The organism is Bacteroidia bacterium (assembly GCA_020852255.1).
Classification (GTDB): Bacteria; Bacteroidota; Bacteroidia; order JADZBD01; family JADZBD01; genus JADZBD01.
Map to the genome: position 1 here is coordinate 1 of JADZBD010000008.1, position 57,671 is coordinate 57,671.

The 57,671-nt window shown below is 49.1% G+C and carries 54 protein-coding genes (1 of these 54 running past the window's edge); 24 read left to right on the forward strand and 30 right to left on the reverse strand.

Going from position 1 to position 57,671, the window contains the following annotated elements:
- From IT233_05535 to IT233_05565, 7 genes are all read right to left on the reverse strand, one after another.
- Positions 1 to 2,005 (reverse strand): hypothetical protein (locus tag IT233_05535; GenBank protein MCC7302084.1); only part of this gene is annotated, 2,005 nt, incomplete at its 3' end.
- A gap of 167 nt (positions 2,006 to 2,172) precedes the next feature.
- On the reverse strand, positions 2,173 to 5,358 hold the full coding sequence (locus IT233_05540) for a SpoIIE family protein phosphatase (protein ID MCC7302085.1): 3,186 nt from the start codon (positions 5,356 to 5,358) through the stop codon (positions 2,173 to 2,175).
- A gap of 1 nt (position 5,359) precedes the next feature.
- Complete coding sequence (locus tag IT233_05545) at positions 5,360 to 5,734, reverse strand: DUF1987 domain-containing protein (GenBank protein MCC7302086.1); 375 nt, start codon at positions 5,732 to 5,734, stop codon at positions 5,360 to 5,362.
- Between the two features lie 2 nt (positions 5,735 to 5,736).
- Positions 5,737 to 6,303 carry a hypothetical protein gene (locus IT233_05550; GenBank protein MCC7302087.1) on the reverse strand — a complete coding sequence of 189 codons (567 nt, stop codon included), beginning with the start codon at positions 6,301 to 6,303 and terminating at the stop codon, positions 5,737 to 5,739.
- A gap of 41 nt (positions 6,304 to 6,344) precedes the next feature.
- Positions 6,345 to 7,073: a TIGR00730 family Rossman fold protein gene (locus tag IT233_05555; protein MCC7302088.1), complete on the reverse strand. Its 729-nt coding sequence runs from the start codon at positions 7,071 to 7,073 to the stop codon at positions 6,345 to 6,347.
- A 47-nt stretch (positions 7,074 to 7,120) separates the two neighbouring features.
- Positions 7,121 to 7,753, reverse strand: a complete 633-nt coding sequence (locus tag IT233_05560) for a hypothetical protein (protein MCC7302089.1) — start codon at positions 7,751 to 7,753, stop codon at positions 7,121 to 7,123.
- A 39-nt stretch (positions 7,754 to 7,792) separates the two neighbouring features.
- Positions 7,793 to 10,135 (reverse strand): immune inhibitor A, encoded by a 2,343-nt coding sequence (locus IT233_05565; GenBank protein ID MCC7302090.1) that lies wholly within the window; start codon positions 10,133 to 10,135, stop codon positions 7,793 to 7,795.
- 105 nt (positions 10,136 to 10,240) lie between these two features.
- Here IT233_05565 and IT233_05570 point away from each other — a divergent pair, with 105 nt between their 5' ends.
- Genes IT233_05570 through IT233_05585 form a run of 4 tightly spaced genes read left to right on the forward strand, consistent with a single transcriptional unit; the run spans position 10,241 to position 15,009 of the window.
- A complete protein-coding gene (locus IT233_05570; protein ID MCC7302091.1) occupies positions 10,241 to 10,441 on the forward strand; it encodes a hypothetical protein in 201 nt (66 codons plus the stop codon).
- Positions 10,431 to 12,434, forward strand: a complete 2,004-nt coding sequence (locus IT233_05575; GenBank protein MCC7302092.1) for a urocanate hydratase — start codon at positions 10,431 to 10,433, stop codon at positions 12,432 to 12,434. The genes IT233_05570 and IT233_05575 overlap by 11 nt, the downstream gene beginning before the upstream one ends.
- A 1-nt stretch (position 12,435) precedes the next feature.
- Positions 12,436 to 14,535: a tetratricopeptide repeat protein gene (locus IT233_05580; GenBank protein ID MCC7302093.1), complete on the forward strand. Its 2,100-nt coding sequence runs from the start codon at positions 12,436 to 12,438 to the stop codon at positions 14,533 to 14,535.
- A gap of 48 nt (positions 14,536 to 14,583) precedes the next feature.
- Entirely contained in the window at positions 14,584 to 15,009 is a 426-nt protein-coding gene (locus tag IT233_05585; protein MCC7302094.1) for a hypothetical protein, read from the forward strand.
- Between the two features lie 2 nt (positions 15,010 to 15,011).
- On the opposite strand, the gene purB is transcribed toward IT233_05585, so the two are convergent.
- Together purB and hemL are read right to left on the reverse strand one after the other, a co-directional pair.
- Positions 15,012 to 16,355, reverse strand: coding sequence for an adenylosuccinate lyase (gene purB / locus IT233_05590; GenBank protein ID MCC7302095.1), 1,344 nt, complete (start codon positions 16,353 to 16,355; stop codon positions 15,012 to 15,014).
- A gap of 24 nt (positions 16,356 to 16,379) precedes the next feature.
- Positions 16,380 to 17,669, reverse strand: a complete 1,290-nt coding sequence (hemL, locus tag IT233_05595; GenBank protein ID MCC7302096.1) for a glutamate-1-semialdehyde 2,1-aminomutase — start codon at positions 17,667 to 17,669, stop codon at positions 16,380 to 16,382.
- 222 nt (positions 17,670 to 17,891) lie between these two features.
- On the opposite strand from hemL, the gene IT233_05600 reads away from it, so the two are divergent.
- Positions 17,892 to 18,278, forward strand: coding sequence for a four helix bundle protein (locus tag IT233_05600; protein ID MCC7302097.1), 387 nt, complete (start codon positions 17,892 to 17,894; stop codon positions 18,276 to 18,278).
- A gap of 87 nt (positions 18,279 to 18,365) precedes the next feature.
- On the forward strand, positions 18,366 to 19,655 hold the full coding sequence (gene kynU, locus IT233_05605) for a kynureninase (protein MCC7302098.1): 1,290 nt from the start codon (positions 18,366 to 18,368) through the stop codon (positions 19,653 to 19,655).
- Here kynU and IT233_05610 read toward each other — a convergent pair.
- From IT233_05610 to IT233_05625, 4 genes are read right to left on the reverse strand one after another with little or no spacing between them, the layout of a single operon-like run.
- Positions 19,648 to 20,871 (reverse strand): pyridoxal phosphate-dependent aminotransferase, encoded by a 1,224-nt coding sequence (locus IT233_05610; protein MCC7302099.1) that lies wholly within the window; start codon positions 20,869 to 20,871, stop codon positions 19,648 to 19,650. The two genes, kynU and IT233_05610, sit on opposite strands and share 8 nt — an antisense overlap.
- Positions 20,872 to 20,912: 41 nt before the next feature.
- Positions 20,913 to 21,317: a DUF1573 domain-containing protein gene (locus tag IT233_05615; GenBank protein ID MCC7302100.1), complete on the reverse strand. Its 405-nt coding sequence runs from the start codon at positions 21,315 to 21,317 to the stop codon at positions 20,913 to 20,915.
- A gap of 7 nt (positions 21,318 to 21,324) precedes the next feature.
- Positions 21,325 to 21,801, reverse strand: coding sequence for a DUF1573 domain-containing protein (locus tag IT233_05620; GenBank protein MCC7302101.1), 477 nt, complete (start codon positions 21,799 to 21,801; stop codon positions 21,325 to 21,327).
- A 17-nt stretch (positions 21,802 to 21,818) separates the two neighbouring features.
- Positions 21,819 to 22,352 (reverse strand): DUF1573 domain-containing protein, encoded by a 534-nt coding sequence (locus tag IT233_05625; GenBank protein ID MCC7302102.1) that lies wholly within the window; start codon positions 22,350 to 22,352, stop codon positions 21,819 to 21,821.
- Between the two features lie 285 nt (positions 22,353 to 22,637).
- On the opposite strand from IT233_05625, the gene IT233_05630 reads away from it, so the two are divergent.
- Genes IT233_05630 through IT233_05640 form a run of 3 tightly spaced genes read left to right on the forward strand, consistent with a single transcriptional unit; the run spans position 22,638 to position 26,427 of the window.
- Entirely contained in the window at positions 22,638 to 23,237 is a 600-nt protein-coding gene (locus IT233_05630; protein MCC7302103.1) for a YceI family protein, read from the forward strand.
- Positions 23,238 to 23,292: 55 nt separating this feature from the next.
- Positions 23,293 to 23,745 carry a MarR family transcriptional regulator gene (locus tag IT233_05635; protein ID MCC7302104.1) on the forward strand — a complete coding sequence of 151 codons (453 nt, stop codon included), beginning with the start codon at positions 23,293 to 23,295 and terminating at the stop codon, positions 23,743 to 23,745.
- Between the two features lie 33 nt (positions 23,746 to 23,778).
- Positions 23,779 to 26,427: a valine--tRNA ligase gene (locus IT233_05640; protein ID MCC7302105.1), complete on the forward strand. Its 2,649-nt coding sequence runs from the start codon at positions 23,779 to 23,781 to the stop codon at positions 26,425 to 26,427.
- Here the strand turns inward: IT233_05640 and IT233_05645 are convergent.
- Entirely contained in the window at positions 26,396 to 27,082 is a 687-nt protein-coding gene (locus IT233_05645; GenBank protein ID MCC7302106.1) for an alpha/beta hydrolase, read from the reverse strand. The genes IT233_05640 and IT233_05645 overlap by 32 nt on opposite strands.
- 41 nt (positions 27,083 to 27,123) lie before the next feature.
- Complete coding sequence (locus IT233_05650) at positions 27,124 to 27,645, reverse strand: hypothetical protein (GenBank protein MCC7302107.1); 522 nt, start codon at positions 27,643 to 27,645, stop codon at positions 27,124 to 27,126.
- Positions 27,646 to 27,732: 87 nt separating this feature from the next.
- Here IT233_05650 and IT233_05655 point away from each other — a divergent pair, with 87 nt between their 5' ends.
- Positions 27,733 to 28,794 carry a PA0069 family radical SAM protein gene (locus IT233_05655; GenBank protein ID MCC7302108.1) on the forward strand — a complete coding sequence of 354 codons (1,062 nt, stop codon included), beginning with the start codon at positions 27,733 to 27,735 and terminating at the stop codon, positions 28,792 to 28,794.
- Positions 28,795 to 28,806: 12 nt separating this feature from the next.
- Here IT233_05655 and asnB read toward each other — a convergent pair whose 3' ends face one another.
- From asnB to IT233_05715, 12 genes are all read right to left on the reverse strand, one after another.
- Positions 28,807 to 30,657 carry an asparagine synthase (glutamine-hydrolyzing) gene (asnB, locus tag IT233_05660; protein MCC7302109.1) on the reverse strand — a complete coding sequence of 617 codons (1,851 nt, stop codon included), beginning with the start codon at positions 30,655 to 30,657 and terminating at the stop codon, positions 28,807 to 28,809.
- Positions 30,657 to 31,556, reverse strand: a complete 900-nt coding sequence (locus IT233_05665) for a glycosyltransferase family 2 protein (GenBank protein ID MCC7302110.1) — start codon at positions 31,554 to 31,556, stop codon at positions 30,657 to 30,659. Before IT233_05665 ends, asnB begins: the two co-directional genes overlap by 1 nt.
- Complete coding sequence (locus IT233_05670; GenBank protein MCC7302111.1) at positions 31,546 to 32,661, reverse strand: glycosyltransferase; 1,116 nt, start codon at positions 32,659 to 32,661, stop codon at positions 31,546 to 31,548. Before IT233_05670 ends, IT233_05665 begins: the two co-directional genes overlap by 11 nt.
- A 126-nt stretch (positions 32,662 to 32,787) precedes the next feature.
- On the reverse strand, positions 32,788 to 33,072 hold the full coding sequence (locus tag IT233_05675) for a hypothetical protein (protein MCC7302112.1): 285 nt from the start codon (positions 33,070 to 33,072) through the stop codon (positions 32,788 to 32,790).
- Positions 33,069 to 33,992, reverse strand: coding sequence for a glycosyltransferase family 2 protein (locus IT233_05680; GenBank protein MCC7302113.1), 924 nt, complete (start codon positions 33,990 to 33,992; stop codon positions 33,069 to 33,071). Before IT233_05680 ends, IT233_05675 begins: the two co-directional genes overlap by 4 nt.
- Positions 33,989 to 35,689 carry a hypothetical protein gene (locus IT233_05685; GenBank protein MCC7302114.1) on the reverse strand — a complete coding sequence of 567 codons (1,701 nt, stop codon included), beginning with the start codon at positions 35,687 to 35,689 and terminating at the stop codon, positions 33,989 to 33,991. Before IT233_05685 ends, IT233_05680 begins: the two co-directional genes overlap by 4 nt.
- Positions 35,649 to 37,115: an oligosaccharide flippase family protein gene (locus tag IT233_05690; protein MCC7302115.1), complete on the reverse strand. Its 1,467-nt coding sequence runs from the start codon at positions 37,113 to 37,115 to the stop codon at positions 35,649 to 35,651. The genes IT233_05685 and IT233_05690 overlap by 41 nt, the downstream gene beginning before the upstream one ends.
- Positions 37,112 to 38,812, reverse strand: a complete 1,701-nt coding sequence (locus IT233_05695) for a hypothetical protein (GenBank protein ID MCC7302116.1) — start codon at positions 38,810 to 38,812, stop codon at positions 37,112 to 37,114. Before IT233_05695 ends, IT233_05690 begins: the two co-directional genes overlap by 4 nt.
- Before the next feature lie 2 nt (positions 38,813 to 38,814).
- On the reverse strand, positions 38,815 to 39,750 hold the full coding sequence (locus IT233_05700; protein MCC7302117.1) for a glycosyltransferase family 2 protein: 936 nt from the start codon (positions 39,748 to 39,750) through the stop codon (positions 38,815 to 38,817).
- Positions 39,743 to 40,852 (reverse strand): DegT/DnrJ/EryC1/StrS family aminotransferase, encoded by a 1,110-nt coding sequence (locus IT233_05705; GenBank protein ID MCC7302118.1) that lies wholly within the window; start codon positions 40,850 to 40,852, stop codon positions 39,743 to 39,745. Before IT233_05705 ends, IT233_05700 begins: the two co-directional genes overlap by 8 nt.
- On the reverse strand, positions 40,849 to 41,409 hold the full coding sequence (locus IT233_05710) for an N-acetyltransferase (GenBank protein ID MCC7302119.1): 561 nt from the start codon (positions 41,407 to 41,409) through the stop codon (positions 40,849 to 40,851). Before IT233_05710 ends, IT233_05705 begins: the two co-directional genes overlap by 4 nt.
- On the reverse strand, positions 41,402 to 41,812 hold the full coding sequence (locus tag IT233_05715; protein MCC7302120.1) for an FdtA/QdtA family cupin domain-containing protein: 411 nt from the start codon (positions 41,810 to 41,812) through the stop codon (positions 41,402 to 41,404). Before IT233_05715 ends, IT233_05710 begins: the two co-directional genes overlap by 8 nt.
- A 76-nt stretch (positions 41,813 to 41,888) precedes the next feature.
- Between IT233_05715 and IT233_05720 the strand changes: the two genes are divergently transcribed.
- On the forward strand, positions 41,889 to 43,436 hold the full coding sequence (locus IT233_05720) for a glycosyltransferase family 39 protein (protein ID MCC7302121.1): 1,548 nt from the start codon (positions 41,889 to 41,891) through the stop codon (positions 43,434 to 43,436).
- Here IT233_05720 and IT233_05725 read toward each other — a convergent pair.
- A complete protein-coding gene (locus IT233_05725) occupies positions 43,413 to 44,753 on the reverse strand; it encodes a hypothetical protein (protein MCC7302122.1) in 1,341 nt (446 codons plus the stop codon). The genes IT233_05720 and IT233_05725 overlap by 24 nt on opposite strands.
- A 67-nt stretch (positions 44,754 to 44,820) precedes the next feature.
- On the opposite strand from IT233_05725, the gene galE reads away from it, so the two are divergent.
- Positions 44,821 to 45,861 carry a UDP-glucose 4-epimerase GalE gene (galE, locus tag IT233_05730; GenBank protein MCC7302123.1) on the forward strand — a complete coding sequence of 347 codons (1,041 nt, stop codon included), beginning with the start codon at positions 44,821 to 44,823 and terminating at the stop codon, positions 45,859 to 45,861.
- Here galE and IT233_05735 read toward each other — a convergent pair.
- Positions 45,852 to 46,310, reverse strand: coding sequence for a 23S rRNA (pseudouridine(1915)-N(3))-methyltransferase RlmH (locus IT233_05735; protein ID MCC7302124.1), 459 nt, complete (start codon positions 46,308 to 46,310; stop codon positions 45,852 to 45,854). The genes galE and IT233_05735 overlap by 10 nt on opposite strands.
- 85 nt (positions 46,311 to 46,395) lie before the next feature.
- Between IT233_05735 and IT233_05740 the strand changes: the two genes are divergently transcribed.
- From IT233_05740 to IT233_05765, 6 genes are read left to right on the forward strand one after another with little or no spacing between them, the layout of a single operon-like run.
- The gene (locus IT233_05740; GenBank protein MCC7302125.1) at positions 46,396 to 46,785 is read left to right on the forward strand and encodes a DUF4783 domain-containing protein; all 390 of its coding nucleotides are present in this window, start codon (positions 46,396 to 46,398) and stop codon (positions 46,783 to 46,785) included.
- Positions 46,739 to 47,638, forward strand: coding sequence for a carboxylating nicotinate-nucleotide diphosphorylase (nadC, locus tag IT233_05745; GenBank protein MCC7302126.1), 900 nt, complete (start codon positions 46,739 to 46,741; stop codon positions 47,636 to 47,638). The genes IT233_05740 and nadC overlap by 47 nt, the downstream gene beginning before the upstream one ends.
- A 25-nt stretch (positions 47,639 to 47,663) precedes the next feature.
- Positions 47,664 to 48,569: a YihY/virulence factor BrkB family protein gene (locus IT233_05750; GenBank protein MCC7302127.1), complete on the forward strand. Its 906-nt coding sequence runs from the start codon at positions 47,664 to 47,666 to the stop codon at positions 48,567 to 48,569.
- Positions 48,570 to 48,589: 20 nt separating this feature from the next.
- Positions 48,590 to 49,384, forward strand: a complete 795-nt coding sequence (locus tag IT233_05755) for an EI24 domain-containing protein (GenBank protein MCC7302128.1) — start codon at positions 48,590 to 48,592, stop codon at positions 49,382 to 49,384.
- On the forward strand, positions 49,374 to 50,138 hold the full coding sequence (locus IT233_05760; protein ID MCC7302129.1) for a menaquinone biosynthesis protein: 765 nt from the start codon (positions 49,374 to 49,376) through the stop codon (positions 50,136 to 50,138). The genes IT233_05755 and IT233_05760 overlap by 11 nt, the downstream gene beginning before the upstream one ends.
- A gap of 55 nt (positions 50,139 to 50,193) precedes the next feature.
- Positions 50,194 to 51,855, forward strand: a complete 1,662-nt coding sequence (locus tag IT233_05765; GenBank protein MCC7302130.1) for a PD40 domain-containing protein — start codon at positions 50,194 to 50,196, stop codon at positions 51,853 to 51,855.
- A gap of 74 nt (positions 51,856 to 51,929) precedes the next feature.
- Here the strand turns inward: IT233_05765 and IT233_05770 are convergent, their stop codons facing one another.
- On the reverse strand, positions 51,930 to 52,913 hold the full coding sequence (locus tag IT233_05770) for a pyruvate dehydrogenase complex E1 component subunit beta (protein MCC7302131.1): 984 nt from the start codon (positions 52,911 to 52,913) through the stop codon (positions 51,930 to 51,932).
- Positions 52,914 to 53,039: 126 nt separating this feature from the next.
- On the opposite strand from IT233_05770, the gene IT233_05775 reads away from it, so the two are divergent.
- From IT233_05775 to IT233_05800, 6 genes are all read left to right on the forward strand, one after another.
- Complete coding sequence (locus tag IT233_05775; protein MCC7302132.1) at positions 53,040 to 53,780, forward strand: electron transfer flavoprotein subunit beta/FixA family protein; 741 nt, start codon at positions 53,040 to 53,042, stop codon at positions 53,778 to 53,780.
- Positions 53,781 to 53,790: 10 nt separating this feature from the next.
- Positions 53,791 to 54,756: an electron transfer flavoprotein subunit alpha/FixB family protein gene (locus IT233_05780; GenBank protein ID MCC7302133.1), complete on the forward strand. Its 966-nt coding sequence runs from the start codon at positions 53,791 to 53,793 to the stop codon at positions 54,754 to 54,756.
- A 35-nt stretch (positions 54,757 to 54,791) separates the two neighbouring features.
- Positions 54,792 to 55,403, forward strand: a complete 612-nt coding sequence (locus tag IT233_05785) for a bifunctional nuclease family protein (protein ID MCC7302134.1) — start codon at positions 54,792 to 54,794, stop codon at positions 55,401 to 55,403.
- A 43-nt stretch (positions 55,404 to 55,446) separates the two neighbouring features.
- Positions 55,447 to 56,703 (forward strand): Na+ dependent nucleoside transporter, encoded by a 1,257-nt coding sequence (locus IT233_05790; protein ID MCC7302135.1) that lies wholly within the window; start codon positions 55,447 to 55,449, stop codon positions 56,701 to 56,703.
- 88 nt (positions 56,704 to 56,791) lie between these two features.
- Positions 56,792 to 57,586, forward strand: a complete 795-nt coding sequence (locus IT233_05795; protein ID MCC7302136.1) for a thymidylate synthase — start codon at positions 56,792 to 56,794, stop codon at positions 57,584 to 57,586.
- A protein-coding gene (locus tag IT233_05800) for a dihydrofolate reductase (GenBank protein ID MCC7302137.1) crosses the window boundary here: on the forward strand, positions 57,583 to 57,671 show its 5' portion. 409 nt of this gene lie beyond the right edge of the window; only the first 89 of its 498 coding nucleotides appear in the window; the start codon lies at positions 57,583 to 57,585; its stop codon lies off the right edge, out of view. The genes IT233_05795 and IT233_05800 overlap by 4 nt, the downstream gene beginning before the upstream one ends.

The following is a 57,671-nucleotide window of genomic DNA, read 5'->3' on the forward strand; positions in this document are numbered from 1 at the left end:
AAGAAGTTGTTACGGTGGGGCAGGCGTTCACACTCGCGCCGGTGGTTGCAGAGAGTGCAGTTGCCGGTGTCCATGTGTACGTAGTGGCGCCGGTAGCGGTAAGCGTTGCGCAGGCATTTTGGCAAATGGTTGCATTGGGAACGTTCACTGTCGGCAATGGGTTAACAGTTACAGTTACTACATGCGTATCCGTACAGCTGTTGGCGTTGGTTCCTGTGACGGTATAGGAAGTTGTAACGGTAGGACAAGCGTTTACGCTCGCGCCGGTGGTTGCAGAGAGCGCGGTGGACGGAGTCCAGGTGTAGGAAGTAGCACCCGTGGCGGTAAGTGTGGCGCAGGTGTTCAGGCAAATCGCCGCGTTGGGAACGTTCACTGTCGGTAAAGGATTAACCGTTACGGTGATCACATGCGTATCCGTACAGCTGTTGGCGTTGGTGCCGGTAATGGTGTATGACGTGGTAACGGTAGGACACGCGTTTACACTGGCACCTGTGGTTGCAGAAAGCGCTGTGGACGGAGTCCAGGTATACGTAGTTGCGCCTGATACAGTGAGGGTGGCGCAGTTATTCTGGCAGATGGTGGCATTGGCACCCGTGACGGTTGGTAAGGGATTAACAGTGACAGTTACAACGTGGGTATCCGTACATCCGTTAATGTCGGTTCCGGTTACGGTGTAGTTCGTGGTAACGGTAGGACAGGCGTTCACGCTCGCGCCGGTAGTTGCCGACAGCGCAGTGGACGGTGTCCATGTGTAAGTACTTGCTCCGGTTGCAGTGAGTGTGGCACAACTGTTTTGGCAAATGGTTGCATTGGGTACACTCACGGTTGGCAGGGGATTTACTGTGACCGTTCGCGTAGTAGTGGCTGTACATCCGTTCAATCCGGTTCCGGTAACCGTATAGGTGGTAGTAACCGTCGGGCATGCCGTAACGCTCGCGCCGGTTGTGGCGCTTAGTGCAGTACTTGGAGTCCAGGTATACGTATTTGCACCCGAAGCGGTGAGGGGAGTACAACTATTGATACAAACCGACGCCGGGTTAGGTGCAACGGTAATTGTGGGTGCCGGATTAACGGTGACGGTGGTAGTATTTGTGAACGTATTCACCGCGCAACCATTCACGGTAACCATGGCGGTGTATGTGGTAGTTACGGAAGGACAAACGACTACATTGGGTCCGGTTCCGATCTGAGTGGATCCTTGCCACCAGGTTTGGCTGTAGGTGATCGGCCCGTTGGGTACGAATCGTTTTCCGTCATTAGCGGCGGTCCACTGAGTAGGCCAGTTCCTTCCGGCAACAACTGTTGCCAGCGTTCCGGTGGCGTTATGAAGTCCCTGAATGGCAGCACCTGCGTTCCATGTTGTACAAAGGGGTTTGTTCCAGATGAACATGTCAATCATGTTCGTGGTTTCGTAGAGTACGATCTGCTGCTGTGCTATCATTGAGTTGCAGGAGAACGAGAACATGGGAACCTGATACCAGGTTACAACAAAAGCGCGGCAGGGAGCAGTTCCTGTGACATAATAGCGGACGTCACTCTGACTTCCTACGGAGGGATCAATATCATGCCAGGGTCCCATAACGGAATTGATGGGATTCGCCGCGTTGGGAATGGCAGCATTGATCGGCCACTGGCAATAGCCTCCGGCATATGGAAGATTAAAAGAAATCAGACCGTTCGATCCTATCACGCACTGGGTGTAGGTATTCCCGTAAAACTGGAAACAGAAACCAATATTGATCACCTGGCTCCAGGTGTCGTCAATGTTGATCAGTACAGATGTTCCTCCCGTTCCAAAGGGAACAAAAGCCTGGTTGGCCACGGTATAACTGGTAGTTTGACGTGTAGGATAGTGCGTCATCGAAAGTGTGGTACACTGGTTGGCGCACACGGTACCTGTGGTCACGTTCGGGTAGGGACAAGGAATTGTTTGTGACCGGAGAAAGAGGCTTGTAAAAGTTGCAAGAGTCAGAAGAACTTTGCGCAGAGATGGGGAACGATACATTGGAACGATTTTGAACGGTTATTATAGTCAGACAAAAGTATTGGGAAAATGGTTGCAACTCGCTGAAAATCAGATAGTCGACAAATCACCTGTTTTTGAAGACGAATGCCCCTTTTTTCCAGACGAATGAAATTTAGCAGAAAATAGTTGATTAGGACTACGAACGATCAAGGCATCCGGCAGCCAATCACCAGGATATCGTCAATTTGGGGGAGTTCACCTTTCCAGCTGGTCCAGGCTTTTTCCAATGCTCTTTTCTGATCAGCCAGGGGCGTGTTTTGAATGGACTGAAGGAGCTCCTGACAGCGTCCTTCCATAAATTTTTCTTCATCCGGCCCTCCGAACTGATCACAAAATCCATCCGTCAGAATGTAGAAAGTATCTCCGGTTTTTAATTCCAGTTCGGCCTTCTCAAAAACGGGTGCTTTTTTTGTAACGAGTCCCACCGGCTGCTTCCCGATCTTCAATTTTTCACCTTTTCCGTTCCGGAAATAAAAGAGCGGTCTTCCTGTAGCGGCGTATTCCAGTTTTTTTTCTTTGTGATGAACCACACACAGACTTACATCCATTCCATCTACGGTATCGCTTTCGATCTCATTTTTTTTCAGGCTGTTCACTACTCCCTGGTGGAGTTTTTCAAGCAGCGCTTTGGGATCGTTGATCTTCAGATCATTTGCGATATGGTTCAAAAGATTATTTCCGATGAGCGACATAAATGCACCGGGAACTCCGTGACCTGTGCAATCTACCGCGGCAATGAGGGTGCAGCCGTTTTGTGTGGTGAACCAGTAAAAATCCCCGCTGACAATATCTTTAGGACGAAAGAAGATAAAGGCTTCCGGAATAAGATCATTGAGTCGTTCCGGGTTCGGCAGAATGGATTCCTGGATGCGCCGGGCGTAGTGAATGGATGAAGTAATGTCCTTGTTTTTTTTTCCGATGAGCACATTTTGTTTCTCCACCAGTTCTTTTTCTTCCCGGAGCTCCCGCGTTTTCAGACTCACCTGTTGTTCAAGATACAGCTGCACTGCTTTCATACGTTTTAAGCGCAGGGTAATAAAAAGCCATATGGTAAAGGCCAGAAAGAGGAGCAGGCTGCCGGTGAACCACCAGGTCTTCCAGAACGGCGGAGTTAGCGTAAATGAGTACGACAGAAAATCTTCAGACCACACACCGTCTCCGTTGCAGGCCCTGAACTGAAATTCGAATTTTCCGGGCGGCAGATTGGAATAGGTAACTGTGGCGTCCGTGGAAGGCAGTGACCAGTCTTTATCAATTCCTTCAACGCGATAGGAGAAAAGTATGCCGGAGGATTTCTGATAGCTCAGCGCGGACATTTCAAATGTCAGATGATTTTTACTATACGGAAATTCAGGTGATCCGGGAAGAAGTTCATTGTAACCTGTTTCGCCGAATTCAGTTAGATCTTCCTCCCGGAAAAACAGCCGGATACCGCCCAGCCGGAGCAGGGGAGGCGTCGTGTTCATTTTATCCTTTGACGGATCATAACGGAACAATCCTTTGATGCTTCCAAACCATATATTTCCGTTGTGTTCTTTCCATACGGATGCCGTATTGCATTCCACGCCAAAAAAACCTTCTGCCTTCCCGTAATGTACGGTGTGAACTTTACCTGATTTTTCCCATTCTCTTATATTCAGTTTATCAATGCCATTATTGGTTCCCACCAGCAGCAAAGAATCATTGATGAATGCAATGGCATAAACGGTATTGGAAGAAAGTCCTTCCATCCGTGTGATTTTTCTTACTTCTTTCTTCACAGGATCAACACAACTGATTCCTCCGAAATTTCCTGTCCAGATGCGGCCGTTTTTATCCTCCGTAATAGTCAGTACCACGTCGTCTGCCAGACCTTCGGCGGCGGAGTACCTTTCGAAGCGGATGCTGTCTCCGTCTTCCTTCACTTTTAAAATCCCACCCCCGGAAGTTCCCACCCAGATATCACCCTTTTCCGATTCGTACACTCTGAGGAAACGATCGGTACCCGTTCCCTGCGGTTTGAAAAAATGCTGAATGTTTTTTCCCCTTATCAGGTTCAGTCCGTTGGCAGTAGCAATCCACACACGCTCTTTTGAATCATGAAAAACAGCTCTCACATTATTGGAACTTAGTCCTGCTTTCTCATCCAGTTTGCGGAAACCTGAGCCGTTGTAAATGAAAATTCCGCTGCCATAGGTGGTGATCCAGATGTCTCCTTTCTGATCTTCTGTAACGGACCATACTTTTTCGTCCGTCAGGCCTTCCTTCTTGCCGTAGTGTGTATACTTTGTTCCGTCGAATCGTGTTACGCCTTCCTGGTTTCCGTACCACCATTCTCCGCCGGAAGTTTTCAGAATGGAGAGGATCATCTCTGAACTCATCCCTTGTTCTTTCCCGTAGGAGGTGAACAGCTGTTTGCCCAGCCGGGCAGCACCGTTACCGTCTGTCCCAACCCAGAGATTTCCCTCGTGATCTTCCGTTACGCAGAAATGGCCGTCCACTCCCAATCCTTCTGCCCTCCCGTACTTAGTCCAAACACCGTTCTGCACATAATGAATACCGAAATCCAGGGTAGCTACCCAGTATCCGCCCTTCACCGAAGGAAGAAGATCACGCACAATCATTTTTACTTCCGGGGGCAGGGGCGCATGAATGACGGTGATTTCACCGCCGGGATTCATTTTACACATTCCTCTTTCGGTACCAATCAGCAGTTCACCGTTCCATTCCATGAATGCATGAACGGCGGAATGCGGTAAGCCATTTTCGGTGGTCCGGTTGCTGATTTTAAGACCGGGACTTATTTCGAAAAATCCTTTGGTTGTTGTACCGGCATAGAGCATGCCATTCGAATGCAGGTAAAGGCTGGATATCACCAACCCTTCCAGTTCGTTGACCGGCGTTACTTTACCGGAGGAGAAAAAGAAAAGTCCTTTACTGGTTCCGAACCAGACTTTTCCACCGGGTTCTGCTGCTACGCTGCGGATCATGAGATCAGCAAGAACGTTTAATTCAGCAGGCACCGGCACGGGTTTTCCCTTGTGAATCCGGCTAACGCCTTTGGCAGTGGCAAGCCAGATGCCGGTTCCTGTATCAGCGGCCATGTCATATACAAGATCGTTACACAAGCCATCCGCCATCGTGAAGGTCCGGAAACGCTTCCCGTCGTACCGGCTCGCACCGCCTCCGTCTGTACCGAACCAGATATAACCCTGTTTATCCTGCAGAATGCAATGGACCTGTGATTGAGGAATTCCTTCATCAATGGAAAAAATGGTGAAATTTTGTCTCTGGGACAGAATTCTACCCGGAATCAGCAGCAGGAACAGGAGCGTCAGCCGCAGAAGAGACATTCTAAAAAGTATGGTAAGAGAAGGACAAACCGGAGAGCTCCTCAAATTCCTCACCGGCTTCTTTTATATCCTCGTCGCCGGTTTTATAGTACCATTGGATCTGAACAGTTTTGTTTTTTCCGCTGAGGGTGGAAAGTTTGTTCAGCATATCGAAGATCGGTTTATACGATGAGGAATTGAAATATTTCAGTTTAAAAACGAAAATTGTCTGCGGATTCGGATCAGAAACATACAGATCAATCCAGGCGAGAATACTTCCATAGAATTCGCGGGTGTCTTCCGGGTATGATTTTCCGGATAGTTCGAACACGCCTCCTGTTGAATCCAGCGTCACCGCGGGCGTGTCGGCCGTGGCTTCGATCCTCAGTGGATCCATCATCAGTTTATTTTAGGGAAGTGTATATGAAGATCAAGCGAGAAAAACGTTACCCGGTCGTTCAGGGGTTTGAATTTAAAGATGAACTCGTCGCATTTCCTTGCAATACTGATCAGGCCGAGGCCTGCGCCGGATTTTTCGCTGAGCTCGGTTGTTCCCAGCACGGATTTGTGCAAGGTCTTTAGTTCTTCCTTATTCAGCGGACCAATGCGGTTCAGCCTTTCTTTCAGCCGGTCCACCTCTTCGTTGAGCACAAGGTTTCCGGTTTTAACCGAATATCCTTTCTTATCCTTGCACACGAGAACAATTCCGGGTTTTTGCTCGCTCCCTGATTCGTTTACTGCTCCATACTTACGGATATTCTGCATGCATTCTACCATCACCGAGAAAACACGGGCCCTAACCAGCGTGGCGCCGCCCTGTACGCCCGGATTTCTTTCAGCGAGCAATAGAATGGCGTTCACCAGGTCCTGGTTAAAATCACCTTTAAAGGAAAGAATGATGTTTTCCCGTTCGCACTCTTCAAACCAGTTGAAGACGAGCTTGGTTCTGTCCTGCGTTTCCTGCATGGGGGTAGTGTTAAGTGCTTCTAATATACAAAAAAACCGGATTACTTCTCCCCGAGAATGGTAATGGGCCTGATCTTTCGCTTCAGGCGAAGCTGAAATCGTTCGGTCGTATGCTGTACAATATGCTCTTTCATGTGCAGTACATCGTCTGTAAAGAGGAACAGTTCCAGATCTGCCGCATCGATGGTTCCCTGTTCCTTCATGAAGAGCAGATGTTCCTGCAATTCTCTGTGATAATCCCTTCCCATCAGCACCACGGGAAAGCGCTTCATTTTTCCGGTTTGTATCAGGGTAAGGGCTTCAAAAAATTCATCGAGGGTGCCGTATCCGCCGGGCAGCACCACAAAGGCAAAGGAGTATTTGGAGAGAAGTACCTTTCTAACGAAAAAGAAATCAATGCTCACCCAGCGGTCGAGGTACGGATTCGGTTTTTGTTCCATCGGAAGAACGATGTTGCATCCCACCGACTTCCCGCCGGCTTCCTGCGCCCCTCTGTTGGCCGCTTCCATGATTCCGGGTCCTCCTCCTGTCATTACCGTAAAACCGGCCCGGGCCAGCTCTGCGCCCGCATTTCTTGCCATTGCATAATAGACATCTCCCTCCCGGAACCGGGCCGAACCGAAGACAGTAACGCATGGATTTAAAAAGTGAAATTTCCGGAACCCGCGCAAAAACTGCATACACACCCTGAAAACAAATCCCAGTTCCCAGCTTCTGGTGTTCGGACCTTCAAAAAATACCTGCTCGTCGTGTTTCCGCCTCGGATTCATGCTGTAAAGGTAACATCATGATCCGAATGTCATCCGTTCTGCCTGCTCTATTTGGGTTTCACAATAACCGAATGTGATTTCCAGGCAGCCAGTTCTCCTAATTGCTTTGAGATCTTATCGGCCCAGGTCTTCTGCTTTACCGCGTCTTTGCCGCTGTTGGTTTCAGTATTGTATTTGGCCAGTTCGCTGTTCCTGGCCATCAGGTTTGCTTTGTACATGCTCTGCATGAAAGTGCTGTACGTGGCTTTGCTGAAAGCATAGGTGGAGAATTCCTTCCTCAGCTTCCGGGCCCAGACTTCGTACAGATCAAATTTGGTTTGCTCATGGAACAGTTGCTCCTTGGTTTTCCGCTCCGGCTTTACATACGAATCCTCCGGGTAAAAAATCGGCATGGTCTCCACAATTATGGTATCGCCGGATTTCGACTGAAAGTGGTTGTAAAATGTGGAGATCAGTGACATCACCTCCACTGCCCGTGTATTATTCCAGTTTCCTTTATAGTCCTTCCACGTTAGTTTGCGTGTGGCTGTCCATTCCAGCCGTTCCGGCTGCTTGGGATGCTTATGCCCGTCGTCGTGTTGATGGCCTTTATGATCCTGTTCCTGCGGGTGCGGCGTTACCGGCGGGAATAATCCCACCATCAGTCCCATTAACGGAATAAAGAAGAAGCGGATAATCATAGCATATGCTTTTTCAGATTAACGCAAAAATCGTTCCAATCAGTGAACCACGCTCATTCGCAGTGCGGGTCCGTTTCCAAGACGGTAAAAATACACTCCGGGTTGCAGCACGGAAGTATTTAGGCGGATGCTGCCTGTGCCGGATGGAACCGGTTCTTCCATCACTTTTCTTCCCGTGATATCATAAACCAGCAGAGGAACTCCCGGCGTAACGCCGCTGAAGTTAATAAAGGTGTACTGGTCTGCAGGATTCGGCATATTCTGCTCTGTTTGCTGAAGGGGTTCCTCTGCAGTACCGGTAGGCGATTGTACGATTTTTTCCACCAGAACATCATCGAAGTAGAAGCCGTCGGCGGAGCCCCCGTTGTCGGTGTTGATCTCGAAACGTATAAGTATGTTCATTCCGATAAAGTTGTCAAGGGGCATGGTTTCTTTTTTCCAGCCAAACACATAGGCATCATATACAGGCTCGCCCGGATCCTGGTATCCATTTCCGGTTTTAGTGTATTTTCCGCACAGGGGAGTCCATGTATTTCCTCCGTCGGAACTGGCTTTCACCTGTACCCAGTCGAAGTTCGTTTCCAGTTCCCACCGCGCATAAAAGGAGAGTTGTGCTGTAACAGCGTTGCTGAGATTCAGACTGGAGGTGGTGATGGTTTCGTAGGCGTTATTGGAATAATTTCCGGAAGGAGAGTCTGTGATGGAACTTCCGGGCGACCAGAATTGCTGGGTAGTGGTGCCCCATCCGTTATTCGTGAAACCTGTCAGATTGCTTCCGTTGTTGGAAAAAACAATCGTACTCCAGCCGAAGCGCTTCACAATGGTATCCCGCAAGGTAAACGCACCGTTATTGACCTCGATAACATATTTAAACACTTGTCCGCCCGCCAGGTTTCCCATCAGTGTATAGGAGATGGAGTCACTGACCTCCTGGAGAAGGCCGAGGGAAGAATATGTTTTCGGAGGCCCAACGGATGTAATTTCCGGACCGAGCGGAACAATCGTAACGGTATATGTTCCGGGCGCATCCATTCCGAGTCGCTTGATACGGTAATTCAGATAACCGGCGGTGGCGGAAATATAATTCGGTTCATCGTCTGTGGTGTAAGCGTATTTGAGTACGAGATGGCAGGCGTGCAGGTTCTGCCAGATATTTTCTTTGCAGATATCAATAATACGGCTTTGCGGCGGCCAAAAGCCTTCGTCGCTGAGCCCGGCTTCCGGAGTAAATGCAAAAATCTTTGGTTTGGTAGATTGTTCACCGTACATCCAGTCGTCTGAAACACCGTTAGCGGTATACAACACGGTTTGATTCGCAGTACCGTAGCTGTATTTATTATACGTTGTCAGGTGATCTCCGTACGTGGTGAACTGAGCCGAATCAGGAGTGTAGATATTGGCGTCGTAGCCCCAGGGATAGATCATGAGATTCCCGTAGGTGTGGTAGTTCAGGCAAAGCCGGAACTGATGCTGGTTGCAGAAATCGCGCAGGTTTTGTGTTTCGGGTTCTGAAAAGGCGGAAGGACCGCGGTAAGTACTGGAGTTTGTATTAGGTGAGGATCCGTTGTTATCAAAACCCCAGTTGTAGCCATAATTTCTGTTCAGGTCTACGCCGTAAGTACCATCGCCGTTGTTCCGGCGGTTCTTTCTCCACATCCCGCCTCCGTTTGGATTGGTGGTCTGGTTGTACATGTATCCGTCGGGATTAACCAGCGGCACGAAATACATTTCACTGTTATCAACAAGGTACTGTACTTCCGGATCGGTAGCATAGTTTTCCAGCAGATAATACATATACATAATCAGCTGTGCCACTGAGGCAGGTTCGCGGGCGTGGTGCACCCCGGTGTACAGAATCTCCGGTTCATTTTCATCTACCGACGGGTTATCGGAAATCTTCAGCCAGTAAAGGGGCCGGCTTTGGGTGGTCTGGTAAGGTAAAGTTGCCTTTTGCTTGATCAGATTCGGATAAAGGGTGTACATATTATCCAGGTGGGAAATAATCTCGTTATAGGTGAAAAAACCTCCCATACTGCCAAGTGTAAAGTTCGATGGAGTGGGATAGGTAGGCGGTGCAGTGCATCCGATCGACTGGGTTTGGCTGTGTACCTTTTGTGAATTTTCAAGATACCATGCCTGCACATCCGGAATGATCACTTCCGTCTGAAATCCTTTGGAACGGATCAGGTCTAGCTCCGTAGCTGAGAAATCGTTGATAATCCAGAAACCGGGTTTACAAACGCCGTGGTCCAGTTCGAGCCCGAGCGAAGAAAGGGTTTCTGTTCCGTTGGCACCGGTGTATACTTTAACCCTGGAGTAAACCTCCTGCTGCGACCACAGGGCGGCAGGTAGAAAGAGAAGGAAAATGCAATATCTCAGCATATACAAAGGTTTGAACTTACAAGGTACGGAATTGGAAACGAGAACGCAAAATATCAGTGAACGGCCTGACAAGCAGTCACTTGAAAAAACGAGTACATTTGAGGTATGGATTCCGGAAGCAAACTAACCGATGGCCTGAATGCAGAAGACTATTACGTTTCGGAGGAAGGGCATCTTGTGTTTACTGAAAAGTATCATCTGAAACGGGGGCATTGCTGCCAGAGCGGATGTAAGCATTGTCCGTATGGTTTTAATCCGCGAACGGGCTTGTTTGATAAAAAGAAGGAAATCAAAAATGGATATTAAAAAATTTCGCCGGCTGATCTTACAGGGAATCCCTTCCCGGCTACCGCAAACCAGACCCCTGGATCCGTCCTTGAACCACGCCCCGGTCAGAAAGAATATTCTCTCAGGGGAAGAAAAGAAGCTGGCCGTTCGGAATGCGCTGCGTTATTTTCCGAAAAAACATCACGCTGTTCTGGCCGCGGAATTTGCAGCGGAGCTGAAACACTACGGGAGAATATATATGTACCGTTTCCGGCCGGATTATAAAATCTGGGCACGGCCGGTTGGCGATTTTCCGGCCAGAAGCAAACAGGCGGCCGCCATCATGCATATGTTGTCGAATAATCTGGACCAGGCGGTGGCTCAGCACCCCGATGAGCTGATCACCTACGGAGGAAACGGCGCGGTGTTCCAGAACTGGGCGCAATATCTTTTAACAATGAAATACCTGGCGGAAATGACCGACCGCCAGACACTGGTTTTGTATTCGGGACATCCGCTCGGATTATTCCCGTCGCACCCGGAGGCCCCCCGTGCCGTGATCACCAACGGAATGATGATTCCGAATTATAGTAAGCAGGACGACTGGGAGAAATTCAATGCATTGGGTGTAACACAGTATGGGCAGATGACGGCAGGATCGTTCATGTATATTGGCCCGCAGGGAATTGTGCACGGCACCACCATTACGGTGATGAACGCCGCGCGTAAATTTGCGGGCGGGTCAATGGCAGGGAAAGTATTTGTGAGTTCCGGTTTGGGCGGGATGAGCGGAGCACAGCCGAAAGCAGCGGTGATCGCCGGTGGGATAGGGGTGATTGCAGAAGTAAATCCCAAAGCGGTGTTTACCAGACATTCACAGGGCTGGGTCAACGAGGTTTTTACGGATCTCGGGCTCCTTATTAAAAGAATTGAAAAAGCAAGACAGGCAAAAGAGGCTGTTTCGCTTGCCTACCAGGGGAATGTGGTGGATTTGTGGGAGAAATTCGCGGAAGAAAACGTAAAAGTGGAACTGGGATCGGATCAAACTTCCCTTCACAATCCCTGGTCGGGCGGATACTACCCGGCAGGTTTTTCTTTCGATGAGTCAGTGAAAATGCTGTCCTCAGATCCTGTACGCTTCAAGGCGGAGGTACAGCGCTCACTGGTTCGTCACTCCAATGCGGTCAATAATATGTGCGCACGGGGAATGTATTTTTTTGACTACGGAAATGCTTTTCTCCTGGAAGCCTCCCGCGCGGGCGCTGATGTGCTCAAGGCCGATGGTAATTTTAAATACCCAAGCTATATTCAGGATATTCTCGGACCCATGTGTTTCGATTTCGGTTTCGGTCCCTTCCGTTGGGTTTGTACCAGCGGCAAAGCGGAGGATCTGGCAACCACCGATGCGCTGGCACTAAAAGTGCTGATGCAGCTGTACAGAAAAGCCCCGGCAGATATTAAACAGCAGCTGGCGGATAATATTACCTGGATCAAAGAGGCTCAGAAAAATAATCTGGTGGTAGGGTCGAAGGCCAGAATATTATATGCCGATGCACAGGCACGCATACAGATTGCCACGGAATTTAACAAGGCCATTAAGGCAAAACGTCTGAAAGGTCCGGTGGTGCTGGGGAGAGATCATCATGATGTATCCGGAACGGATTCACCCTACAGGGAAACTTCTAATATTTATGATGGCTCGCGCTTCACTGCAGATATGGCAGTGCAGAATTTTGCGGGCGATGCTTTCCGGGGTGCCACATGGGTGTCGTTGCATAATGGCGGAGGCGTAGGCTGGGGTGAAGTAATCAACGGAGGTTTCGGATTGGTGCTGGATGGTTCCAAAGACGCCCGGCGCCGACTGGAACAAATGCTGTTCTGGGATGTTAATAACGGGATCGCCCGCAGAGCCTGGGCACGCAATAACGAAGCAATGACTGCTCTGCGCCGTGAAATGAACCGAACGAAAGGACTTACTGTTACCTGGCCGAATATCGCGGAGGATGAACTTTTGGACCAACTCGGATTTTAACATGAGGCGTATCCTTTTCCTGTTCCTGATGATGGCCTTTGTGTTGCCTCCGCTTCTTCGTGCGTCGGAGAAAGATTCCCTTTTTACTTTGCTTCGCTCCGGAGGGCTTCGGGATTCGGCGAAGTGTAAACTGCTGTATGAAATCGCCTATTATTATTCTAAAAAGGATCCCGACAGCTGTCGTTACTACGGAAAGAAAACACTGGAGTATGCTGTCTCAATCGGAAACCGCAAGTACGCAGCCATGTCTTATGGTGTGATCGGGCTCTCCCTGTTTAACCAGGGCGAATACATCAGAGCATTGGAACAAAACGAGATGGCCCGGAAAATAGCGGAGCAGGATAAAGACACGGTTTTGCTGGGAAATATTTATAATAATCTCGGTAACAACTTCCGAAAGATCGGTAACGCTGAAAAGGCGGCTAAGTTTTATTTTATGACCATCGAGATCAAGGAAAAACTGAACGATAAAAAGGGACTGGCCTCGGTGTACAATAACCTGGGAAACCTTTACAACGATCAGCGCCGGCAGGATAAATCACTGGAATATCACCTGCGATCGCTGAAGCTGAAAGAAGAGCTGGGCGATGAGAAGGGACTGGCAGCCTCCTACAACAATATCGGTGGTATTTTCCAGGAACAGGAACTGTTCGATAAAGCGCTGGAATACCATCATAAGAGTCTCTTAATTAAGGAAAAACTGAAGGATAAGAAGGGACAGGGATCGTCGCTGGGAAATATAGGCATCACTTATGCAAAAATGGGAGAGTTGTCGAAAGCGCTGGAATTCACGCAGCGGTCAATAAAAATCAAAGAAGAGATTAACGATCAGGACGGACTGGCTAGTTCACTTATTACACTGGGAGAGATTTACTTTAAAAGAAAGGACCTGGTGAATGCCCGGCAGAGTTTTTTGCAAGCCCGGGAGTTGGCACAGCGGGTACATTCGCTGCGCATGCGTCTGCTGGCGGCGGACTGGCTGGCACAAACCACCGAAAAATCCGGCATGATGAAGGATGCCGCTTTTTTTTACAAAGAGTACGCTGTACTGAAAGACAGCCTGATCAGTGAGGAAACCAGCCGCCAGATGAACGAGCTGAATATGTTCTATGAAACGGAGAAGAAGCAAGCCACCATCAAAGAACTGGAACAATCGCAGCGGATCAACGCGCTTGAGATTAAAAATAACCGCGGAAAAATCGCCCTGCAGCGCTTCGGATTGATTGGAGCCGGAATCATCCTTGCGCTGATTTGCTGGATGGCCTACCAGTTTTATAAAAGCAGGAACAAGGAAAAACAGGCAGGCCGCATCATACAAATGCAAAAGGAAATACTTGAGGAGAAGAACCGGGATATCATTGACAGTATCAATTATGCCCGTCGTATTCAGTCAGCCGTATTACCTTCAGAGCAGGTACTTCAGGAGCATTTTTCTGAATCATTTGTTATTTACCGGCCCCGTGATATTGTAGGTGGAGACTTTTACTGGGTGGCACGGAGCGGCGATTATAGTTTTATTGCGGTGGCCGATTGTACCGGACACGGTGTGCCGGGAGGATTTATGAGTATGCTCGGGATTTCCTTTCTCGATGAAATAGTGCTGGAAAAGAAAGTAGAGGACCCGGCGGATATCCTCGACCTTCTTCGTCTGAAAGTAATCGTTGCCCTTAAACAGGGTGGGGGAGAAGCAAGCAGAGACGGGATGGATATTGCGCTGCTGCGCCGGAGTGAATCGTCCGGTGAAATCCTGTTCGCAGGTGCCATGAGCAGAGTGGTGGTGATCACGGAGGGAGAAAGCAGAGAGTACCGCGGAGATAAACAACCCGTTGGCGTTTTTCTGGAAGAGCAGAAGCAATTTTCCCAGAAAAAGATAGAAAGCAGGGCAGGCAGCATGATCTATCTCTTTACCGATGGCATAGCGGACCAGTTCGGCGGACCGAAAGGAAAGAAATTCAAGCATAGGAATTTCGTAAAACTGCTCCAGGCGCATGCGACAGAACCAATTGATAATCAGGAGAATAGCATATTATCCAGCATCAATTCCTGGCGGGGTTCTTTTGAGCAGGTGGACGATGTTACCCTGATCGGAATTCGTTTGTAGATGGTACGAAAGTTGTACCTGCACGGCAGGTTGTCTATATTTGTTAGTATGAAAAGAAAGTTATTCCTCCGCTCCTTGTTTGGCGCCCTCGCTCTTTCCTTGGTTCTTGTATCCTGTCAGCCTGATGATCCGGAACCTACCCCTACGGACGACCGGGATAAGTTTGTAGGATCGTGGACTTGTCAGGAATCCAGTTCCCAGACAGGCAATTCTACCTTTACGGTACACATTAACAAGTCGGCAACGAGTTCCTCCCAGATCGAGATCGAGAATCTTTATAATGCGGGATTCAGCAACAAGGCGACGGCGAATGTGAGCGGAAATAATTTTTCAGCGAGCAACCAGCCGTACACGAGCTTTATCATTACTTCGCTGAGCGGCAATTCCACCGGCTCTACTACGCTTACGATGAATTACATCATTCAAAACGGAAGTATTTACGACACCTGCTCAGCGAATTGCACGAAGCAGTAAAATCAGATTCCCGTATAATTAAAAGGGGTGATCTTTTTTAATTCCCTTTTTACTTTCTCCCCCACTTTTAGTTTCCCGATGAATGCATGCAGGGATTCCTTGGTGATCTTCTCATTCTTTCGTGTAAGTTCTTTGAGGGCTTCATAAGGATTGGGATATCCTTCACGGCGCAGGATTGTCTGGATCGCTTCAGCCACTACGGCCCAGTTATCTTCCAGATCTCTTTCGAGGATCTTTTTGTTAAGCAATAGTTTTTCGATGCCCTTCATCATGGAAGCGTAGGCGATGAGGGAGTGGGCAAATGGAACTCCCACCACGCGCAATACGGTGGAATCAGTGAGATCACGCTGCAGCCGGGAAACCGGAAGCTTAGACGAGAGATGTTCAAAAAGTGCATTGGCCACACCTAAGTTTCCTTCGGCATTCTCAAAATCTATGGGATTCACCTTATGCGGCATAGCGCTGGAACCGACCTCTCCTTTTTTGATCGTTTGCTTGAAGTACTCCAGGGAAATATAGGTCCAGATATCTCGATTGAAATCAATAAACAATGTATTGATCCGCTTCAGGCAGTCGAACAGTGCAGCCAGATTATCATAATGCTCGATCTGTGTGGTGAAGCGGGATCGTTTCAGCTCCAGTACGCCGTTGACCAGGTGATCAGCAAAGGCAGGCCAGTCGAGGTTAGGATACGCGGCAACGTGGGCATTAAAATTTCCCGTTGCTCCTCCGAATTTTGCTGAGAAAGGAATATCCAGTAATTGCAGCAGTTGTTCCTCAAGCCGTTCTGCAAAAACACTGATCTCCTTACCGAGACGGGTTGGGGAGGCCGGTTGTCCGTGTGTTCGCGCCAGCATGGGAATTTTATCCCATTCCTTCGCTTTTTTTCTCCAGATGTCAAGAATCCCGGAAAGTTCCGGAACAATCACATCTTCCATCACCTCCTTTAATAAAAGAGGAACGGACGTATTATTGATATCCTGGGAGGTTAACCCGAAGTGGATGAATTCTTTTTGTGCCCCCAGACCCAGTTTCTCAAAGCGCTCTTTCAAAAAATATTCCACCGCTTTCACATCATGATTTGTGATCTTCTCAATGTCTTTGATCTGCTGTGCATCTTTCGTGCTGAAAGAGGTGTACAGTTTGCGAAGGGAATTGTACTTGCTTTTAGGAACGGATCGCAGAGGTGGCAGCGGGAGGCTGCAAAGCGCGATAAAATACTCTACTTCCACCAGCACACGGTACCTCAGGAGCGCTTCCTCGGAAAAATAAGCGCTTAACACGTGCGTAATGCGCCGGTAACGACCGTCAACGGGAGAAATGGCAGAAAGCGGGGAGAGTTCCATGAAAAGAATACGTGAAGGTACGATTTATCCTGCAATTTTCCGGACTCCCTGTACGAATACCGCCGCTGCGTGTTTGAGTTCGGATGCTGTATGCGCCGCGCTGATAAAACCAACTTCATATCCGCTGGGACCGAGATAAATCCCATGCTCCAGCAAATAATGATAAAGAGTCGAAAATCTTTTCATGCTTTCATGATCCACCTCATCGGCTCTCCGGATCTGTTTTTTATCGGTGAAGGTGAACCAGAAAATGGAGCCCAGATGCCATATCCGGAACCCGGGAACATCTTTTGTTCCTGAATGTACCGCTTTCACAAAATCCTTAGTTTTCTTTTCCAGTTTCTGGTAAAATCCTTTTCGCAGGCAGGCCTTTAACTGGGCTATCCCGGCCGACATCGCTACAGGGTTACCGCTGAGCGTACCGGCCTGGTATACTTTTCCTTCGGGTGCAATCATGGACATGATCCTTGCAGAGGAAGCATACGCACCTACCGGAAATCCGCCGCCGATGATCTTGCCAAATGTGAAAATGTCCGGTTTTACCTTGTAATATCCATAAGCCCCTTCAAACCCCAAACGAAATCCCGAGATCACTTCATCAAAAATGAGCAAGGCACCTTCTGCCGAACATTTCTTCCGCAAAAAGGAAAGAAACTCCTTCCGCTGCAGCAGCAGTCCATTGTTCGCGGGCACAGGCTCGATGATAACACAGGCAATACTGTTGGGATGTTCTTTGAAGGCTTTTTCAACACCGGCTTCGTCGTCCAGGTGACACACCAGGGTGTTCTCTGCAATAGCGTCAGGAACTCCGGCTGAAGAGGAATTTCCGTGGGTGACGAGTCCTGATCCTGCTTTTACCAGTAATGAATCCGAATGCCCGTGATAGCAGCCTTCAAATTTCAGCAGCTTCGTACGTCCGGTATATCCTCGTGCCATACGGATTGCAGACATAACAGCTTCCGTACCGCTGGAAACAAAGCGCATTTTTTCTATTCCGCGGTGATGCGTGATAATCAGCCGGGCCAGTTCATTTTCTAAAGCGGTGGGTGCACCGAACGAAGATCCTGCGCGCAGGGCTTTCACGGCTGCTTTGGTTACGAATTCGGGCGCATGGCCGTGGATGAGAGGTCCCCAGCTTCCGCAAAAATCCAGGTATTCATTTCCGTCTGCATCCCAGATCCGGCTTCCTTTACCTTTGGAGATGAACAGGGGGGTTCCTCCAACCGAACGGAATGCTCTTACCGGAGAATTAACTCCTCCGGGGAACAAATTAACAGCGGCGGAAAATAGTGACTTTGATTTGGTGTGATTCATAAAGACCGGTTCTAATTTAAAACCATGGGGCAATTGGCGATTGAATTTTCAATTTGGAGATTTGTGGTGAGGGGATAAGGATACTAAGATAGAGAGATATTGGGGAATAGAGATATTGGGGATATAAAGGGACAGAGATATATAGATGGATATTAAGATATATAAATATATAGAAAGAGGGGATTTATAGTTATTGGGAGATAGACCAACAAAAGTCATTGAATGGGAGAGTCAAAATATATAGAGTTAGAGAACCTGGAAGTATATAAGGCAGCGCTGCGACTTTCAGAAATTGCATGGGCCGTATTCCAGCGTTTACCAAGGCATCTGCAGTTTTCAATAGGCGACCAGTTTATCAGATCATCTGATTCGATTGGCGCCAATATTGCTGAGGCTTATGGAAGGTATAGTTATTTAGACCGGATCAGAATTTTATATATCGCACGAGGATCTTACTTTGAAAGTTGTAAACATTGGCTCCAATTGTTGGAAAAACGTTCATTAATTAGCAGGGAACATTTCCAGGATTATAAAGCCACTGGCAAGAATTTGGAGTATAAGTTGAATAGGTGGATCAAGTCCTTACGTGAATTGAAAAAGGATCTGTAATTTCCCCAATACCTCATATATCTCTATATTTCTATATTTCTATATTTCTATATCTCTATATCTCTATATCTCTATATCTTCGTACCCATGAAATTCGAATATAACCAGTCATTTGCCCTGAATCTTGATAATGCGGACCCCCTGCGAGCATTCCGGGAGCGTTTCTATTTTCCGATGCTAAATGAGGAACCGGTGGTGTATTTCACAGGGAATTCACTGGGTCTCCAGCCAAAAACGGCACAGGAGTATATTCTGGATGAGTTGGAAGACTGGGCCAGCTTCGGGGTGGAAGGTCATGTGCATGCGCGAAACCCCTGGACTCCTTACCACGAATGGTTCGCGGGCCCACTCTCCCGGGTTGTGGGCGCAAAGGAAACCGAAGTGGTGGCTATGAACCAGCTTACAGTTAACCTGCACCTCCTCATGGTGTCTTTTTACCGCCCGACCGCACAACGGTATAAGATCATTTGCGAAGCTAGGGCTTTTCCCAGCGATCAGTATGCTATTGCCTCTCAGGTTCGCTTTCACGGTTTTGATCCTTCCACGGCGGTCATTGAAGTGGCACCCCGAAAAGGGGAATACCTGCTACGTGATGAAGATATTTTAAATACCATCCGGGAACATGGAAAGGAGACCGCACTGGTATTGTTTGGCGGAATCAATTACCTGAGCGGACAGTTTTTTGACTTGGAAGCTATTACCCGCGCGGCGCATGAAGCCGGTGCGGTGGCGGGTTTCGATTTGGCGCATGCCGCCGGAAATGTCCGACTGAACCTGCACCACTGGAATGTGGATTTTGCCTGCTGGTGCAGCTATAAATATCTTAACTCCGGCCCGGGATCGGTGGCGGGTGCTTTCATTCACGAGAAACATCACGCGAAAGATCTGCCAATGTTTGCCGGATGGTGGGGGCATAATAAAAAGGACCGCTTTCTCATGGGAGCAACTTTTGATCCTATCCCGACTGCGGAAGCCTGGCAGCTTAGTAATGCACCGGTACTCATCATGGCTGCGCACAGGGCTTCGCTCGAACTATTTGAACAGGCGGGAATGGAGCGTTTGGTCGAGAAACAACATACGCTTACAGGATACCTGGAGTTTCTGATCCGGGACCTGAATGTTCAGCTGGAGAAAAATGAAAAAGCGGTGCGTCTTGAAATTATCACTCCGTTGGAAAAGGAAAGAAGAGGTTGCCAGTTGAGCATTGTGGCACATGGCGCAGGGAAAGAATTATTTACACGGATGATCGAAAGCGGGATCATCGCTGATTGGCGGGAACCAAATGTGATCCGCGTTGCTCCGGCACCCATCTATAATTCTTACGAGGACTGCTACCGGTTCCGTAAGATTCTCGGGCAACTGCTGGGTGTTAACTGAGTACTGCTTTTTCTTTGCTGACTGTACGGCCCGGATATACTTTCAGTGCGTTTTCCAGACAGGCCATGGCATTCTTCAGATCCTCCCGTTTAAGCACATAGGCAATACGGACCTCGTTGGTTCCGCTGCCGGGTGTGGAATAAAACCCTGATGCGGGAGCGAACATTACAGTTTGCTTCTGATATTCGAATGATTCCAGCAGCCACTGGCAAAATTTATCCGAATTGTCAATGGGCAGGCGTGCAATGCAGTAAAATGCTCCGCTGGGTTTGGGACAAAATACCCCCTCCATTTTATTCAGCGCTTCAATGACGTAATCGCGGCGGGCCACATATTCCTGTATCACCTTATCGAAATATTCTTTCGGTGTGTTCAACGCGGCTTCACCGCCGATTTGTCCGAAAGTGGGCGGACTAAGCCGGGCCTGGGCGAACTTAAGAGCGGCGGCCATTACTTCTTTATTCTTCGAAATCAGCGCGCCGATACGGGCACCGCAGGCACTGTACCTTTTGGAAATGGAATCCAGAAGAATCACATTGTTCTCAATACCTGAGAGGTGCATTACTGAAACATATTCTTTCCCATCGTAACAAAACTCGCGGTACACTTCATCAGAAAGAAGAAAGAGATTATGTTTTTTTACAAGCTCCTTCAGCTGTTCCAGTTCCTGGCGGGTGTATAAATAACCGGTAGGATTGCCGGGATTGCATATCATGATACCCCGTGTTTTGGGAGTGATCATTTTCTCAAATTCGGAAATGGGAGGCAATGCAAAACCGCTTTCTATATGGGAACCGATGGGTTTGATGACCACATCAGCGGAAACTGCAAAGCCGTTGTAATTGGCATAAAACGGTTCCGGGATAATCACCTCATCGCCCGGATTAAAACAGGTCTGGAACGCAAAGGAGAGTGCTTCAGACCCGCCGGTAGTAATAATAATTTCGGACGCTGAAACAGGAATATTGAAACGATTATAATACTCCGCAAGCTTTGTACGATAGGATTCAATCCCGGCAGAGTGCGAATACTCCAGCACCTTCAGGTCGGCCTTCCGGATGGCGTCCAGCATACTGGCCGGGGTTTCAATATCCGGCTGACCGATGTTGAGATGGTAAATTTTGATTCCTCGTTTTTTGGCCGCATCAGCATAGGGTACCAGTTTGCGGATGGGGGACGGAGGCATGCTGTTCGCCTTATTGGAAATTCCGGGCATGGTGTAGGATTTGGAATGGTAAAATTAAGAAAAAAGCAGGGTTACTTGCCCGACTTATTCTTGAGCACAACACCTTTGAAACGAAGTTCGTGCGGTGATCCTGTGGCGTTGGAAATCACCTGTATGGTGCGGTCCTGCCGGTCAAACTTGTTTTTTGTATCAAATTTAACCTTGATCTTTCCTTTCTGGCCGGGCAGTACAGGCTCTTTGGGAAATTCAGTGGTAGTGCATCCGCAGGTAACTTTGATCTCTGTAATGATGATGGGAGCGCCGCCTGTGTTCTTAAATTCGTATTCCAGTGTCACCACCTCTCCTTCCTTCACAAATCCGAAGTTCTTTTTACTGTCAGTAAACGCGAGTGTGGCTCCCGGGGCAGTTTGTGAAAAGCCCCGGCAGTGAAATACCGGGGCGAATGCGATCAGTAAAAAAAGGAGCGCGCTCCTCATGCCAAAACTATTTAGGTGTGGTTCCGGTAGGCGCTGGAACCGGCGTATTGGGTGCGGGCTGATTTGCGTTGGGATCGGCCTTCACCTGTCCTTTGATGCGAATGATCTTGGTACCGCTCTTTGCATTGGACATTACTGTGATGGTCTTCTCAAAACTTCCCACCCGCTTGGTATCGTATTTTACCTTGATCACTCCGGTTTCGCCCGGCTTAATCGGCTCCTTGGGAGGTGTGGGAACTGTGCATCCGCAGGATCCCGTGGCACTCTGGATGATCAGCGGCTCTTTACCGGTATTCTTGAACTTGAATTCCCTCTCTCCGTTGGAATTGTATTCAATCGTACCATAATCTACCACATCATTCTCAAAACTGATCTCCGGTGCATTCGGATTGTCATTAACGGGAGGAGTAGTTGTAGGTTGTTGCGCCTGCACTGTAACCACCGCGGCAACGGCCATTAGCAGAGTAAGAAATGTCTTTTTCATCTTCGGTTTCTTAGAGGTTAGTTTTTAATACCTGTATTATTATTGTTCCCGGGAAACTGCTCTTCCTGAGGAGGCGCATCGATCTTTCCTTTAATGGTAATGATCTTGGGAGAATTCTTCGCGTTGGATGTCACATTCACCGTCTTGGTGAAAGCCCCGATCCTGTTGCTGTCATATTTCACTTTTATCACTCCGCCCTGTCCCGGCATAATGGGCTCCTTAGGGTATGAGGGAACCGTACATCCGCAGGAAGCCTGCGCATTCTGAATGATCAGAGGTTCCTTCCCTGTGTTTTTGAACTTGAACTCAAACTCGCAGGGAGCACCTTTCTGCAGTGTTCCGAAATCATGCGCATCGGTCTCAAATACGATTTCAGGCGCGGTCGGACTGGTATTCGGAGCCGGCGAGGTTGGCGGAGTGGGAGGGGTGGGCGTCAGCGATTGTGAACCGGTGGGCGCAATTACTCCCTTGGGAGGATCTTTCTTTGTGTCCTGGGCAGAAAGACCTGCGGCGATCATGGCACAGCAGGCCAAAAGAATCAGTTTTTTCATTTTTTCTTTGTTAACGGGTATCAAATATACTCAAATCAGGATGGTTCATTTATCCGTTTGGTTGCATCTAAAATCATGCCAGTTATCGGCCGGGTTCTCAATGAAAACAGGCAGGAATCCCATACCAAAATTCTAATTTTTCCCACCCGAAGCGAGATAACTATTCATTTTAGTGATCCAGTCGGTGATTTTAAAGAATTGAATAACAACATATTAACGTTTTTTAATAATAAATGTTACAACAACAAATGTAATAACAACTAATTTAGCCTAAAACTAAAAAACATGAAAGCAGCCCTTCTAAGCGGAGCAGTCATCGCCACAGTAGCGTTTACCCCCGCAACCAAAACCGAAACAGTTACCTGGAAAATTGACACTTCTCATACAAAGGTCGCCTTTTCCGTAACGCACATGATGATTTCAGAGACCACCGGAAAATTTAAAATCTATGAAGGTAAAGTAAGCAGCACCGGTACCGACTTTCAGAATGCGAGCGTTGAGTTCTCCGTAGATGTGAACAGCATTAACACCGACGATGAGAACCGTGACAAGCATCTGAAGAGTGAGGATTTCTTCCATGCGGAGAAGTACCCAAAGATGACTTTTAAAAGCAAGAGCTTTAAAAAGGAGAAGGGAAACAACTACAAGTTAACCGGTGACCTTACCATCCGGGATGTAACGAAAACCGTCACTTTTGACGTGGTTCACAACGGCACGGTGAAGAGTCCCTGGGGACAGGAGGTGGCCGGGTTCAAACTTTCGGGCAAGATCAACCGTGTGGAGTACGGCCTCAAATGGAATGCGCTGCTGGAAGCCGGAGGAATGACGGTGAGCGAGGAGGTGCAGATCCATTGTGCTGTGGAACTGATCAAGGATAAGAAGTAGGCTTTCGGGGGAATTTTCACTGAGAGAATTCCCCCTTTTTTATACTTTTGATTGGATGAGACTGGAAGACGAGATCAGGCAGACCAAAGGATTCCGGAATCCGCTGGAGAGAACCCTTGTAAATATACATTTTACCAGTCGCTGGCTGGAAGGGCTGCAGGCAGAATTTATGCGTCCGCATGATCTGACGATTCAACAGTATAACATCCTTCGCATTCTTCGGGGTGCTCACCCCGAACCTGTCACCGTGAAAACACTCAGGGAAAGAATGCTCGATAAGATGAGCGATACTTCCCGGCTGGTTGAAAAGTTGCGTAAGAAGGGAATGATCAGCAGAAAACTCTGCAAATCCGACCGGCGGAACGTAGACGTAACCATCACCGAAAAGGGAATTGCAACCTTGTCGGAGATAGACCATGCATTCACCGGGCTTTATAGGAAACTGGAAGTGCTGCCCGAAAAGGAGATCATTCTGCTGGGAGAACTTCTCGACCGCATCAGGGGGTGAGGGAATTTCCCTTATTTTCGTTCTTCATTTCATATGGAGATCCCCAAAACATACGATCCCGCCAACGTTGAAGACAAATGGTACCGCTACTGGAGCGAGAACGGTTTTTTTCGTTCGCTTCCTGACCACCGCGAACCCTACACGATTGTAATCCCGCCTCCCAATGTAACGGGTGTACTTCACATGGGACATATGCTGAACAACACCATTCAGGATGTGTTGATCCGTCGTGCGAGAATGCTCGGAAAAAATGCCTGCTGGGTACCGGGCACCGACCACGCATCCATTGCAACAGAAGCAAAAGTGGTGCAGATGCTCCGGGAAAGGGGAATTAAAAAATCAGACCTTTCCCGCGAACAGTTTCTGAAGTACGCATGGGAATGGAAGGAAAAGTATGGAGGAATCATCCTTGAGCAACTGAAAAAGCTGGGCGCTTCCTGTGACTGGGAACGCACACGCTTCACAATGGATCCTGATTTGAGTGAGGCAGTGACCGATACGTTTATAGACCTCTACCGGAAGGGTTATATCTACCGCGGGTTGCGCATGGTTAACTGGGATCCTGTGGGATTAACCGCCGTTTCCGACGAAGAAGTGATCCATAAAGAGGTCAATTCCAAACTTTATTATGTTCGCTACCGCATTGAAGGAAGCGCGGAGGAGTGGATCACGATTGCTACCACACGTCCTGAAACTATTCTGGGTGATACTGCCGTGTGCGTTCACCCCGAAGATGAACGTTATGCCCACCTTAAAGGACGTAGTGTCATTATTCCCATCGTGAACCGGCGCGTTCCAGTTATTTTTGATGACTATATAGACCGTGAGTTCGGTACCGGTGCTTTAAAAGTTACTCCCGCCCATGATGTGAATGATTATGCCATCGGGTTGAAACATAAACTGGAGGTGATAGATACCCTTGCTCCCAACGGAACCATGAGCGAAGCGGCCGGGTTTTATATCGGAGAAGACCGTTTTGCAGTGAGAAAGAAAATAGCGAAGGACCTGGAAGCAGCCGGACATATGGTGAAGGTGGAGGACATCCGGAACAAAGTGGGATTCTCAGAACGGACAGACGCAGTGATTGAACCAAAATTATCACTGCAATGGTTCGTGAACATGAAGGGAATTTCAGCGCAGGCACTGAATGCCGTAGTTTCGGGAGAAGTGAAGCTGGTGCCGGATAAATTCAACAATACCTACCGGCACTGGATGGAGAATGTGCAGGATTGGTGTATCTCACGGCAACTATGGTGGGGGCAGCGTATTCCTGCCTGGTATGATCAGGAGGGCGAGGTGTACGTGGCAAAAACTGAGGCAGAGGCCCTTAAACTGTCGGGCGGCAAAAAGGTACGGCAGGATGAAGATGTTCTGGATACATGGTTCTCTTCCTGGCTGTGGCCGATTACGGTATTTGATCCGAAAGTAATTGGCGCAGGAAAGGGATACCAGGGGAATGCGGATATCAATTACTATTATCCCACCAATGACCTGGTTACTGCCCCCGAGATACTTTTTTTCTGGGTAGCCCGCATGATTATTGCAGGATATGAATACCGCGGAAAGAAACCCTTCGAAAATGTGTACCTGACCGGTATTGTGCGCGATAAGCAGGGAAGGAAAATGAGTAAGTCGCTGGGAAATTCTCCGGATCCGCTCGGACTCATAGAGAAATACAGTGCGGATGGCGTAAGGGTGGGTATGCTTTTATGTTCTCCCGCAGGAAATGATCTTCTTTTTGACGAGAGTTACTGCGAGCAGGGCCGGAATTTTGCCAATAAAATATGGAATGCTTTCCGGCTCATAAAAAGTTTCAGCACGGGAGGTGAAACATCCGACAGCAACCGCAGTGCCATGCAGTGGTTCCATTCCCGTTTTGCCGAGCAGCAGCACATCATCAATGATCATTACCGGAAGCTTCGCATTAGCGACGCGCTGATGACTACCTATAAACTGGTGTGGGATGATTTCTGCAGCTGGTATCTTGAAATGATCAAGCCGGAGTTCAAAGACGGGAAACCGCAACCCCTGGATCGTGAAACCCTCGACCAAACGATTGAGTTTTTTGAGGACCTTCTCCGCCTGTTACATCCTTTTATGCCGTTTATCACAGAAGAGCTCTGGAGCCTTATCTGTGAACGAGGTAAGGACCGGCTGATTGCGGCGCCCTGGCCGGTACCCGGCGAACCGGATCGTAAACTGCTGTCGCACATCTCCCTGCTGCAGGGATGGGCCGAAGGAATTAAGAAGGAGAAAAATAAACAGGGGCTCAAAATGAGGGAGCCCGTGATTCTGGCGCATAAGAATGCAGAATTTTTACTCGATCACCGCGACCTTGCCCTCAAGGTCACCGGAGCAGAAGATATGGTGCCGCTTGAACAGGTGGTGGGTAATGTGATGCTCAATACCTCCGGAACAGTTGCCGCAGAGGCTGGTGAGCGGAACAAAGCAGAGTACTCACTCTACTTCAGTTTTCCTAATAGCAGCAAGGACAATTCAAAGGAACTGCTGGAAGAGCTTGCCTATCAGCAGGGTTTTCTTGAATCGGTCAATAAGAAGTTGTCCAACGAAAAATTTGTTCAGAACGCGAAGCCGGATCTGGTAGCGACCGAGCGGAGGAAGAAGTCCGACGCCGAAGCGCGGATCAGAGCTATTGAGGAGCAGTTAGGGAAGAAGCCGTAGGTTCTTCACGTAAAATATCCGTTAGTATCCGGTTCATTTCATTTGCCTCGTTGAGGGTCATAAAATGCCCGCCGTTTTTCACGGAAATATCGCAACGGACAAAGCGTGCAGGCAGGATCTTGTCGCGGGTGCCGTGGATGTGAACGAGATCGGGTGTAGGCGTACAGTTTTCCCAGCATACTACCTGGTCAACAGCCCATTTCAGAAATGCAGGATCTGTTCCGGCGATGATATCCCTGAGCAGTTTCTTTTCCTCAGCGCATCGCGCATCGAAGAGCCAGTTGGTAAAGGGATTTGTCCCCCTCAGAATTCCCGATGTGAGGATTTTATGTAAACGGATCTTTCCGGCAAGACGGTAATAATAAGGAATTTCGTTTTTTGTTTTGGCGGATGCGATCAGGATTACCTTGCGGGGAGTGATGTGCTTGGCCATTTCAACAGCAACCATTCCGCCAAAAGAGAGCCCGATCAGCACTGGCTCCGGCGATGTAATCTGCGTGAGGAGTCGTGCCGCATACTGATCCAGTCTTTCGCGGGGTTCCGGCATTATATACTTGATGTGTGTTAAAGTGAAGCCGGGAAGGTGGAGTTTATGAAATATCCTTTCATCGGCTCCAAGCCCGCTGAAGAGATATATTTTTTTTACTTCAGGCATGCGTGTATTCTATTCCGGGAGGGAAGCCGGAGGTGCAGGCGTTAATGGAAATATTGGTTGAAGATTTTAAAAGAAGCTTGAATCTCTTTTACCGTTGTTTCCGCTTCTTTCTGGTCTGCCGCGGTTCCCAGCTTTTCCACCAATTCCATGTACGGAAGCAGCCATTTATGCAGTTCGTCGTGCGCCGGGCCTTCCATGGTGCAATTAGAGGTGAGCAGGTCTGTGTGAGATTGCAACCGGGCAGCCAGACCGGTATAATCGCTTAGGCCGGCCGGAGAAAATGCGCTTAGTTCCTTTTCCATGTTGCGTAGATGAATAAGCATAAGGGAATCCACCACCCATTTTTCACCCTGGTTCAGTGCAAGGGCATCCTCTTCGTGGTGATCATGAGGTGTTCCGGAGATCGTATCCTGGGTTGAAACATTCGGTGTGCCGCTCTCTGTTTCCCCGCACGAGGGGAGCAGGAGGGAAAGGAAAATGATGAGATGGAATGGTTTCATAATGAATGTTCCGGCCAGGTTACAAAGGTCGGACCGGAAGGTTCTGTATTCTATGAGCAGCATCAAGCTTTAATACCTCAGCTGCCTGCGAAAGAAATTCCACAAAATGTAAAAACACACCTCCACATCCTGTCGTAATTTTGGATCATGATGCTAAACATGACCGACTTCCGCGGAAGGGGCGCCCAGCTGGTGCTCAAAAACCCCTTTCTGAAACATCACTACGCACAGGAGCATAAAGAATGTGCCGATGAACCGCTGCATTCTGACCTGAGGACCAGGTATTTTGAGGAAACATCCCGGCGAATCATTAATAAAGTGGATAGTCCGGATATTCCCTTGCCCTACAGCGCAAATCCCTACCAGGGCTGTGAACATGGCTGTGTTTACTGTTACGCCCGCCCAACCCACGAATACTGGGGCTTTAATGCGGGGGTGGATTTTGAGCGGAACATTATTATTAAGAAGAATGCAGCAGAGCTTCTTCGGAAAGAGCTTTTGCGAAAATCATGGGTCGTGGAACCCATCATGCTCTCCGGGAACACCGACTGCTACCAGCCGGTGGAACAAAAGCTGGAACTTACCCGCCAAATGCTGCAAGTTTGCCTGGAATTCCGTCAGCCGGTTTCCATTATCACTAAAAATTCTCTCATTCTGCGCGACCTCGACATTCTCCGCGAAATGGCTTCACTGCACCTTGTAAAAGTGATGGTATCCGTAACAACACTGGATGAAAAACTCCGGTTGCGCCTCGAACCACGTACAACTACTTCCACGGAAAGACTGCGCGCTATCAGTGAACTCAGCAGAGCAGGTGTGCCAACGGGTGTCATGTCGGCACCCATCATCCCCGGTCTGAACAGTATGGAAATACCAGCCATCATAAAGGCTGCTTCCGAAGCGGGAGCTGTAACGGCAGGCTATACCATGGTACGGCTCAATGGCGCTGTGGCAGAAATCTTTTCAGACTGGCTGCGCCGGTACTTTCCGGATCGTTCCGGAAAAATTCTGAACCAGATTCGTGCATCTCATGGGGGTCATCTGCACGACCATCGCCCGGGTGTACGTCTGCAAGGGGAAGGAAAAATAAATGAAGCGATCTCACAATTGTTCCGGAGCGCGATTGAAAAGTACCTCAGGGGAAAAGCAGCTCCTTCCTTCGATCTGTCACTTTTCCGCCGTCCCCTTCAGTCACAATTATCCATGTTCTGAAACGTAATCCTTTCAGGGATGAAAACGCCTCAGCCAGCGATGAAGTGCGATCAGCGCCCAGATGCGGTTGTATAAATAGGCGTTCCCCGGTCTTCGGTAGCGTTCAAGTAGTTCCTGTACCGCCTCGTACTTCACCATGCCGTAATGGAGTATGACTTCCCGCGCAAGGTATTTTTGAATGTATTCTTCCCATCGTTCCTTCAGCCAGCTTTCCAGCGGAAGAGCAAAGCCCTGCTTCGGGCGGCTGAAAAGCTCTGCGGGAAGATGGCGGAAAAGAATTTTTTTCAGAATGTATTTTGTTTCGCCGTTCCGCCATTTCATATTTTCCGGCATGCGGTCTGCCAGTGCAATCACCCGTGGATCCAGGTAAGGCACCCGTACCTCCAGGCTGTAATTCATGCTCGCGCGATCTACTTTTACCAGCAGATCGTCCGGTAAATAATACCTCCGGTCAAAACGGCTTTGCTTTACTGCGGCGGGCCAGTCCGGTTGTATCTCATTCAGATAATCACGGAACCAGCCTTCCCTTACGCCCGGCCCGGTGGTGGTGGCGCGCAACAGTTCTTTTTCGGAAAAGAAGTATTGTTCCTGTGAGAAAATGTGTCCTTCAGTAAAAGTGTCGCGGTTGAAATCAAGCAATTCCGCCACGCGTTTGTTTCGGCTTCCTCCGGAAAGGCGCAGGAGCGATCGAAGCGCAGGCCTGGAGAAACGCAGCAGGGGATGTGCCATCCGCCTGGCCCATTTATAAGTACCGTATCCCATGAACAGTTCGTCGCCGCCCTCACCGGAAAGAGTAACCGTAACGGAATCTTTCGCCAGCTTGCTGACCATCAGCGTGGGTATGGCACTGGAATCTGCGAATGGCTCTCCGTAAATGTCGGTCACCTTATCAAACAACTCCGTGGCATCATCCATTGAAACAATAAAGGGGTGGTGATCGGTACCAAGTTTTTCTGCAACCCTGCGGGCGTACTCTGACTCATCGAAGCGTGATTCCCTGAAACCGATAGAAAACGTTTTTAGCGGTGCGGTACTCACCTTTGTAGCAAGCGCGGTAAGTAAACTAGAATCGATTCCCCCGCTCAGAAAAATACCGGAAGGCACATCGCTTTGTAATTGCAGACGAATACTGTCCAGCAACGTTTCCTCCAAACATACTCCTTCCGGGTCCGCTCTCATTGTATTATTCCCGGAAACCAAAGGTTCGAAACGGTTTTCGGTTAGCTGACGCCCGTTGAATTCAAGATAGTGTCCGGGCCGGAGCTTATAAACGTTTCTGTAAATGCTCTGCGGAGCCGGAATGTATCCAAGGTGAAGGAATAAGGGCACCACCGCTTTGTTTATCCGAAGCGAAAGTCCGGGTATATGCCGAAACGCGTTGATCTCAGATGCAAAATATAAGGTTCCGGAATGATCGTAATGAAAATACAGGGGCTTTATACCGCCGCAGTCGCGGGCAAGCAGGAGGGTATTCTCTTTCCGGTCGTAAATGGCCAGCGCAAACATTCCGTTGAGCATCGGTAACGCGTCCACTCCGAGTTTTGCGTAAAGTTCCAGAAGTGTTTCTGTATCGTTTCCGCTGCGGAGCGGCCTGCCGGAGAGGTGTTCCTGCTGAAGTTGTTTGTAATTGTACACTTCTCCGTTATAAACCATCACATATCTTCCGCAGGACGAGTGCATGGGCTGATTACCCGCGTCCGACAGATCCAGTATCCGCAATCTCCGGTTGCCCAGTCCTGCGTTTTTTTCAATGATTACCTCCCCGGCATCTGGTCCGCGGTGAAGGAGTGAATCATTCACACGGCGAAGTACATCCTCCGTCAGAGGATGATGTTCCGAATAATATCCGCAAATTCCGCACATTATTTTCCGAGCAGGATTCGTTTGCAAATAACCAGTGACCGGGTATGCATAAGAATAGCAGGCCTGCGGCGCACCGCTTTTAAAAAGTACTTGACGGATAATTTTCTGAATCCTGCGAGTGCCAGGTGAAGCGATACATAGGAATCAGCGAAGGCTTCGATCTGAGGCTGATGCGGACCATAAACCTCACGCACTTTTTCATCTGCGAAGGCGTACTGAAGCGCAAGATCCTTCCTCCGGTAAAGTTTAACAGGTTCCGTATGGATCACACTTCTTCCTCCGTGATTAATCATGGTGGATGAAATGCGGGGGTCCACTTTGATGCCGCAGTTGGCTACTACCCGGAGCCAAAGCTCCCAATCCTCGCTACCCGACAACTCGCGGTCTTCATTGAATTTGAATCGGAGTGCGGTGTCCTTCCGGAGAAAAGCGCCGATACAGCTGAGCGGATTTCCTGTGATCAGCAGCCGGGTATCATCGTTCTGTAAACCGGAGGAATCAAAAATAACTTTTCCTTCCGGCTCACGGATCTCGTACGCTACGTGCAGAAAAGCAGGAAAGTTAAAATTCCGGACAGATTCTGCTGCGTTTTCGAGCAGGTCGGGATAGGGAAGGTCATCGGAATCAAGAAAAGTGATGTAATCGCCCTTCGCAAGTGCAGTGCCGGCATTGCGCGCCGCTCCGCGTTCCGAATTGGTGATGCGATGATAGCGTAGACGGGCGTCTGCTCTTTGTCTGACCATTTCTTCCGTACCGTCCGACCCGCCGTCATCCACTACAATCGCTTCATATTCCTGATAGGTTTGGGCTGCAAGGGCGTCAAGGGTGTACTCGAGCAGCACCTTGCGGTTGAAGGTGGGAATGATGACAGAAAAACTGCAGGTTCGCTCAGAGCTCATCATAAAACATTTCAAGTTCCGAGATCATTCGTTCTGTACTGAAATTCTTCACGCTCTCCGGAGCCTGCCGGGAAATCCGCTGGTATTGGTTCCCGTCGCGGTATAATTGCAATACAGCCGTGGCAACGGCCCCCGCATCCCTGAAGGGAACCGCTATTCCGTTTTCCCCGTCGCGCAGCACTTCCGTTGCAATGCCTGAACGGGTGAATACGCCCGGTACACCGGCAGCCATTGATTCAAGATAAACCTGTCCGAATGCTTCGGCCTGCTCGTCCACCGGGATATGTACAAACACATCAAAAAGGGAATACATCGCACGGGGATCCGGGTCAAATTCAAGTATTCGCCAGGAACTGCGGGGTAATGTTCCCAGTATTTTCATGTATTCTTCTTTCTTGTCGCCGCCGGTATTCCCAAGTAAAAGTACGGCCTCCGGGAGTTCCTGAAGGATGATCCGGAATGCTTCAAAAATATAGGTGATTCCCTTCCAGTCTGTAAAACGCGAAATCACTCCGATTTTCCACTGATCGTCCTTCAAACCGTATTTTTTCATGCGATCTGAACGGATTTCAGGATCACGTATGAAATCAACTAATGTCATTCCATGATGAATGACGCGTATCTTTCCGGGATCTGCTCCTTCCCGGTTGCGCAGAACATTAGCAACATTTTCTGAGACGGCAATGATGCGGTGGGATGCCGCATTGATCTTCAGATCGTGTTTAACGGCACGGGGAAAGTACACGTGGTGAAATGTGCTGTGATGGCGTGTGTGCAGGCGGCACGGAATTCCTGCCATCCTCCCGGCCAGTAAACCAAGATAGGATGCTTCAAATAGCTGACAATGCAGAATGTCGGGCTGTTTTTTCTTCAGAAGCCGGTAGATCTTATAACCTGCAGAAAGAAGGTCTTTTTTTCCACGATAGGTAATGAAGGTAACAGGTATTCCGTTTTTTTCCAGGATGGAAGGCAGCGGCCCGGGCTGTTCATGCAGCAGGATCACTTCCTGCCGGTATTTAGCGGCTGAGAGGCCTGAAAATGCCGCTTCGATGGTCCGCGACCGGTTAATATGGGAAATGATATGTATGATATTTCGTCTGTTCATGTTAGCGGCAGCCCCAGGTGGCGGGCGCCTTCTTTTTTAAGCAGGAGAATGTTACGGAAACAGCTCTTTCGTATCTTTTTAAAAGGAAGGGGCTCCGAGCGTTCATCCAGATCGAAATAAAGATAATCATAAGGCGCGAGCATGTGTTCCGGTTCCTTTCCTCTGGCTGCTTAACGATCCAGACTCGCTGAACCTATCCCAGCTTTCCCAAAAGAGCTGATTTTCCAGCACATAACCGAAATGCCGCATGCGGAAGGATATTTCTTCTCCCGGCATTTCCACCCAGAATACACCGTGAAAATGAAGATGACAGTACACCTTCTGATCCGGATAAAAGAGATCCCGGAGAAGGGTAAAAACAATCTTTTTCCCCGGAAGAATGGCATACGCTTTTCGGAGAAATGCCTTCATGAATTAAATCCTTTAAAATGATAGACTCCCAGAAGCAGATTTATCCCCCGGAAATACAAGGGATCGAGCAGGCGAAGGGGAGGTATAGCCCTCACCGCAAATAAAAGCAGGCGGGGAGAGAGTCCGAATACACGATATAGCAATTTCTTTCCCGCTCCGAATTCCGGAACGGCATCCGGGATGCCTTTGAGGACGGCAATTTTTCTTGTCACGGCCGACCTGCGTTTACGCTCCAGCCAGGGAAGGGGTTCAACCCGGTCTGCTTCATTATGGTAAATCATGTTCAGGGGATCAATGTAAAGTTCCAGTCCCGCCTTGCTCACGCGATTAGCGAAATCGCGGTCTTCAAAACCGGCAAATGGGAAATCGGTATCATACCCACCGGCTGCCATAAACAGATCTTTGGCCATAGGAAAATAACTGCTGGCGATGTGTTCACAGCGGAAGGGCGTGTGGTCATCCCAGTTCAGATCATGCCTCCACCCTTTGAGTGTAGTGAATCCGTTCCGGATCAGGAACCGGCCGAAGCGGGTTCGCACGAGGCGTTTACTCAATTCGGGAGGATAAATCCAGTTCGGGCCATAAACGCGACGCGGATAGAGTTGAAGTAGCTCCCAGGTGCGTTGGAGATTTTCCGCTTTTACCAGGTGGTCATCATCCATGAACAGCAAATGTGTGCCACTTGCAGCGTAAGCTCCGGTATTTCTGGCTCCGGCTACTCCCTTACCGCTGTGGTTCAGCAGTTTTATCCCGGACAAACTGCCGGCCTGCAGCGCAGGTTTTTGGTCAGGATCATCGTTGACTACGATCACCTCTGTGGGAAAGGAGAGTTTTTTCAATTCGGGTAAGAGCGCTTCCAGCGTTTGATGCAGGATCTGTTCTCTCTTATAGGTTGGAATAATGATGCTTAGCCCGTTCATCTCATCATTTTTTTAAGTTCCCGGAATAATTCCACGCCCGCCGGCTGATCAGAAATATTCAGAATGCCCGGCCGCAGAAGCGCTATTTCTTCACGGGATGGGAATGATCCTTTTTTCCAGGCTTCAAACATCTCGGCAGGATTGCGGAATGTACGTGAATAGCCTGCACGGTGCAGCAGACTGTATTGTGAAATACGGTCTTCAAACGGATTCAGGTAACAAAATGGCTTTTGCATATAGAGTGCTTCGAGCCCAATGCTGGAATTCTGACAGCATACCAGGTCCGAATCGCTGATAAGCTGCAATAAGCGGTCCTGCGACTCCTTCCCTACGATGATTGTATTTTTATAACCTCCGGAACGAATGGTATCCTCCGCGATGGTGTCGGTTTCCGAAGGATGTTTTTTAATCACCAGCTGAAAACCCTCCTTCTGGCAACAGTCTGCGAGCTCACGGATGAGAAGTTTTTTCTGGTCCTGATAGCCTGCGTGCGTTCCTGACCAGGTGCTGGCGAAAAGTAGTTGGCGTTTTTTTTCCTTGTTTTTAACTGGTGGATCCGCTGTATCAAAACCCGTGAAACCAAGCGGAACATGTTCGGGGGTAGGATCTTTTCTTCTTTTCCATAGCTGAACGCTTTCAGGACCTATGCAAAACCGTTTACTGAAGGCGATGCCCGGTTCCATCCAGAAAGCATCATCGGTGAAAAGGCTGTATTCTACATATGCTGCGGGAATTCCCCGGAAACGGGCAGTGTCGGCAAGCCAGCGTCCGGGTTCGCCCAGGGTGTATGTTAAAACAAGATCGGGCCGGATGGTATCAAGCACCACCGGCATCCAATGATAATTCAGCAGCGTGGCTTCTAAAAAAGAATCCATTGCTTCCGGCAGAGGAAGCGGGATTTGCCTGGATAATTCTTTGCGAAAAAATTCCGTTGACAGGGGATTGTGCGTCTTGAAATCCGAGTACTCATAAAAACGGATGCCATGTTTTCGGAAGAGCGCAATTTCTTTTTTTGCCGGCGATCCGATCAAACTGGCGTAATGGAGCACCACAAGTTCCGTTTCTTTGTCGGAGGAAGCGATTTCATAAAACCGTCGGAACAGCCGGTTGTTGAAAACAGGCGACTGGGTCAGAAAAAGAATCCTGCGCTTTCCTTTCTGTACTGCCGGCACGGCCGGATGAAGTGCCTTACCGGCAAGGCGGACAATATTTTTCTTTAACGGGCTTTTTTTAGCGCGGGTGCTCTTTAAACCCGGACTCAGCCTGCAATGAGGATCATAAAACCCGGCTGGAAAGAAATGAAAACGTTCTCCCATGCTTAACTCCGCTGTCAGGGAGGGCAGGCTCAATATTTTCCGGAATACCTGCAACTGCTCCCTGAGTATGAATGCGTCCAGAAAAGTTTCTTTCAGCGCGTAATGTAAAAGTGCTTTAGCAGTGTAAGTCGCCGGCTGTTTTGCAAGTACGGGCGGAATAAATTCCTTAGGCATACGCAGTTCCCGCAGGAAGGTATCCATCCATCGCAGCAAATGTTCGGCCGCCTTCAATTCCACACCGGCTTGTGCTGCGTTGAGAACGGAAACGTCGGCGCCAGCGCCCCGCGCCTTCAGCACCTGCTCTTTCCGCATCAGCAGGACGAGGAGCGCATCGGACCGCTTAAATTTTTCCGGATCGTCTGTGATCAGCCAGTGTTTCATTTGTTCTGATAGTGTTTCTGATGCCGAAGAAGGAGAGGAGGGCCGTTAAGAGCGGGAGCGAGAGCAGGATGTATGCGAGCAATGGAGCTGCCTGTGTGAAAGTAATAACCGTGCCGGCGATAAGCGATAGAATAAAGAATGCTGCACAAAAAGCATGAAAGGTGCCGAAATGAAATCTGAAATCGGAGACGCTCCGGTACAGGTTAATGGCGGGCAGCAACTGGGCCAATCGGGCGGCAAGAGAGGAAAATGCCGCTCCGGCAATTCCCAGCACAGGAATCAGTACCAGGTTGGCACTCACTGAAACCACCCCCATAATGAAATTCAGTGCGGGTAATCTTCTGGTCTGCCTGAAAAAGAAAACAGGTTCGGAATAGGCGATGTAGTAAAACCGTGGCACAAAACCGGCCATCAGAAGCGGTACAATACCGGTTGCAGGCAGGTATTCCTCTCTTATAAAGGCGTGAATGAGAGGGTAGGCCAGGAGGCCCAGCGCACCGGCTCCCAAAAGAATGAGTGATCCTTTGAAACGGTAAATGGTGTGTATGGCCCTGCTGTGTGCATGATAACCTTTTTTAAAGAGATCGTAAATCGCAGGATAGGTAGCGTTTTGTATGGCAGTGATAAACGTGTCGCAGATACCGCCAATAGCCGCCGCGAGATTGAATGCGGCAAGCAGCGTAAGATTGAGTTCGTTTTCTATTACAATGCGATCGAATGAAGTGAAAATGATCCCGAACAGCACATAGGGAATTACAGGCAGGGCATAGTTCATGGAAGAAGGCAGGAATCGCCGGTCGAAACGTATACCTGTTTGTACCAGAAGGTAGATGAGGAAGAGAACCGTAACGGCAATGGTGGACCAGGTTTTAAATTCTACGACGGTTAGCGCATTTCCGTGCAGAGATAGAATAGCATAGGCTTCCGCACCGGTGGTAAGCAGCAGCTGTCCGAGGGAGAAGAGGGCAAATGTTTTCATCCATTGAGCAGTGCGGAAATAGGCATTCATAACAGAAATTAAGGAACAGGCGAGCGATTGCAGGAGAACGAACATTCCGAAATCACTGAAGTTAAACCTTTCCGATTTGAAGAGTAAGCGGAAAGCCCAGTCGCCGAAGGGGAAAAAAACAGCGGCGATGATCAGAGAAACAATGATCACAAAGAGCAGGATGGTGGAGACATAGGTGTTGAGCAGGCGCCGGTTCTTCCGGTAGTCGAAATAGTGACGTATCAGTGAATGTTCGAGGCTGAGCGTCATGAAAACCGGAAAGATAGCCGTGAGCAGTGTATAGAGCGAAATCAGCGCGAACTCCTCCGGAGGCAGGTAAAGTAAAAACACCGGCAGGAGGATCACCCGTGAGAGAGCGGGCAAAAGTCCCAGCGCGGTATACACGGAAGTTCCGGTTATGATCTGCCTGATATTCATTTGATTTCCGGTTCAGCCAGGGCATACAGATAGAGTCTGTTTCCAATTCCGGCAGTTTCATAGCATTTTTCCTTCCTGAATTGATTCATCTGCTCCGGAAGCGGCACGTAGCTCAGCAGATGCGTGGCACCCAGTGCTTTCATCGCAGACACATTCAAATCCAACAGCGGCCAGATGTTCCTATCCGTCTCCCGTACATACATCGTACGCCGGGAAGCATGATTGAAGAGGTAACAACGACTGCCCCAGTGATCAAAATATTTTTTGATGGTGGCATCTTTCTCAAGCTCTGCGGCAATAATTTCCCGGAAACGGTGCTTATATTCCAGGGGATAATTGCTCACATAACCATCAATGGTATGCAGTCCGTTCATTTGAGCGATACCCGGATTTAACCCCAGGCATACAAAACGTTTTTTCCCCGAGCGAACCTCGGGATCGGCGGATATTTCAGAAAATAACGACGCGGAATAATACTGATCGTATCGCATATAGATTCCCTCTGCTCCTTCAGAACGGAAGGTTTGCAGGGGAACATCGTTCCATAACAGCCAGCTTATCTGGGCAGCCAAAAGAATTTGTGCCGCCAGCCGCATGAGTACGGAACGGCGGTAGAGTTCCAGTAAGAGACCAAAAAAGAGCAAATACCAGAGAAATGGCTGAAGAAAATACAGACGCGAAGGGTCGATTAGCCGGAATATTTTTATACGTTCCGCTGCAGCGGCCACAGGCGACCAAAGCAGCAATCCGTACACGAGTGCAATCAGGCCGATGAAAAGGAAAAGCAGAAGCCAATTTTTCCGGTATGACCAGTGTTGCCGGAAGGCTGCAAGCAACAGCAGGGGAACAGAGAGCAGCAGTACGGGAAACTGCAGGCTTTGGGTGTGTTCCTGCGAATAAATAAACAGATCCCATCCGAGGAGAACAGCCCAGGGCAGGGTTACAGGATACATGAAGGCATGCATAGAGAATTCTTCCCGGTGAGAAATGTACCTGGCATCCAGAAACGTATCACGTAAAAGTGAAAATTCAGAGAGAAAATAACCCGCCGTGAGAAGAAGGGGTGAAAGTAAAAGCAGCAGAGGTACAGGCCGGTGCCGGAGGCCCCGCCAGGCGATATACAGCAGCAGCAGGGGAACCGCCACAATCCCTATCCATACCATATTAGAACAAAGGGGAAATACAAGAAGATAAAGAATATTTCCCACCCCCCCGGTTTTCCTGGTAATGCGTGAAATAACGAACACCAGCAGCGGTAAGCCGGCCACACTGCAGCCCGCGAATGGAAAGAAGGGCAGGAGGGAGAAACACAGTGAAGACCAAACCGCGAAGCGGTTTTCTGCCTGCATGATCCGGGTAAATAAAAGATACATTCCTGCAAAGGCAACCATCCTTATTAGCAGAAGATGGATAAAATAGGAGGTGAACGGTTCAAAAAGAAAATAGATCAGACTGATGAGGGAATAACGTGAAGGCAGACCGCTCTCCGGCAAACCTCCCATAATGGAGGGATAAGTTCCGCCCTGCAGTTCAGCGCCGCTCACCTGTCCGCCGATAATGGAATACAGTACATGATTGGAATCCATCACATCATTCACTGTGAACAATGTTGCTTTTCCAAAAAAAAGTACAGGGAGCAATGGCAACAGGAAAATCAGTGCCGGGAAAATATACGGAACGATGCGGCGGCGTGTCAACGTTATTTCTTTTCCGTGATCTCCTCAATGATATAATTCGGACGCTGACGAGCGGCATCCAGCGCCCGCCAGACATATTCTCCCACAATCCCGATCGCAATCATCTGGAAAGAAGAAACGAAGAGGACTACAATCATGAGCGATGACCAACCTTCCACGGGTACCATCCCGCTGAATTTTGCGATAACGATAAATAGGGCATAGCAGAGTGCAAGGAAACCGAGAATAAGTCCCATCGCTGAAATGAGGCGTATCGGAAAGAAGGAGAACGAAACAAAGGAATCAATAAACAGTTTGAGTTTTTTACGAAAGGTCCAGCGCGAGGTGCCCTTTTCCCTTTTCCGGCGTGTATAAGGAATGCAAACATATTCATAGTTCATCCAGGCCAGCAGGTAAATCTGATTCGTATTCTTTTCGTTGATGCGTACAGCCTGTTCCCTCAGCTGACGGTCGAACAGCACCAGGTCAAAACCTCCCTCGGGTATATTCGGAAGCGCCAGCTTTTTCATGAGCGAATGATAAATCCCTGAAAATATTTTTGTGGTCACTCCTTCTTCCCGGTCTGTGCGGTTGGCGATCACGAGCTTCGTTCCCTTTTTCCAGTGTTCGTACATTTTCGGGATGAGTTCCGGCGGATCCTGGAGATCAGCCGTGAGAATGATCGTGCAGTCGCCCGTGGCGTGATTCATCCCGGCGAGAATGGCATTGTATGATCCGAAATTTCCGCTGAGCTTAATCACACGCACAAGCTCCGGATGGTCACGATGAAATTCCTTCAGCAACGGAAGGGTCCGGTCCTTGGAACCGTCATCCACCAGTATCACCTCCATTTCCACCTGGTCTTTCATGCATTCGCGCAGCGCAAGAATTTCCCGGCGGGTATCGGGAATATTTTCTTCATTGAAGTAACAGGGAATGATAACAGACAGTTTATCCATTGAAGAACGATTTAATAGCGGTAATGATGTATTCCTGTTCTGGTTCTGCAAGAGCTTCATGACAGGGAATGCTGAGGCATCGGGCAGGGATACGTTCAGCAACCGGAAAGGATCCCTCCGGATAATTCAGAAACTCCAGGGCTTGTTGCCGGTGAGGCGTTACCGGATAGTGTATCATTGTGCCAATTCCTTTTTTATTCAGGTGCTCTTGAAGTTCTTTTCGTTTGCCGGTCCGGACTACATAAAGATGATATGCGGATTCGCAGTGTTCAGCAAGAGCAGGAAGTTCCAGATCGCCGGTATCTTTTAGGGCGCGGTGGTAGGTGCCGGCAATTTTTTTTCTCCGCTGGTTGGCATCCTCAAGCCCACGGAGCCTGATCCGCAGAAAAGCGGCCTGCATTTCGTCCAGACGTGAATTAACTCCCGTAACCGTGTGTATGTATTTTTCTTTTGCCCCGTAATTTCTGAGCCGGCAGATACTGGAATATAATTCGGGATCGGAAGTGGTTACAGCACCCCCGTCACCCAAAGCACCCAGGTTTTTTCCGGGGTAAAAGCTGGTGGCACTGATTGCCCCGAAGGATCCTGTTCGTTTGTTTTTATACCGGGCTCCCTGCGCCTGCGCGTTATCTTCAATTACAAAAAGATTGTTTCTTTCTGCAAAAGCGAGAAGCGGTTCCATCTCGCAGGATTGTCCGTATAAATGCACGGGCAGGATCGCCTTTACATCGGGTCGCATGGCTTCGGATAGAAGCGATGGATCTAAATTCATGGTGTCGGAACGTACATCTACCGGCAGTGGCACAGCGCCGGCCTGAATCACCGCAAGATGGGTGGCAATAAATGTGTGTGCAGGCACTATCACACGGTCACCCTTGCCAATTCCCAGTGCCCGAAGTGCCAGCACCAGAGCGTCCAGCCCGTTCCCCGTTCCCGCGCAATAAGAACTTTCGCAAAAAGTTGCGAATTCCTTCTCAAAGGATTCAAGTTCTTCTCCGAGAATGTAATGCGAACGATCCAGTACCTTGAGAAAGGCTGTTTCCAGTTCCTTGCGCAGGGGCCGGTGAATGGCGGCAAGATCGAGAAAGGGGATGTTCTTCATTTTGGCCTGAGAACTCCGTCTGTTTCAATATAACTTTCCCCATTTTCCGAGGTCCATACCCTGTCTGATCCTGGAATCAGTTTCTTCCCGTCGCGTCCGACCCATGCGCGGAAAACAGCAGGATTTCCAAATACCATTGCGAAATCCGGCACATCGCGCGTTACCACGCTTCCCATACCTACCATGGCATACTTTCCCACGCGTACACCGGCGCGAATACTTGCGTTGGCGCCCAGGCTGGCTCCTTCCGCGATAAATGTTTCTTTCAGATCGAAATTCTTATTACCGCTGCGCGGAAGTAAGTCATTGGTGAATGCCACCCCGGGCCCTATGAATACATGGTCGGCAATGTTTACGCCGGACCAGATATGTACCCCGCTTTTAACAGTCACGTGATTCCCGATGCGTACATTTCCTTCAATAAAGCAATGATCGCAGATATTGCATTCATTTCCGATGGCTGCACCGGGTAATATGTGCACAAAGGCCCAAATCCGTGTGCCCTCACCGATATGATCGGTTTCAACAATGGCCGAGGGATGAATTTTTTTACCCATTCAGTTTCCGGAATACTTCGCGGTCGCGGATATAATCTTCCTGAACGAAAGGCTGGGAGGCCAGGCACAGCAGCACACTGTGATGTTCGAAAAAGAGTGTTCTCCAGTATCGTTTTGGAATAAAAAGCCCCTGGTCGGGTTTGGTCAGTTCAAAAACATTTCGCTCGCCGTTCACGGCCTCAAGTTCGATTTTCAGCTTTCCCGAAACGGCAACCACCACTTGTTCCAGCGTATAGTGGGCATGGTGACCCCTTGTGATCTCCTCCGGAGTGAAATAGGTCCAGTATACCCGTTCTACACGAAAGGGCACTTGTTTTCCGTATTCAGCCACGGAAATGTATCCTAGTTCAGTGGAACCGATTTTATCGAAACGGATCAGATAGGGTCGTTCGAAGTCAGCCATATAGGCCTAAAAATAATGTATTTTTCGATTGGAGCCGAAACAGGAAGACCGGATGATAAAAGCATGCTATCTTTAGATGAATTTCCAAACCCGGTTGATGGGATCTGTATCTTCAGGTATTCGGAATTACTTCTTCGGGATCACCATCCTCTTTTCGTTTGTTTCTTTTCTTCTCAATGGCTGGAACCGGCATGTTATTCGCACCGAAGGCAACACCACGGCTGCCAACGCTTCACTGCGCGGTGAGTGGATGATCCTGAATGCCGATGATGAATATTACCTCAGCCCGGCGCAAAATCTTCTTGCTTCCGGCGAGTTGCGCCGTTCTCCGGCTGCCGGAAACGGCAGTTACTTTCGCAGGGTTCCTGTTTACCCGCTCATGCTTTCGGCATTTCTCGCGGTTTTCGGGCAGCAGACGCCTTTGTTTCTTCATCTTTTTCAATGTCTTCTCTTCGGCATTTCTGTGGGCTTGCTGTTTCTGATTTTGTGCCGGTGGGATCTTCCGCTCCGGTGGTCATTCACTGCGGCTGCTCTTTATGGTCTGTGGCCTTATACTGCTTTCTGGAGCGCGTTTACACTTACGGAGGCGGTTACACCGGTTCTGACGATGGCTTACCTCTGGTTTTTACAAAGTATTTCGTCCCATCCTTCTCGAAGAGGAAACTGGACCTGGGCCGGAGCGATATTGTCACTTCTGGTTTATACCCGGCCTTATATGATACTGGCGGCCCTGCCTTTGTTGATTTTGCTTTTTACCTCGCGCGCTCAGTTCCTGCGTCTGCTGCCGGCCGCCCTGTTGTTTCCGGTGATCGTAAGTGGTTCATGGCTCTTCCGCAATAAAATCCAAACCGGAGAATGGGTCCTCTTCGAACAGGCTTTTCATCCGCAATCGCTGGACCGGATGAAACCGGAATTCCGTGGCATGTTCACCCTGGCCAAAGCCTGGGGTGTTACCGGACGGGAATTTAATGCGATGCATCAGCCCTTTTATATTGCTACCGTCGATGCGGATACTACATATGATTTTCCCGGAGAACTCATCCGGCATATTCCAAAGGATGTATTCACCGCCGACTCCGCCGGGTTGCTGAATGCCTTCCGTGCACACCGGAACGCGCTAAGGGAACAGGCGCCCTATTACCATGCGCTGCATGCAATGCCTGATGTGTACATGGCCTCTTCCATAGAGGCAGAAGCGGCCTACCGTAAAGCAGTGAGAACACTCCGCAACCGCAGTGCCTGGAAATACAGCATAAAACCCCGGTTGATGTATCTGCAGCGATTGATTTTTCATTCGGGGAGTGCGCATGTATTCGCCTTGCAGAAGGATGGTATTGTTTCGTCGGGATGGAAAGCGATCTTTTTCGCCGTGCATGCTTCCTGCTTCCTTCTCCTGATTCCTCTGTGCTTTTTGTTGCACCGGTATTCACGGATCCCCGGAATGATGCTTTCTGTACTGCTGGCGGCTGTTTTCTTCTCCTGCATTCATCTGGAAATCGAGCAACGCTACATGCTTCCTTTTATGCCGCTGCTCTATGCCGGTTGTGTGCTGGGAATGTATGTGGCTGGTAACAACTTTTTCAGTCGCCACAGGAAAGAATCAGATGCCCAGCTTTTTCCCTGAATATTTCTCGTAATACATACGAAGCACAAAAAGTGCGGAAAGATAGAATGGAATGCTCGGAATCCGGAGACGTACCAGTGAGCCGAAATTGGAAGTGGCCAATCCTACCGAGAAAGCAAAAAACAATGCAAACAATACGGAAAAGAGAAGAAGCGGATCCTGGAAAATATATTTGAAGAACCGCCCCACTCTCAGTTTGATCAGCAGCAGAATCGTGAGCAACAGCAAATAGGTGTTCTCCAGCGCAGCAAGGAGCATCACTACGTTTTTAACATCCAGCAGCGTAGGACGGAACATTCCGGCAAACACCGCTTTGTGGGAAACACCGAGTATACTGGGAATATTATCATCGAATTCACCGATGTTGAAGGAGTTTCCCTGGTAATGCTCCGACTGCTGGTCGCGCTGTGAAACCACCGCTTTTTTAAGAATATTATCAAAACGGTATTGCCCCAACTGTTCCTGCATGCTGTCAAGGATCAGGTAACCAAGTGCCAGACCGATTATTACCAGCATGGGTGTAACCATCATTCGCAGGGAACGGTTTTCAATGTAGGCTGATATATTTCCGACATACCAGATCGTGGAACCCGGCAACACGGCGAAGAAAATATACGGTTTAATGGCCAGCATCAGGTAGGAGCTGAACAGCAGCATGAACGTATTGAAGAACCGGATCCTGCGCCGTATAAATACCTCGTGAAAAGTGTAGGTATACCACCCGATGGCTCCGATCATCAGTGTGTCTTTCAGAATACCGGAACCCCAGAAAACAACCGATGGAATATAAAGAACAGCGATCGCCAGCTGATCGGAGATGGAAGGATAATAGGAATAAAAGAAGCGGAATAGTTTCCAGATCCCGGAAAAAGATGCAGCCGCCAGCAAAATGGCAGTGGTAATAAAACTGTGTCCGCCCAAAAATGCGAAGACCGTAACAATCTTAACTACAAAAAACGAATGGTGATCATGCCGGTAAGCGGGCCAGTCGGTTTCTGTGTTAAAGTAGGAGAATACTTCGGGTCCGGGTGATCTGAACATCACTTCAAGAAAAGCGGTGAAATTCTGATCGGCCAGTCTCCACATGGGTTTGGTGCTGTCGAAGTAGAGCGTGGAATCTCCTCCGTTATAGTAGAATGTGTAGATGAGACACACGGCGATGGCTCCCACCGTTTTTGCCAGCAGGCCTAATGTGAAGAAACGGTATTCGGGGTGCTTTTCAACCTTCGTGCTTTCATACCATTTGGCCCATACCAGCAGAAGAATCAGGTAAAGGGGAGGCAGTAACAGATCAATAAGCTGATAGTAATCCCGCATGCATGCTTTTCACAAAATTAAGCCAATTTACGGGTGAACAACTTGGGAAATATGTAATTTGCGCTTCGTGAAGGACAGAGAGAGCATTCTGGTCACCGGGGGTGCCGGTTATATCGGTTCACATACCATCCTCGAAATTCTGCGGGACGGATCCTATGATGTTGTTTCCGCTGATAATTTTTCCAATGGAGATGCGAATACGTTCCGCCGGATAGCAGAGATCAGCGGGAAAGAGGTAAAGAATTACAACGTAGACCTGACCCGGGCCGCCGACACCCGCCGTATTTTTTCGGAAAACCCCCAGATCACGGCCGTTATTCATTTCGCGGCACTGAAATCGGTTCCGGAATCAGTTGAAAAGCCGGAGCTGTATTTTTCAAATAATGTTGGCTCTCTTGAGGTCTTGCTCGGAGAAATGCGAACCGCCGGCGTGAACAAACTGATTTTTTCCTCCAGCTGCTCGGTGTACGGGAACAGTCCTGTGCAACCGGTTACGGAAGAAACACCTCTGCAAAAGGCGGAATCGCCCTATGGTGCTACCAAGCTGAAGTGTGAAGAAATCCTGCGGACTTATTCCGCCGCGCACCCGGAGATGAAAACCGCCGCTTTGCGTTATTTCAATCCGGCTGGTGCACACGCCAGCGGGAAAACAGGTGAGATTCAGAAGCGTAATGTTACCGGACTGGTTCCTATTCTGTGCGCGGTAGCGGCAGGAGAACGGAAAGAGATATACATTCATGGTACCGATTATCCCACCCGCGATGGAACCTGTATACGCGATTATGTTCACATCACAGATATTGCCAGGGCACATGTGCTGGCACATGCATGGCTCAACAGCAGTAAAAGTTCCGCAGGTATGCATGTGTTCAATCTGGGATCAGGCAATGGCACCACCGTGGAGGAAGCCGTTAATGCATTTCAAAAAGTCAACCATCTTACCTTGAATGTGGTAAGGGGGCCGCGCCGGCCCGGCGACGTGGCGGCAATCTACTCCAACGGCGAAAAGGCAAAACGCGAACTGGGCTGGCAGCCTGAATTATCACTGGGAGAAATGATGCGTTCGGCCTGGGAGTGGGAGAAGAAATACCGGAGCCTTCAGTCGTGATGATACTTCTCGTTACGTAAAATACTGAACGCCCGGTAAAGCTGTTCCGCAAGAAATACCCGTGCCAGCTGGTGAGGAAAGGTCATCTTCGAGAGGGCGATCATTCCTTCGGCGCGTTTTCTTACTTCCCCGCTGAAACCAAAGGCCCCACCCGTAACCAATGTGCATTTTCCGCTGCCTTCTGTGGTTTTACGTAACCATTCAGACCACTCGCGGGATGTGTACTCCCTGCCTTTCTCATCCAGCAGGATCAGCCGCTCTTTTTCTTCCAGCGCATCCAGTATCCACTTTCCTTCCCGGTTTCGCTGTTCTTCCGGATCACCTTTTCCTTCGGGCAGCTCTTCCCAGCTCACTGTATAATAACGCGCGATTCTTTTTTTGTATTCTTCCATCAAGTCGAGATGCGGACCCCGGTCCGTCCGGCCTATCGTCAATATCCTGAGTTTCACCATCTGTGTGAATAATCTTAACTTTGTGAACCGTTGCCTAAATGTACCGGTTTGGCGTGATTCTTGTATCTAAAATCCCATGTTCATGAAACTTCAGGCGGTGATTGCCTCTGTTGTTATGCTTCTCTGCTGGGCCAACCCGGGCGATATCAGCGATGATATTGCCGCCGCGTTCCGGAAGGGAGATGCCAAAGGGCTGGCAAAGTACATGGGTGAGCAGGTGGATCTTGTGATTCTGGAGAAGGAGGAGGTGTACAGCCGTTCCCAGGCTGAACTGATCCTGAAAGACTTCTTTACGAAAAATCTACCCAAATCGTTTAATGTGGTGCACAATGGCGTTTCCAAAAATGGATCAAAATTCGCCATTGGAAAGCTGGTGACGGGCAAAGGCTCCTTTAAGGTGACATGGTTCATCAAGAAGGAGAACAATGTCTTCTACATCCACCAGCTGCGTATTGAAAAAGAGGAAGAATAATCCCCCTTACATCACCGGCAAACGGATCCGGGATTTTGTGAAATCCGCCCTGCAGGAGGATCATGGCAGTGGCGATCATACTTCCCTTTCTACTATTCCCCCGGGTAAAAAAGCCCGTGCACGGCTGATTGTGAAGGAAAATGGGGTGCTGGCAGGAGTACAGCTTGCCACGGAAATATTTTTTCAGGTAGATCCCCGGCTCAAGGTGGTATTGATGGCAGCAGACGGCGCACCGGTCCGGCGGGGCGATATCGCTTTTGTGGTTATTGGACCCGCCCGGTCCATTTTGCTGGCCGAACGTCTTGTGCTGAATGTGATGCAGCGCATGAGCGGTATCGCTACGCAAACAGCTCATCTGATGCGTTTGTGTAAAGGAACCGGTGCTCAGGTGCTGGATACACGCAAAACCACTCCCAACTTCCGCTTCGCGGAAAAATGGGCAGTCCTGCTGGGAGGTGGTGCAAATCACCGTTTTGGTTTATACGACAGAATTCTTGTAAAAGACAATCATATTGATATCAGCGGAGGTATAGTGCCGGCCATACGCAAAGTGAAAAAATACCTGCGCACCAAAAAACTCCGCATTCCTGTTGAGGTGGAAGCCCGGTCGCTCCGCGAAGTAAAACAGATCGTAGGGGAGGGTGGGGTGCAACGCATTCTGCTGGATAATATGACCACAGGAGAAATGCGGAAAGCCGTAAAGTTTATTGGGCGCAAAGCGGAAACGGAAGCGTCCGGCGGTATTGATGAACACAGCATTCGAAAGGTAGCACTCACCGGAGTGAATTTTATTTCGGTGGGAGCGCTTACGCACCGTGTTCGTAGTCTGGACCTTTCACTGAAGGCTTTCTGAGATGGATAGGATAACCCGCTTTTTTATGAATCTGCCGCCGGTACGTGCGGTACTCCGCCTTTCTAAAAGAACAGTTCCGCCCGGCTTTGGCGGAATTTCCGTTTATGAGGCCGGTGTCTATTTCCGGCAGGGACTCACCAAGGGAGCTCTCCCAACCCGCGCCGCCGCACTGGCCTATAACTTTTTCCTGGCCTTGTTTCCTTCCGTCATCTTTCTTTTTACGCTTATTCCATATGTACCTATTGAAGACTTTCAGCCACGATTGATGGAGACCATCCGCATGGTGATGCCCGAAAATGCCTATGCAGCAACGGAAGAAACCATTCAGGAAATTCTTACAAGGCAGAATGGAGGACTCCTGTCGCTGGGATTTTTAATGGCGCTGTATTTTTCTACCAACGGTTTCAATTCCATGATCAACGCATTCAATAACACCTTTCATGAGCTCGAAAAACGCAATGTGTTCATGCAGCGGCTCGTGTCGCTGGCACTGGTGCTTATTTTTGTCCTGATCCTTGTTCTGGGTGTCGGAACGCTGGTAACCGGGGAGTGGATGCTTGCCCATGTAGTTTCAGAAGGCAGTACAGGAGGACGTTTCCTGGTCAATATTTCACGCTGGCTGGTGCTCTTTCTTTTATTCTGGGTGATGATCTCCTCCGCCTATTTTATGGCGCCCGCCCGCAGAAACAGAGGCTGGAAGTTCTTTAGTCCGGGTTCGCTTATCGCCACTCTTCTCAGCATTGTTACATCACTGGGTTTTGCTTATTTTGTGAATCATTTCGGGAGTTATAATAAAATATATGGCTCCCTTGGTACGTTGATCGTAGTGATGATGTGGATCTACCTGAATTCTCTGGTACTTCTCCTCGGATTTGAGATCAATGCAAGCATTCATTCCGCCCGGCGGAAAAAAATTCTGGCAGAAAAGTGAGTCATCAGTATAAAACCGTTATGAAACAGATGGGACTGGCGCTGAACAGCTACGGCAAGGCCTGGGATTTCATCATGAAAAACGGGTTGTGGAAGTTTTTCTTCGCAACGCTGACGGTTTCCGTCGGATTGTGGGTGGGAGGTTATTACGCCATTCACTGGGTGAGTAACGAGGTGGCAGATTGGATCGTAAACACCGTGTCCGGATGGTTTGGAATGAACGGCGACGGCTTTATCGGCGCGGTGGTGAAATGGAGCCTGGAACTCCTGGTGGCTATTGCCGTGTGGATTATGTATCTCTCCGTTTTTAAGAGCATCATGCTCATCATTATTTCACCGCTGCTGGCTTACATCTCAGAGCGGGTGGATGAGATTATTACCGGAAATCATTATCCCTTCGACGGCGATCAGATGATGAGGGATGTGGTACGGGGCGTCGCCATTTCACTGAGGAATCTATTCCTGGAACTGGGGTTTACTTTTGTTTTTTTTGTAATCTCTTTTATACCGGTGATCGGGTGGGCCATCAGCCTGGTAGGTATGTTTGCCGTTGCCAGCTATTTCTACGGATTCTCCATGATGGATTACACCAATGAGCGAAGGCGTATGACGATCCGCGACAGCATCCGGTTCATCCGCAACCACCGCGGCATCGCCATCGGGAACGGAATGATCTTTTCACTTTTTTTCATGATCCCCTTCTTCGGTAAATTTGTAGCTCCGGTGATCGCTCCGCTTTGGAGCGTGGTGGCCGCTACCCTGGCTATTCATGAAATGGTGAACCTCAAGTCGGGACAACAGAAGTATGGAACCTGAGTACCGCATTTCCTGTGTAACCTACCTGAACAGCCTTCCTTTTATCCATGGATTGAAGCATTCCGGGTTCCTGCGCAGTTCCCGTTCATCACTGTCCCTCGATATCCCATCCCAATGTGCTGAGAAAATGTTACAGGGTGCAGCAGACGTTGGTATTCTTCCGGTAGCCATGATTCCGGCGGTAAAGGACCTCCGGATCATTTCAGATCTCTGCATTGGAGCCGACGGACCGGTAGGAAGTGTGATGCTGTTTTCCCGGGTTCCGCTCGATCAGATCAAAACGGTTTACCTCGATTATCACTCCCGCACTTCTGCCGTGCTCGTTCGTATTCTGGCCCGGAATTGGTGGAAGATCAATCCGGAATGGAAGCAGGGAAGCCCCGGATTCGAAGATCGTGTTGAAGGCGAAACCGCAGCCCTGATTATTGGCGACAGGGCATTGGAACGGGAAGGAAAATACCCGTACATCTTCGATCTGGCCGAGCACTGGAAACTGTTCACGGGTTTGCCCTTTGTTTTTGCTGTTTGGATGGGAAAGCGTTCTCTGCCCGAATCCTATCTTACTCCCTTCAACCAGGCGCTCGAAGCAGGCGTGAGCGAGATCCCGGCCCTCGTTCAAACACTCCCCCCTTCCTTTATTGCGCCGGAACGGGTTAAGAAATACCTCGAAAATAATATCCATTACCGGTTGGATGATGCTGGAAAAGAGGCCATAAGGCAATTTCTTGAATTCAAGGCCGGACTTGGCCTGTAAGTTGTATAATACCTGAAAAACCTTTAGGTTTGTTTTATCTGATAACCACTGATTTATGAAAAAACTGTACATCGCGATGGCACTGATCCTGGGTGCCGGCTTAGTGAATGAAGGATGGTCCCAGAAAAAGGGAAATATCGTTGAGCAAAGTGAAGACCAGGTAAAGCTTTTTACCGCACGGCAGGATTTTTTACGGGGCGATTATGTTAAAGCCCTCAACCTCTACAAAGAGGTACTTAAAAACAAACCGGAGGACGCGGACGTTAATTTCCGGGTGGGAGAATGCCTTCTGGCCATGCAGTCTTATGAAGAATCATTAGAGTACCTCGAAAAGGCAAAATCCATTAACCCGGCAGCGAATTCTGAGCTGGACTATTGCCTCGGAAAGGCGTATCAGGGCGTGGATAAACTGGACAAGGCCATTGAAGCGTATACCTCCTTTAAAACAGGCAATGAGGGAAAAGCAAAGGAATATGAGGTAGATGCGCTTATCAACCAGTGCCGCACGGCCCAGGAGCTGATCTCTAAACCGGTGGACGTGGTTGTGAATAATGCCGGCGATCTCATCAACTCTTCTTACGACGATAAAGGCCCGTACATCACCGCCGACGGAAAAACACTCATCTTCACCTCCCGGCGACCCGTGGGAGGTAAAAAGAAGGATAAGATTGACAAGGATGGTGATTTCGGATATTTCGAAGATATTTATATGTCGAAGTGGGATGATGTGAAAGGCGGCTGGACGGAAGCGGAGCTGATCAAAGGTTCCCTCAACACGGATGGGTACGATGCCTGTACTTCCATTTCTCCGGATGGAAAGATTATCTATGTTTACCGTAATGTTGAGGGAGAAACCAAGTCGGGAGACATTTATTTTTCCAAAGTGATGACCTCCGGAAAGTGGGGAGCACCAAAGCCTTTAGGCAAACCGTTCAATTCTTCTTACTACGAAGACCAGGCCTGCATCTCGTCCGACGGGAAGAAAATGTTCTTTGTTTCTGAACGCCCGAAGGAAGGAGAACACAAAGGGTACGGACAGGGAGACATCTGGATGTCTACAAAAATTTCAAAAAGTGAATGGGGACCTCCCGTAAACCTCGGTCCGGATGTGAACACAGCGGACGATGAGAACGGATTATTCCTTCATCCTGACGGGAAAACACTTTTCTTTTGTTCGAACGGACATAACACCATGGGTTCGTATGATATTTTTATGACGGTGTTCGAGAATGGCAAATGGTCGAAACCCAAAAACCTCGGCTATCCTATCAATACTACACGAATGGAAGCTAAGTTTGTTCTGAGCACCGATGGCAACACGGCGTATATCGCCAGTAATCGCCCGGGCGGACAAGGTGAACGCGACATCTATATCGTAGACATGAGCAAATACGATATCATGGGCGTGAAAGCGGATGCCAACAAGGGCCCTATGTTATCCATCCTTAAGGGTACTGTATTTAATGATGCCGGCCAGGGTACGGAAAATGCAAAAGTAGTGATCACCGATAAGGCTACAGGCACCGTGGTGGGAGAAACAATGTCCGGTGATGATGGCTCTTATTTCTTCACCCTCACCGGAAACAAAACCTATATCATTGAAGTTTCCAAGGATGGGTTGGATACTAAAAAGGAGGAATTCCTGTTAAAAGAGGATAAAAAGCAGACCTACACCGAAGTGAAGCATATTATTCTGAGTAAGCCTAAAAAGAAGTAAGCGCTGCTCTTTAGTTAAAGTGAAGAGTCCGGTAGTCATCCGGACTCTTCTTTTTTTAAAATAGCCGGCAGCAATCACCTCACCGCATACATCACTTCCTTCACGGCCTTTATTACTTTGACCATGCTGGGAAGCGCCTCCTCAATGAGGGTAGGTGCGTAAGGAAGGGGTACATCCGCTGAAGTGACCCTCCGAACGGGTGCATCCAGGTAATCGAATGCTTCTTTTTGAACTTTAAAAGCCACCTCTGTGGATATACTCCCTAAAGGCCAGGCCTCTTCTACTATCACCAAACGATTGGTTTTCATCACTGACCGGATCACCGAATCGTAATCAATGGGACGGATCGTTCGGAGATCTATTACCTCGGCACTGATTCCTTCCGCATCCAGTTCCCTGGCCGCTGCCAATACCATTTTCGTAATCTTCCCGAAAGTAACCAGCGTTACATCGCTGCCCTCGCGCTTTACTTCGGCAACGCCAATGGGCAATAAGTATTCTCCCTCGGGAACTTCTCCTTTGTCTCCGTACATCTGCTCGCTTTCCATGAATACCACCGGATCATTATCGCGGATGGCGGATTTTAGCAATCCTTTCGCATCGTAAGGATTAGAAGGAACAATCACTTTCAATCCCGCTGTGTTCGCATACCAGTTATCAAAGGCATTCGAGTGCTGCGCCGCCAGCATACCGGCCGAACCCGTAGGTCCGCGGAACACAATAGGCATCGGGAACTGTCCGCCCGACATACTCAGCATCTTTGATGCCGAATTGATCACCTGATCAATGGCCACCAGCGAGAAATTAAATGTCATGAATTCTACAATGGGCCGTAAACCATTCATGGCCGATCCCACCGCTATCCCCGCAAAACCTAATTCAGCAATCGGCGTGTCAATGATCCGCTTCGGACCAAATTCGGCCAGCATTCCTTTGCTCACCTTGTAGGCACCGTTATATTCGGCTACCTCCTCACCCAAAAGATAGACCGAAGCGTCGCGGCGCATCTCCTCGCTCATGGCCTCCCGGAGGGCCTCCCGGAATTCAATGGTTCTCATGTTGATCAGTTCAGGGGACACAAATTTAGCATAAATACCTGAAAAACAGGGGGGATAAACTAATTTTCCACGACCTGTTTCTACCTGAGAATCACTAAATTTGCCCCTCATTAAATCCCCCTTAGAATGAAGATCTTAGTGTGCATCAGCAATGTTCCCGACACCACTTCGAAGATCACTTTTACGCCCGACAAAAAGGCCTTTAATTCTACCGGCGTGCAATTTATCATCAATCCGTACGATGAGATAGCACTTACCCGTGCACTTGAGTTAAAAGAAGCCTCGGGCAACGGTTCCGTAACGGTGATTCATGTTGGACCTGCTGCCAATGAAGCAAATATCCGCAAAGCGCTCGCTATTGGAGCCGATGACGCCATCCGAATTAATGCCGAAGCAACTGACGGATTTTTTACCGCAGTTCAGATCGCCACTGTCGCAAAAGACAAGGGTTACGATCTGATTCTTGCCGGAAGAGAAAGCATTGATTATAACAGCGGACAAGTGGGTCCCATGATCGCTGAGCTGATGGGATTACCTTCCGTATCGGTGGTGCAGAAACTCGATATCGCAGGCGGGGAAGCGCTAATGGAACGAGAGATTGACGGTGGTAAGGAAATCCTCAGCTGCAAACTCCCCCTCGTGGTTACCGCTCAAAAAGGAATGGCAGAACCGCGCATTCCCAACATGCGGGGCATCATGACTGCTCGCACCAAACCGCTGCAGGTTGTGGAACCCTCAGGAAATGAAAAGTTTTCCGAAAGCCTTGCGTTTGACAGTCCCGCCCCTAAACAGGCCGTAAAACTGGTGGAAGCCGGAAAGGAGGAAGAACTGGTAGCCCTGCTGCACAACGAAGCAAAAATTATTTAACTGCACATTTATGGTACTTGTATATACAGAAAGCTGGGAAGGCAAATTCAAGAAGGCCACCTTTGAAGCGGTGTCTTATGCCGCAGAGGTGGCAAAGAAACTCGGAACCGGTGTAGTGGCCGTTAGTATAGGAAATGTTTCACCTGACGACCTTGCTGCTCTTGGAAAATACGGCGCCACAAAAGTGCTGTCGGCAAAGGGCGATACAACACTTCAGCCCGGAAGCTGGGCGGCCATCATTGCCGGAGCGGCTCAGAAGGAAAATGCCAAACTGGTGATACTTTCTCATACCTACACCGGAAAATCGGTGGCCCCGCGGCTGGCAGTCCGGTTGAAAGCCGGTCTTGCGGCTGGAGCTGTTCAGCTGCCTTCTTCTCTTTCACCCCTGACAGTACGAAAGAAATGTTTTTCCAATAAAGGTTTTACAGATGTTACTGTTTCTACGCCTGTAGCCCTGATCGCCATTACCCCTAATTCGTACCAGGTGAATACAGGAAGCGGAACAGCGGCAGTGGAGGAATTCAATCCGCCGGACAGTTCAACAGGAGGCAGCCTTACCTGCAAAGAAACCAAAAAAGCTACCGGTAAAGTAGCACTCACCGAAGCGGAGATAGTGGTCTCCGGCGGCAGAGGAATGAAAGATCCGGCCAACTGGGGAATGCTGGAAGAAATGGCGGGTATTCTTGGAGCGGCTACCGCCTGCTCAAAACCCGTGGCAGACATCGGTTGGAGACCGCATCACGAGCATGTTGGACAAACCGGAATTACCATCGGTGCCAATCTGTACATTGCAGTGGGAATTTCCGGCGCCATTCAGCACCTTGCCGGAGTGAGTTCTTCCAAAGTAATGGTGGTGATCAATTCGGATAAGGAAGCGCCCTTTTTCAAAGCGGCGGACTACGGTATTGTCGGCGATGCGTTTGAAGTGGTGCCCCGGCTCAATGCGGCACTTAAGAAACTCAAATCGTCGTCCTGAATTAATTTGTAAATTTAGAGTACCCTACCTCCCGCATGAAAAAAATCCGCTTAGATATCGTTGGACTTTCTTATAGCCAGACGCAGAGCGGAGCCTATGCCCTGGTGCTGGGAGAGCAAACCGGCAAACGCCGCCTTCCCATCATCATCGGCGGATTCGAAGCGCAGGCCATCGCCATTGAACTGGAAAAAATGACTCCGAGCCGGCCGCTAACGCACGACCTCTTCAAAAGTTTTGCCGAAACGTTCAATATCACCGTTGAGGAAGTCATTATCTATAACCTCGTGGAGGGTATTTTTTATGCGAAACTGATTTGTAAGAAGGATGGGAAGGATACCGTGGAGATTGACGCCCGCACGAGCGATGCCATTGCGCTGGCAGTACGGTTCGCCTGCCCCATCTCTACCTACGAATTTATCCTCTCTCAGGCGGGCATTATTCTCGACGATGAATCGGTGACCGAGCCGGCTTCAAAAATGGAGATCGAGGAAGCCCAGTCCTCAAAAAGCGGGAGCGCAGAGGATGGAGATCTTTCAAAGCGTTCTACCGAAGAACTGAAAGAGATGCTCAACGAAGCCCTTGGCGATGAGGACTATGAAAAGGCTTCCCACATCCGCGATGAACTGAACCGCCGGAAAAAATCCTGAATCCTTGCTGAGTATCGAGTCCATAGCGCGTGGGATGCTGGGAATCCTGACCCTCACAGCGCTGTTATACCTGCTTAGTTCTAACCGCAAAGCTATTCCCTGGAAACTCGTGGGAGCTGGCATTCTTTTTCAGCTGGTATTCGCCATACTGGTTCTGAAAGTTCCGTATGTGGATGACGGCTTTGAATATGTGTCTGCTTTTTTTGTGCGTGTGCTTAGCTTTACAAGGGAGGGAGCGCAGTTTATTTTCGGAGGACTCATGGATGTTAATTCCTACGGTTTTATTTTCGCGTTTCAGATCCTTCCCAGTATCATTTTCTTTTCCGCACTCACCAGCTTGTTTTATTACCTGGGCATCCTTCAGCGCATTGTTTACGGCCTGGCCTGGCTTATGAGCAAAACAATGAAGATATCGGGCGCCGAGAACCTCTCCACCGCAGCGAATATCTTTCTGGGCCAAACGGAAGCCCCGCTGCTCATCAAACCTTTCCTGGCAACAATGTCTAAAAGTGAACTGCTTTGCATTATGGTGGGAGGTATGGCCAATACGGCAGGTGGTGTGATGGTAACCTACATGGGATACCTGGGCGGCGCAGACGAGGCGGCTCAGCTTTATTATGCCCAGCACCTGCTCGCCGCTTCGGTGATGAGCGCGCCGGCTACCCTGGTGGTTTCCAAAATGCTTATCCCGCAAACAGAACAGATCCGGGAACATATTGAGGTTCCTAAGCAAAGTATGGGAGGAAATGCACTCGAAGCCATCGCAAACGGTACCACCGAAGGAGTTAAACTGGCGGTAAATGTGGCGGCTATGCTCATTGTTTTCATTGCCCTGATCGCCATGGTGAATTACGGCATGAAGAATATGCTCGGGGAGTGGACCGGCTTGAACGATTGGATCAGGGATCTAACGGCCGGCCGGTACGACGGGTTCACCCTTCAGTTTATCCTGGGCTATGCCTGCGCTCCGCTTACATGGATGCTGGGAATTTGTTCTTCTGATATGGTGGCGGTAGGGCAGTTACTCGGGGAAAAAACCATACTCAATGAACTCTATGCCTACAAAACCCTTGGAGAGATGAAGGCGGCGGGGCTGTTCACCGAGCAGAAAAGCCTGATCATGAGCACGTATATTCTTTCCGGGTTTGCCAATTTTGCAAGCATAGGTATTCAAATCGGTGGCATAGGGGCACTGGCGCCCACCCAGCGGGGTATGCTCTCGCGGCTGGGCATTAAAGCCATGATCGGAGGTGCCATCGCTTCCCTTTTCACCGCCGTACTGGTGGGAATGCTCAACTGACAGAAACTCAGTTCTTCCTGGTCTTAATAACTTTTTATTCCGGGCTCATTTCTTCCGCTTAATTTTGGTCTTATAATTCGCATACAGGGTGAAACAGTACCATGATCTCATGAAGCATGTTCTGGAACACGGAACAAAAAAAACGGACCGTACCGGAACGGGTACGCTATCGGTTTTCGGATACCAGATGCGGTTTGATCTGGCGGCAGGTTTCCCGCTTCTGACCACCAAAAAAGTGCATACCCGTTCTATTATTCATGAACTTCTTTGGTTCCTGAAGGGTGAAACGAATATTAAGTACCTGAAGGATAATGGGGTCAGTATCTGGGATGAATGGGCGGATGAGCAGGGCAATCTCGGTCCGGTATATGGTTCACAGTGGCGATCGTGGCCCGCCGCCGATGGCAGGCATATTGATCAGGTCACCGACATAATCCGGATGATCAGAGCCACTCCTGATTCCCGCCGCCTGATTGTTTCGGCCTGGAATGTTGGAGAGATCGGAAAAATGAAATTACCCCCCTGTCATGCTTTTTTTCAATTCTATGTGGCGGATGGCAGGCTGAGCTGCCAGTTATACCAGCGAAGCGCGGATATTTTTCTGGGAGTTCCTTTCAACATAGCATCCTATGCACTTCTAACCATGATGGTGGCACAGGTATGTGATTTAAAGCCCGGTGATTTCGTTCATACGCTGGGCGACGCGCATCTGTATTCGAATCATCTGGATCAGGCACGCTTGCAGCTTTCCCGTGATTTCCGGCCACTTCCCGTGCTCCGGCTGAATCCTGAGGTGAAGGATATTTTTGCATTCCGTTACGAGGATTTCGTAATCGAGGGTTACGATCCCCATCCGCATATCAAGGCCGAGGTGGCGGTATGAAAATCAGCATCATCGTTGCGGTGGCAGAGAATGGAGTGATCGGGAAGGATAACCGCTTGATCTGGCGCCTGCCGGACGATATGAA

Coding starts and splice junctions, on each gene's coding strand:
- IT233_05540 (MCC7302085.1), bottom strand. CDS start 5,358: ATGTCTCTTCTGCGGCTGACGCTCCTGTTCCTGCTGCTGATTCCGGGT.
- IT233_05545 (MCC7302086.1), bottom strand. CDS start 5,734: ATGGATCCACTGAGGATCGAAGCCACGGCCGACACGCCCGCGGTGACG.
- IT233_05550 (MCC7302087.1), bottom strand. CDS start 6,303: ATGCAGGAAACGCAGGACAGAACCAAGCTCGTCTTCAACTGGTTTGAA.
- IT233_05555 (MCC7302088.1), bottom strand. CDS start 7,073: ATGAATCCGAGGCGGAAACACGACGAGCAGGTATTTTTTGAAGGTCCG.
- IT233_05560 (MCC7302089.1), bottom strand. CDS start 7,753: ATGATTATCCGCTTCTTCTTTATTCCGTTAATGGGACTGATGGTGGGA.
- IT233_05565 (MCC7302090.1), bottom strand. CDS start 10,135: ATGCTGAGATATTGCATTTTCCTTCTCTTTCTACCTGCCGCCCTGTGG.
- IT233_05570 (MCC7302091.1), top strand. CDS start 10,241: ATGGATTCCGGAAGCAAACTAACCGATGGCCTGAATGCAGAAGACTAT.
- IT233_05575 (MCC7302092.1), top strand. CDS start 10,431: ATGGATATTAAAAAATTTCGCCGGCTGATCTTACAGGGAATCCCTTCC.
- IT233_05580 (MCC7302093.1), top strand. CDS start 12,436: ATGAGGCGTATCCTTTTCCTGTTCCTGATGATGGCCTTTGTGTTGCCT.
- IT233_05585 (MCC7302094.1), top strand. CDS start 14,584: ATGAAAAGAAAGTTATTCCTCCGCTCCTTGTTTGGCGCCCTCGCTCTT.
- purB (MCC7302095.1), bottom strand. CDS start 16,355: ATGGAACTCTCCCCGCTTTCTGCCATTTCTCCCGTTGACGGTCGTTAC.
- hemL (MCC7302096.1), bottom strand. CDS start 17,669: ATGAATCACACCAAATCAAAGTCACTATTTTCCGCCGCTGTTAATTTG.
- IT233_05600 (MCC7302097.1), top strand. CDS start 17,892: ATGGGAGAGTCAAAATATATAGAGTTAGAGAACCTGGAAGTATATAAG.
- kynU (MCC7302098.1), top strand. CDS start 18,366: ATGAAATTCGAATATAACCAGTCATTTGCCCTGAATCTTGATAATGCG.
- IT233_05610 (MCC7302099.1), bottom strand. CDS start 20,871: ATGCCCGGAATTTCCAATAAGGCGAACAGCATGCCTCCGTCCCCCATC.
- IT233_05615 (MCC7302100.1), bottom strand. CDS start 21,317: ATGAGGAGCGCGCTCCTTTTTTTACTGATCGCATTCGCCCCGGTATTT.
- IT233_05620 (MCC7302101.1), bottom strand. CDS start 21,801: ATGAAAAAGACATTTCTTACTCTGCTAATGGCCGTTGCCGCGGTGGTT.
- IT233_05625 (MCC7302102.1), bottom strand. CDS start 22,352: ATGAAAAAACTGATTCTTTTGGCCTGCTGTGCCATGATCGCCGCAGGT.
- IT233_05630 (MCC7302103.1), top strand. CDS start 22,638: ATGAAAGCAGCCCTTCTAAGCGGAGCAGTCATCGCCACAGTAGCGTTT.
- IT233_05635 (MCC7302104.1), top strand. CDS start 23,293: ATGAGACTGGAAGACGAGATCAGGCAGACCAAAGGATTCCGGAATCCG.
- IT233_05640 (MCC7302105.1), top strand. CDS start 23,779: ATGGAGATCCCCAAAACATACGATCCCGCCAACGTTGAAGACAAATGG.
- IT233_05645 (MCC7302106.1), bottom strand. CDS start 27,082: ATGCCTGAAGTAAAAAAAATATATCTCTTCAGCGGGCTTGGAGCCGAT.
- IT233_05650 (MCC7302107.1), bottom strand. CDS start 27,645: ATGCTGCTCATAGAATACAGAACCTTCCGGTCCGACCTTTGTAACCTG.
- IT233_05655 (MCC7302108.1), top strand. CDS start 27,733: ATGCTAAACATGACCGACTTCCGCGGAAGGGGCGCCCAGCTGGTGCTC.
- asnB (MCC7302109.1), bottom strand. CDS start 30,657: ATGTGCGGAATTTGCGGATATTATTCGGAACATCATCCTCTGACGGAG.
- IT233_05665 (MCC7302110.1), bottom strand. CDS start 31,556: ATGAGCTCTGAGCGAACCTGCAGTTTTTCTGTCATCATTCCCACCTTC.
- IT233_05670 (MCC7302111.1), bottom strand. CDS start 32,661: ATGAACAGACGAAATATCATACATATCATTTCCCATATTAACCGGTCG.
- IT233_05675 (MCC7302112.1), bottom strand. CDS start 33,072: ATGAAGGCATTTCTCCGAAAAGCGTATGCCATTCTTCCGGGGAAAAAG.
- IT233_05680 (MCC7302113.1), bottom strand. CDS start 33,992: ATGAACGGGCTAAGCATCATTATTCCAACCTATAAGAGAGAACAGATC.
- IT233_05685 (MCC7302114.1), bottom strand. CDS start 35,689: ATGAAACACTGGCTGATCACAGACGATCCGGAAAAATTTAAGCGGTCC.
- IT233_05690 (MCC7302115.1), bottom strand. CDS start 37,115: ATGAATATCAGGCAGATCATAACCGGAACTTCCGTGTATACCGCGCTG.
- IT233_05700 (MCC7302117.1), bottom strand. CDS start 39,750: ATGGATAAACTGTCTGTTATCATTCCCTGTTACTTCAATGAAGAAAAT.
- IT233_05705 (MCC7302118.1), bottom strand. CDS start 40,852: ATGAAGAACATCCCCTTTCTCGATCTTGCCGCCATTCACCGGCCCCTG.
- IT233_05710 (MCC7302119.1), bottom strand. CDS start 41,409: ATGGGTAAAAAAATTCATCCCTCGGCCATTGTTGAAACCGATCATATC.
- IT233_05715 (MCC7302120.1), bottom strand. CDS start 41,812: ATGGCTGACTTCGAACGACCCTATCTGATCCGTTTCGATAAAATCGGT.
- IT233_05720 (MCC7302121.1), top strand. CDS start 41,889: ATGAATTTCCAAACCCGGTTGATGGGATCTGTATCTTCAGGTATTCGG.
- IT233_05725 (MCC7302122.1), bottom strand. CDS start 44,753: ATGCGGGATTACTATCAGCTTATTGATCTGTTACTGCCTCCCCTTTAC.
- IT233_05740 (MCC7302125.1), top strand. CDS start 46,396: ATGAAACTTCAGGCGGTGATTGCCTCTGTTGTTATGCTTCTCTGCTGG.
- nadC (MCC7302126.1), top strand. CDS start 46,739: ATGTCTTCTACATCCACCAGCTGCGTATTGAAAAAGAGGAAGAATAAT.
- IT233_05750 (MCC7302127.1), top strand. CDS start 47,664: ATGAATCTGCCGCCGGTACGTGCGGTACTCCGCCTTTCTAAAAGAACA.
- IT233_05755 (MCC7302128.1), top strand. CDS start 48,590: ATGAAACAGATGGGACTGGCGCTGAACAGCTACGGCAAGGCCTGGGAT.
- IT233_05760 (MCC7302129.1), top strand. CDS start 49,374: ATGGAACCTGAGTACCGCATTTCCTGTGTAACCTACCTGAACAGCCTT.
- IT233_05765 (MCC7302130.1), top strand. CDS start 50,194: ATGAAAAAACTGTACATCGCGATGGCACTGATCCTGGGTGCCGGCTTA.
- IT233_05770 (MCC7302131.1), bottom strand. CDS start 52,913: ATGAGAACCATTGAATTCCGGGAGGCCCTCCGGGAGGCCATGAGCGAG.
- IT233_05775 (MCC7302132.1), top strand. CDS start 53,040: ATGAAGATCTTAGTGTGCATCAGCAATGTTCCCGACACCACTTCGAAG.
- IT233_05780 (MCC7302133.1), top strand. CDS start 53,791: ATGGTACTTGTATATACAGAAAGCTGGGAAGGCAAATTCAAGAAGGCC.
- IT233_05785 (MCC7302134.1), top strand. CDS start 54,792: ATGAAAAAAATCCGCTTAGATATCGTTGGACTTTCTTATAGCCAGACG.